Annotated in this window: 35 protein-coding genes; 8 read left to right on the forward strand and 27 right to left on the reverse strand. The window is 33.4% G+C overall.

Features of this window, described 5'->3' with window-relative positions; genetic code table 11:
* Positions 1 to 19: 19 nt before the first annotated feature.
* The gene (locus B0A67_RS16235) at positions 20 to 226 is read right to left on the reverse strand and encodes a hypothetical protein (RefSeq protein ID WP_072963396.1); all 207 of its coding nucleotides are present in this window, start codon (positions 224 to 226) and stop codon (positions 20 to 22) included.
* Between the two features lie 164 nt (positions 227 to 390).
* Here B0A67_RS16235 and B0A67_RS16240 point away from each other — a divergent pair, with 164 nt between their 5' ends.
* The 4 genes from B0A67_RS16240 (at position 391) to B0A67_RS16255 (ending at position 4,137) form a co-directional block, all read left to right on the forward strand.
* A complete protein-coding gene (locus B0A67_RS16240) occupies positions 391 to 852 on the forward strand; it encodes a hypothetical protein (RefSeq protein WP_072963400.1) in 462 nt (153 codons plus the stop codon).
* Positions 853 to 863: 11 nt separating this feature from the next.
* Positions 864 to 1,133: a hypothetical protein gene (locus B0A67_RS16245; RefSeq protein ID WP_072963403.1), complete on the forward strand. Its 270-nt coding sequence runs from the start codon at positions 864 to 866 to the stop codon at positions 1,131 to 1,133.
* Between the two features lie 488 nt (positions 1,134 to 1,621).
* Positions 1,622 to 3,538 carry a DUF294 nucleotidyltransferase-like domain-containing protein gene (locus B0A67_RS16250; protein ID WP_072963406.1) on the forward strand — a complete coding sequence of 639 codons (1,917 nt, stop codon included), beginning with the start codon at positions 1,622 to 1,624 and terminating at the stop codon, positions 3,536 to 3,538.
* A gap of 2 nt (positions 3,539 to 3,540) precedes the next feature.
* Entirely contained in the window at positions 3,541 to 4,137 is a 597-nt protein-coding gene (locus B0A67_RS16255) for a 3'-5' exonuclease (protein ID WP_072963409.1), read from the forward strand.
* A gap of 320 nt (positions 4,138 to 4,457) precedes the next feature.
* On the opposite strand, the gene acs is transcribed toward B0A67_RS16255, so the two are convergent.
* The 7 genes from acs to B0A67_RS16290 form a co-directional block, all read right to left on the reverse strand.
* Positions 4,458 to 6,368 (reverse strand): acetate--CoA ligase, encoded by a 1,911-nt coding sequence (acs, locus tag B0A67_RS16260; RefSeq protein ID WP_072963591.1) that lies wholly within the window; start codon positions 6,366 to 6,368, stop codon positions 4,458 to 4,460.
* Between the two features lie 493 nt (positions 6,369 to 6,861).
* Positions 6,862 to 8,331 (reverse strand): ketol-acid reductoisomerase, encoded by a 1,470-nt coding sequence (gene ilvC / locus B0A67_RS16265; RefSeq protein ID WP_072963412.1) that lies wholly within the window; start codon positions 8,329 to 8,331, stop codon positions 6,862 to 6,864.
* Between the two features lie 66 nt (positions 8,332 to 8,397).
* Positions 8,398 to 8,919: an acetolactate synthase small subunit gene (gene ilvN / locus B0A67_RS16270; protein WP_072963415.1), complete on the reverse strand. Its 522-nt coding sequence runs from the start codon at positions 8,917 to 8,919 to the stop codon at positions 8,398 to 8,400.
* 86 nt (positions 8,920 to 9,005) lie between these two features.
* A complete protein-coding gene (gene ilvB, locus B0A67_RS16275; protein WP_072963594.1) occupies positions 9,006 to 10,703 on the reverse strand; it encodes a biosynthetic-type acetolactate synthase large subunit in 1,698 nt (565 codons plus the stop codon).
* 126 nt (positions 10,704 to 10,829) lie between these two features.
* Positions 10,830 to 12,503, reverse strand: a complete 1,674-nt coding sequence (gene ilvD / locus B0A67_RS16280; protein ID WP_072963418.1) for a dihydroxy-acid dehydratase — start codon at positions 12,501 to 12,503, stop codon at positions 10,830 to 10,832.
* A 268-nt stretch (positions 12,504 to 12,771) separates the two neighbouring features.
* Entirely contained in the window at positions 12,772 to 13,890 is a 1,119-nt protein-coding gene (gene leuB, locus B0A67_RS16285; protein ID WP_072963421.1) for a 3-isopropylmalate dehydrogenase, read from the reverse strand.
* A 69-nt stretch (positions 13,891 to 13,959) separates the two neighbouring features.
* Positions 13,960 to 15,135: a 2-isopropylmalate synthase gene (locus B0A67_RS16290; RefSeq protein ID WP_072963597.1), complete on the reverse strand. Its 1,176-nt coding sequence runs from the start codon at positions 15,133 to 15,135 to the stop codon at positions 13,960 to 13,962.
* A gap of 155 nt (positions 15,136 to 15,290) precedes the next feature.
* On the opposite strand from B0A67_RS16290, the gene B0A67_RS16295 reads away from it, so the two are divergent.
* Entirely contained in the window at positions 15,291 to 16,835 is a 1,545-nt protein-coding gene (locus B0A67_RS16295) for a hypothetical protein (RefSeq protein WP_072963425.1), read from the forward strand.
* A 230-nt stretch (positions 16,836 to 17,065) separates the two neighbouring features.
* Here B0A67_RS16295 and B0A67_RS16300 read toward each other — a convergent pair whose 3' ends face one another.
* Positions 17,066 to 18,721 (reverse strand): M1 family metallopeptidase, encoded by a 1,656-nt coding sequence (locus tag B0A67_RS16300; RefSeq protein ID WP_072963428.1) that lies wholly within the window; start codon positions 18,719 to 18,721, stop codon positions 17,066 to 17,068.
* Between the two features lie 180 nt (positions 18,722 to 18,901).
* Here B0A67_RS16300 and B0A67_RS16305 point away from each other — a divergent pair, with 180 nt between their 5' ends.
* Positions 18,902 to 19,600, forward strand: a complete 699-nt coding sequence (locus tag B0A67_RS16305; RefSeq protein WP_072963432.1) for a carbohydrate-binding family 9-like protein — start codon at positions 18,902 to 18,904, stop codon at positions 19,598 to 19,600.
* 173 nt (positions 19,601 to 19,773) lie between these two features.
* Here B0A67_RS16305 and B0A67_RS16310 read toward each other — a convergent pair whose 3' ends face one another.
* The 11 genes from B0A67_RS16310 to B0A67_RS16360 all read right to left on the reverse strand — a co-directional run bounded on the left by B0A67_RS16310 (position 19,774) and on the right by B0A67_RS16360 (position 30,584).
* Positions 19,774 to 20,379: a hypothetical protein gene (locus B0A67_RS16310; protein ID WP_072963436.1), complete on the reverse strand. Its 606-nt coding sequence runs from the start codon at positions 20,377 to 20,379 to the stop codon at positions 19,774 to 19,776.
* A gap of 133 nt (positions 20,380 to 20,512) precedes the next feature.
* Positions 20,513 to 21,109, reverse strand: coding sequence for a bifunctional phosphoribosyl-AMP cyclohydrolase/phosphoribosyl-ATP diphosphatase HisIE (gene hisIE / locus B0A67_RS16315; RefSeq protein WP_072963439.1), 597 nt, complete (start codon positions 21,107 to 21,109; stop codon positions 20,513 to 20,515).
* A gap of 133 nt (positions 21,110 to 21,242) precedes the next feature.
* Positions 21,243 to 21,998, reverse strand: a complete 756-nt coding sequence (gene hisF / locus B0A67_RS16320; RefSeq protein ID WP_072963443.1) for an imidazole glycerol phosphate synthase subunit HisF — start codon at positions 21,996 to 21,998, stop codon at positions 21,243 to 21,245.
* A 97-nt stretch (positions 21,999 to 22,095) separates the two neighbouring features.
* The gene (gene hisA, locus B0A67_RS16325) at positions 22,096 to 22,821 is read right to left on the reverse strand and encodes a 1-(5-phosphoribosyl)-5-[(5-phosphoribosylamino)methylideneamino]imidazole-4-carboxamide isomerase (RefSeq protein ID WP_072963446.1); all 726 of its coding nucleotides are present in this window, start codon (positions 22,819 to 22,821) and stop codon (positions 22,096 to 22,098) included.
* 90 nt (positions 22,822 to 22,911) lie between these two features.
* Complete coding sequence (gene hisH / locus B0A67_RS16330; protein ID WP_072963450.1) at positions 22,912 to 23,505, reverse strand: imidazole glycerol phosphate synthase subunit HisH; 594 nt, start codon at positions 23,503 to 23,505, stop codon at positions 22,912 to 22,914.
* 69 nt (positions 23,506 to 23,574) lie between these two features.
* On the reverse strand, positions 23,575 to 24,711 hold the full coding sequence (gene hisB, locus B0A67_RS16335) for a bifunctional histidinol-phosphatase/imidazoleglycerol-phosphate dehydratase HisB (RefSeq protein ID WP_072963453.1): 1,137 nt from the start codon (positions 24,709 to 24,711) through the stop codon (positions 23,575 to 23,577).
* Between the two features lie 109 nt (positions 24,712 to 24,820).
* Entirely contained in the window at positions 24,821 to 25,867 is a 1,047-nt protein-coding gene (gene hisC / locus B0A67_RS16340; protein ID WP_072963457.1) for a histidinol-phosphate transaminase, read from the reverse strand.
* A gap of 92 nt (positions 25,868 to 25,959) precedes the next feature.
* Complete coding sequence (gene hisD, locus B0A67_RS16345) at positions 25,960 to 27,243, reverse strand: histidinol dehydrogenase (protein ID WP_072963460.1); 1,284 nt, start codon at positions 27,241 to 27,243, stop codon at positions 25,960 to 25,962.
* Between the two features lie 106 nt (positions 27,244 to 27,349).
* Positions 27,350 to 28,207, reverse strand: a complete 858-nt coding sequence (gene hisG, locus B0A67_RS16350) for an ATP phosphoribosyltransferase (RefSeq protein ID WP_072963464.1) — start codon at positions 28,205 to 28,207, stop codon at positions 27,350 to 27,352.
* A 310-nt stretch (positions 28,208 to 28,517) separates the two neighbouring features.
* Positions 28,518 to 29,918, reverse strand: a complete 1,401-nt coding sequence (locus B0A67_RS16355; RefSeq protein WP_072963467.1) for a sensor histidine kinase — start codon at positions 29,916 to 29,918, stop codon at positions 28,518 to 28,520.
* The gene (locus B0A67_RS16360; RefSeq protein ID WP_072963469.1) at positions 29,919 to 30,584 is read right to left on the reverse strand and encodes a response regulator transcription factor; all 666 of its coding nucleotides are present in this window, start codon (positions 30,582 to 30,584) and stop codon (positions 29,919 to 29,921) included.
* A 202-nt stretch (positions 30,585 to 30,786) separates the two neighbouring features.
* Here B0A67_RS16360 and B0A67_RS16365 point away from each other — a divergent pair, with 202 nt between their 5' ends.
* Positions 30,787 to 32,877: an LTA synthase family protein gene (locus B0A67_RS16365; RefSeq protein ID WP_072963472.1), complete on the forward strand. Its 2,091-nt coding sequence runs from the start codon at positions 30,787 to 30,789 to the stop codon at positions 32,875 to 32,877.
* A 354-nt stretch (positions 32,878 to 33,231) separates the two neighbouring features.
* Here B0A67_RS16365 and B0A67_RS16370 read toward each other — a convergent pair whose 3' ends face one another.
* A complete protein-coding gene (locus B0A67_RS16370) occupies positions 33,232 to 34,230 on the reverse strand; it encodes a zinc dependent phospholipase C family protein (RefSeq protein WP_072963475.1) in 999 nt (332 codons plus the stop codon).
* Between the two features lie 161 nt (positions 34,231 to 34,391).
* On the opposite strand from B0A67_RS16370, the gene B0A67_RS16375 reads away from it, so the two are divergent.
* Positions 34,392 to 35,345, forward strand: a complete 954-nt coding sequence (locus tag B0A67_RS16375; protein WP_072963478.1) for a hypothetical protein — start codon at positions 34,392 to 34,394, stop codon at positions 35,343 to 35,345.
* A 10-nt stretch (positions 35,346 to 35,355) separates the two neighbouring features.
* On the opposite strand, the gene B0A67_RS16380 is transcribed toward B0A67_RS16375, so the two are convergent.
* The 6 genes from B0A67_RS16380 to fabG form a co-directional block, all read right to left on the reverse strand.
* Positions 35,356 to 36,321 carry a YeiH family protein gene (locus B0A67_RS16380; protein ID WP_072963481.1) on the reverse strand — a complete coding sequence of 322 codons (966 nt, stop codon included), beginning with the start codon at positions 36,319 to 36,321 and terminating at the stop codon, positions 35,356 to 35,358.
* A gap of 79 nt (positions 36,322 to 36,400) precedes the next feature.
* The gene (locus B0A67_RS16385; RefSeq protein ID WP_072963484.1) at positions 36,401 to 37,291 is read right to left on the reverse strand and encodes a LysR family transcriptional regulator; all 891 of its coding nucleotides are present in this window, start codon (positions 37,289 to 37,291) and stop codon (positions 36,401 to 36,403) included.
* A gap of 61 nt (positions 37,292 to 37,352) precedes the next feature.
* Positions 37,353 to 38,099, reverse strand: a complete 747-nt coding sequence (locus B0A67_RS16390) for a M15 family metallopeptidase (protein WP_072963487.1) — start codon at positions 38,097 to 38,099, stop codon at positions 37,353 to 37,355.
* Positions 38,100 to 38,933, reverse strand: coding sequence for a DUF4846 domain-containing protein (locus tag B0A67_RS16395; RefSeq protein ID WP_072963490.1), 834 nt, complete (start codon positions 38,931 to 38,933; stop codon positions 38,100 to 38,102). It lies immediately after the preceding gene.
* Positions 38,934 to 38,999: 66 nt separating this feature from the next.
* On the reverse strand, positions 39,000 to 41,027 hold the full coding sequence (locus tag B0A67_RS16400; RefSeq protein ID WP_072963492.1) for a hypothetical protein: 2,028 nt from the start codon (positions 41,025 to 41,027) through the stop codon (positions 39,000 to 39,002).
* A gap of 73 nt (positions 41,028 to 41,100) precedes the next feature.
* Complete coding sequence (gene fabG, locus B0A67_RS16405) at positions 41,101 to 41,847, reverse strand: 3-oxoacyl-[acyl-carrier-protein] reductase (RefSeq protein ID WP_055092310.1); 747 nt, start codon at positions 41,845 to 41,847, stop codon at positions 41,101 to 41,103.
* Between the last annotated feature and the right edge of the window lie 417 nt (positions 41,848 to 42,264).

Consider the following 42,264-nt stretch of genomic DNA (forward strand, 5'->3'; position numbering starts at 1 on the left):
CAAAGGCTTATCTATTATATTATTCTTCCTCCTGCCCATTCATAGCTCTTAAAAATATTTGATAATCGAGCATTGTTACAAGTTCAAGACCACAACTTAATCTTACTGTAGTGGAATAATCTTCTTTATCTAAAGTCAAAGAAGTAATATGATTTACTGCTACAGCAATATCTTCATAAACGACTTTACCATTTTTTTTAACTGTTGTAAAACTAATTGTTTTCATTTTTAATTATTGTTTTTAAATTTTGACCAAATTAATTAATTTATAATGCGCTTTTTAAAAACGGTATAATTATTTATTCTTTTATAGCAATTGACAAAGTGAAATTAAAATTATTGGCATTATATTTGAAAAACTTTAGTACGTTTAATCTTAACATAAAAACCATGAAAAAAATTACTTTTTTATTATTTGCAATGTTTACCGTTTTAGTTCATTCTCAGGAAAAGAAATTTTTTCAATCTTCTCCTGAAAAATTAACTGCTGAACAGTTAGTATTTATTACTAGCGTAAATAAATATTATCCTGAATTTGCTTTAGTTAAAAATATAGTTAATATATACAGCCCAGAAAAGGAAATAGCTGAGAGTTATATTGAATATCCGAAACCACCTAATGACTGTGACGATTATTTAATAACTTTACAATCCGATAATAAACGATTAGATTACGAATTTAATTATGGTGCAGGTAACGGTAATTTAATTAATAGAGGTTCAATTTACATTGTTGGCACAGATGTCTATAAAGTAGATATCTCAATAAAAGGAAAAAGTAAAAACTTTTTTCAATTATATAAAAATGGTAAGGAAGTCTTTAGCGAGAATCCCTATAAAGGTCTTAACTAAAAAATCAAAATATGACATTTCAAGAAGCATTAGAAGAAAAAAAAGAAATTGGTGATGTTACAACAGTCCATGGCTTAGAATTTAAAGTGTACGTTTCCCCGTACAATCTTGCAGATTTTGAAAATTGGAGAGATTTTTATTTTAAAAATAATTTTGATTTTAATGCTGTAAAATTCACTGATGAAGTCGCTAAACTATATTCTACAGATTCACGATTTAAAGTTTATGGTCTTTACCAATTAGGAACAATAATATCGACGCAAGTATTAAAAGATTATTAAAAGAAACCAGTAAATAAACCCCAATAAAACGGGGTTTTTTTATGTTCAAAATTTTTCTGCTTTAAGATTTGTATAATTAGAATAAAGTGTATATCATTACAAAACGAAAGTTCTATGATAGAAAGGAATAACAAAGCGTTGAAAACCAAAAACTTAACGGTTTTAAAGTGTATATAATGTGAACTATAATTTATATTATGTAAAATAGAATATTTAGAAACCTACCCAATATATGTATGAGCAATTAAAATGTTATTAAAAGAATTATTGGTTCGTTGTTTCTTATGCAGTCTTCTTATTTTGAAGAAGATTATTTAGAATTTCAATAACTTTTACAGTTTCAAACCATAAAAAACACTTTTTAAAGCCTGTGTACCAGTAAACTTTAACATTTCCTTAAAATAATCACATTCTCGCAAAGATGCTTTCATTGTAAGACTTTATTTTATTATTTTTACATTCGATACTTCAAAAAAATTATCAAACATATGAATACAATCGCTGAGCATATTGCAGATTTTTTAAAAGAATACCCACCATTTGATAATTTAACTTTTCAGGAATTATCTGATATTGCTACGAATATTCGTGTCATCAATTTAGAGAAACACGCTGTATTATTTCAAATCAATGATTTGCTTCATGATAGCTTTTATGTTGTAGCTTCTGGTGTCATAAATTTAACTACAATTGCAGATGCCGAAGAAACTATTATAAACAAATGTCATGAAGGTGATATTTTTGGCTTACGTCCGTTTTTTGCCAAGAATAACTACATGATGACAGCAAAAGCACGTGAAGAAAGTATTATTTATGCGATTCCAATTGCTGTATTCAGACCTTTTGTTGCAAACAATTCAGATGTTTTAAACTTTCTGTTAGAAAATTTTGCAATCAATTCAAGACACGCAAAAGATAATGTAAATTCTAACGGAAAATTAATTTCTGACACTGCATTCTATGTAGATCAGCAGTCAGAAATGCAATATATTCAATCACTTGCCTATAATACTTCTCCATTAACAACTGAATCAGACAAGATTATCAAAGATGTTGCAATCCTGATGACAGAATCTATGGTTGATAATATTGTGATTTGCGAAAAAAACAATCCAATTGGTATTGTAACCAATGCTGATTTATCATCAAAAATTGCGACAGGCCGCTATCCTATCACAGAATCAATTGACAAGATTATGTCTTCGCCAGTGGTAACGGTGATTGAAAATGTATCATTGGCCGAAGCACAATTGTTGATGCTGAAACATAATGTGACGCATTTATGTGTTACTAAAGATGGTACAAATAAATCTGCTGTTAAAGGAATTATCTCTGAGCACGATTTAATTGTGGCACAAGCCAGTAATCCAGGTGTTTTGATTAAAGAAATTAAACGCTCTCAGCTTCCAAAAGATCTAAAACAAATACGTGATCGTTTGGCTGACCTGATTCAAAATTCGATTCAGAAAAACATTCCTATTTCTCATGTGAGTAATATTGCAAGTGAAATAAATCTGGCGATAATAAAACGTGCTGTCGAATTGTCTATTTTAGATTTAGGCTCACCTCCTGCCCGATTTGCATGGTTAAGTATTGGTAGTCAGGGACGAAAAGAGCAATTATTACTTACAGATCAGGATAGCATTCTGATCTTTGAAGATGTTGCACCTGACAAATACAGAGAAGTAAAAGATTACTTTTTAAGACTGGCAAAAAGAACGACTTCGATCTTAGAAAAAGTCGGTTACGAATATTGTCCAAACGGACATATGGGAAGTAATATGCTTTGGTGTAAATCATTGACAGACTGGACGAAACAATACAATAGCTGGATGAATACTCCAGGTGAAAACAGTAATGATTTGAGTAGTATTTTCTTTGATTATGAAATTGTTTTTGGAGAACCAAAAATTGAAGAAGTAATCGAAAGTGTTATTTTTAAAAACGCAGTAAATAATACTTTATTCTTTGACTTTTTAGGAAATGATGCTTTAAGGAGAAATTCACCACTGAGCTTTTTCAAAAAGTTTATCGTAGAAGAAGAAGGTCCTCAGAAAGACAAATTTGATATCAAAACCCGTGCATTGATGCCGTTAATTGATTCTGCACGTTTATTGATTTTGAATGCCAATATTAAAGGAATAAAAAACACCTACTTAAGATTCAAGCAATTAGCCATAACAGATTCTAAGAATGCTGAAATATATTTGAGCTGTGCCGAGGCGTTTTTGACCTTGTCAAAATTTAGAACTGTTGAAGGATTAAAGAACGATGATTCCGGACAATATATTAATTTGCGAGAAATGTCTAAAACAGACAAAGAAAAGTTAAAAAATGCCTTAACCCCAATGAGAGACCTTGAGGAACTGATTAAGAGTAAATTTCAACTTACACAATTCTCATAAGTATGCTAGACTGGATTAAAAATATCAACAAAGAGTATCCGGATTTCTGGAAAGAATACTTAACTAAATTTGAAACAAAACCGAACCGTTTTGTAGTTTTATCTACAGAAACTTCGGGATTGAACCCTTCGAAAGATGTTATTTTATCTCTGGGTGCTTTTTCTGTAATTGACGACGGAATTGTTATAAAAGATAATTTTGAAGCCGTTTTACTGCAATACAAATTTTTGCAGGATAACGGACTTTCGAATGAATTCATCATTGAAAGTAAAATGATCAAAATGCCTGAACCGGATGCTATTGAAGCATTTGTAAATTTTATAGGCAATTCTATTTTGGTTGGTCATCATATCAATTTTGATATCGAAATGCTAAATGCCGCTTTAGAACGTCTGGATTGCGGAAGATTAAAAAATGAAGCTTTAGATGTCGACATGATGTATCGCAAATTAATGGATATCAACGACAAACAGTTTTCTCTGGACGATCTAAGTGAAATTTATAAAATTCCAAAAAGCGACAGAAACTCTTCTTCTGAAGACGCTTATAAAATTGCGCTCTTGTTTTTGAAATTAAAATCGAGATTGGGGATTAAGTAAAATTTTTAAACCATATAAGTTATTATAAGGAAATTTAAGTTTAGAATCTCTGCCAAGTATAAAAAGATTAAAATGTCAGACTGAGCGAAGTCGAAGTCTCGCTAAGTGATTCAACGCATTTTTGTCATCCCGAGGAACGAGGGATCTTCGTAGGTAGTTCGACAATTTACAAAAATCACTTTGTGTTAGTTTCTTGTGAAGATCCCTCGTTCCTCGGGATGACAAGATTGTGGCTACTTTGACAAAAATCATCTAGATAAAACATATAAAAAATGCCTCTTAAAATCTAAGAGGCATTTTTATTTCTATTTAGTTCAGAATTAAGAAATTCTTTCTTTCATAATCTCTTCTACAATTTCCGGATTTAATAATGTTGAAGTATCTCCAAAATTAGAAAAATCTCCTTCTGCTATTTTACGTAAAATTCTACGCATGATTTTTCCTGAACGTGTTTTTGGCAGACCGGAAACAAACTGAATTTTATCCAATTTTGCAATTGGTCCAATGTGGTCAGAAATATACTGATTAATTTCTTTTGTTAAGTTAGCTCTGTCTCTGTACTCTCCGGTTTCTTTCAGGATTACAAAACCATACAAAGCATTTCCTTTTATTTCATGTGGGAATCCAACAATCGCAGACTCTGCAACTGCAGGATGCTCGTTGATAGCATCTTCAATTGGCGCTGTTCCCAGATTATGTCCTGAAACAATTACAACATCATCTACTCTACCCGTAATTCTATAATACCCTACTTCATCTCTTAAAGCGCCGTCTCCTGTAAAATATTTACCCGGGAAAGCAGAGAAATAAGTATCCTTATAACGTTGGTGATCTCCCCAAATAGTCCTTGCAATTCCTGGCCATGGAAATTTAATACACAAACTACCTACAACTTGATTTCCTTCGATTTCATTGCGTTTTTCATCCATTAAAACTGGCTGGATTCCCGGTAATGGCAAAGTCGCATATGTAGGCTTTGTAGGCGTCACAAAAGCAATTGGCGAAATCATGATTCCACCTGTTTCTGTTTGCCACCATGTATCTACAACGGGACATCTCTTGTCTCCAACGTGGTCATTAAACCAGTGCCACGCCTCTTCGTTGATTGGTTCTCCAACAGATCCAATTACTTTTAGCGATTTTAGAGGATATTTTTGGATATAATCTAAACTTTCTTTTGCTAAAGAACGAATTGCTGTTGGTGCTGTATAAAACTGAGTTACTTTATGTTTTTCGATAATTTCCCAAAAACGGCTGAAATCAGGATAAGACGGAACACCTTCAAAAATTACAGTTGTTCCTCCATTCAATAATGGTCCGTATAATATATAAGAGTGACCTGTAATCCAACCGATGTCAGCAGTACACCAGAAAATATCATTTTCTTCATGACTGAAAACATTTTTAAAAGTATAAGCAGTATACACCATATATCCGGCTGTGGTATGTACCATTCCTTTTGGTTTTCCTGTTGAACCTGAAGTATACAAAATAAACAAAGGATCTTCAGCATCCATAATCTCAGCAACACTATTATCCAGTGCCTGATCTAATAAAGGCTGCAACCATTCGTCACGTCCTTCTTTCATTTTGATCTGAGTATTGGTTCTTTTTACAACCAATACTTTAGAAACAGTCGGACAAGTCTCTAATGCTTCGTCTACAATTCCTTTTAGGTCAATGTTTTTGTTTCCTCTGTAACCTCCATCAGAGGTAATTACCATTTTGCATTCGCAATCGTTGATCCTTGCAGAAACTGCCGAAGCTGAAAATCCTGCAAAAATAACGGAGTGAATAGCACCAATTCTGGCACATGCCAAAACAGAAACAGCTAATTCAGGAATCATTGGTAAATAAATACAAACTCTGTCTCCTTTACGAACACCTTGCTCACGCAAAACATTCGCCATTTTCGAAACTCTTTCGTAAAGTTCGTTATATGTTATATGTAAAGCACTTTCAGAAGGATCATTCGGTTCAAAAATAATAGCCGTTTTTTCTCCTCTTTTACTTAAGTGTCTATCAATGCAATTTTTGGTAATGTTAACTTTTGCTTCAGTAAACCATTTCACTTCGGCATCAGCCATATTAAAATCAACTACTTTTTCCCATTGTTGGTACCAGGTAAAATTTTCCTCAGCTATCTTCCCCCAAAACTTCCTTGGCTCCCTTATTGACTTATTGTAATGTTTAAAATATTGTTCTAAATTTTCAATTTTATAATAACTCATACGTTTTTGGAATTTTTTTATAAATGTATTAAATATCAGCGTATTCTTAAAATTATTTAATTCATAAATTTTACCAAAAAAAAACACATATTAAAAAAAATATTGTCTTTTTCTATATATAATACAAATTTTTACTTTTTCGAACAAAAAAGCGTATCGCAAAAAAGGCACAATAAATGAATATCATGCCTTTTATTTTTAACAATTTCAATAACAATTAATTTTGTAATTCTGCATTACAATGCTTGTTCCTATTTTGAAAATAGTAGCATCTTTATTAATTAAAATGAAACTTCAACAAGTATACTTATTACTAAACATACCCCTTCATTAGGGATTAGCTTCACTTAACTTAGTTATTTACAGAAGTTAAGTGAATGCAATATGCATCTATATCCATTTTTCTTAATAAGTGCTTACTAATTCAAAATATTACATAAAACAGAGATACAGTGCAAATCCCACATTCGAACGTGTGGTAATTCCCAATTTATTATCCAATTTTTTTCATTGCAGTCATTGATTCTCTCAACCATGTTCCTACTTCTTCGATAGGATGTTGACGAATTTCTTTGTTTACTGCAATTAAAATAGCATTGTCTACTCCGTTAGAAGTTGAGAATGGTTTTCCTATAATGTTAGTTTCAACAGTTTTCATGTATTCAGTCAATAATGGCTTACATGCATGATCGAATAAGTAACAACCATATTCTGCTGTATCAGAAATAACACGGTTCATTTCGAACAATTTCTTTCTTGCAATTGTGTTTGCGATTAATGGCAATTCGTGTAATGACTCATAATAAGCTGATTCTTCGATTATACCTGCTTCTGTCATTGTTTCAAAAGCCAATTCTACACCAGCTTTTACCATTGCAATCATCAATACTCCGTTATCAAAATATTCCTGCTCTGAAATTGGAGCATCTTGTGGAGCTGTTTTCTCAAAATTAGTTTCTCCTGTAGCAGCTCTCCATGTTAATAAATTTTTATCGTCATTAGCCCAGTCAATCATCATTGTTCTTGAGAATTCTCCTGAGATAATATCATCCTGGTGTTTTTGGAACAACGGACGCATAATGTCTTTTAATTCTTCTGCGATTTCGTAAGCCTCAATTTTTGCAGGGTTTGAAAGACGATCCATCATATTCGTAATACCACCATGTTTTAAAGCTTCTGTGATAGTTTCCCATCCGTATTGAATTAATTTTGAAGCATAAGCAGGATCGATTCCTTTTTCTACCATTTTATCAAAACATAAAATAGATCCGGTTTGCAATAATCCGCAAAGGATTGTTTGCTCACCCATTAAATCTGATTTTACTTCAGCTACGAAAGATGATTTCAAAACTCCAGCTTTATGTCCACCAGTTGCTACAGCGTAAGCTTTTGCCTGATCTAAACCAAAACCGTTTGGATCATTCTCCGGGTGAACTGCAATAAGTGTTGGTACACCAAATCCTCTTTTATATTCTTCACGAACTTCAGATCCCGGACATTTAGGCGCACACATAATAACTGTGATGTCTTTACGAATCTGCATTCCTTCCTCAACAATATTAAAACCGTGAGAATAAGACAAAGTAGATCCTTCTTTCATTAATGGCATAATGGCGGTAACTACAGCAGTATGCTGCTTGTCTGGTGTTAAGTTACAAACTAAATCAGCAGTTGGAATTAATTCTTCATAAGTACCTACTTTAAATCCGTTTTCAGTAGCATTTTTATAAGAAGCTCTTTTTTCAGCAATTGCATCTGCACGTAAGGCATATGAAATGTCTAAACCAGAATCTCTCATGTTTAAACCTTGATTTAAACCTTGTGCACCACAACCTACGATGACAACTTTTTTTCCTGCTAATGCTGAAATTCCGTCTGCAAATTCTGATTGCTCCATAAATTCGCAAACTCCTAATTGTTCTAATTGTAATCTAAGTGGTAATGTATTGAAATAATTTGCCATTTTGTTTTTAATATTTAATGAATTGTAAATTATAATAATTGAGTTAATAAGTAAGTTAAAATGATACTATTTGAATGTTTCTAATAATGTTGAAATTTCCATTTTTTCTTTAGAAACCGATATTCTTCCCGAACGTACAAATTGCATAATGCCGTAAGGTTTAAATTTTGCATATAATTCTTCTATTTCTGAACGTCTTCCTGATTTCGAAATCACAAAGAAATCACGGGAAACAGTAACAATTGTAGATTGGCTGTCTTTGATGATATTCTGAATTTGTTTTTCATCAAACAGCAAACTTGAAGCTATTTTGAATATTGCATTTTCTAAATAAATGGTCTCTTCATCTGTATGATAAAATGCTTTTATCACTTCGATTTGCTTCTCTATCTGGCCTACAATATTCTTAACCCATTTTTCTGTTGTTTCTACAACAATAATAAATCTGGAAACATTCTCTATTTCTGATTCTGAAACGTTTAGACTTAATATATTAATGTGACGCTTTAAGAATATACCTGATATTCTATTTAGCAATCCAACATTATTTTCTGAATATACCGATATGGTAAATGTTTTATCTTCCATTTGTTTTTAGTTTATTTTGTTTCAGGTTTCACGTTTCAAGCTCTACAACTTGAAACAAAATAAACCTGAAACTTGAAACTTCTTTTTTAGCTTAATCTAATTTCAGAAACACAAGCTCCTGTTGGAATCATTGGGAACACATTGTTCTCTTTCTCTACCATAACTTCCAAGAAATATGAATCTTTTGAAGCCATCATTTCTGCAACAGCAGCATCTAAATCTTCTCTTTGTGTTACTTTTTTAGACTTGATATAATATCCTTCGGCAATTGCAACAAAATTTGGATTGATCATATTTGTCGAAGCGTATCTGTTGTCAAAAAACAATTCCTGCCACTGACGAACCATTCCTAAGAATTCATTGTTTAAGATCACAATTTTTACAGGTACTTTAGTCTGAAAAATAGTTCCTAATTCCTGAATCGTCATCTGGAAACCTCCATCACCAATAATAGCCACTACTTCACGATCCGGTCTTCCCATTTTGGCTCCAATTGCAGCCGGCAAAGCAAATCCCATTGTTCCTAAACCTCCGGAAGTTATATTGCTTTTTGTTGAATTAAATTTCGCATAACGACAAGCAAACATTTGGTGTTGTCCAACGTCAGAAACTATAATAGCATCACCTTTTGAGTGTTTGTTAATCATTTCCATGGTTTCACCCATCGAAATACCTTTATTATTGGTTGGGTTTAATTCTTCTTTTATAACAGCATCAAATTCTATTTTATCGAATTCCTTAAATTCATTGTGCCATGACTCATGAGAATTCTTTTCGATCAAAGGCAATAGCGCGTTCAAGGCTTCTTTTACATCTCCTAAAACTGCCACTTCCGTTTTTACGTTTTTATCTACTTCTGCAGGATCAATTTCAAAGTGAATTACTTTTGCCTGTTTTGCATAAGTCTTCAAACTTCCTGTTACACGGTCATCAAAACGCATTCCCAATGCAATCAGAACATCACATTCGTTTGTCAGTTTATTGGGTCCGTAATTTCCGTGCATTCCTAACATACCAACGTTTAACGGATGATCTGTTGGCAAAGCTGACAATCCTAAAATTGTCCAGCCTGCAGGAATTCCTGATTTTTCAATAAAAGCTTTAAGCTGTTCTTCGGCCTGACCAAGAATGATTCCCTGACCAAAAACAATAAATGGTTTTTTGGCGCTATTAATCAAAGCTGCAGCTTCGGCTACTTTATCTAATTTTAATTTCGGAACCGGCACATAACTTCTAATTCCGGTGCATTTTTCATAACTAAATTCAAACTCATCAAACTGAGCGTTTTTAGTAATATCGATTAATACAGGTCCCGGACGTCCGGAACGTGCGATATAAAAAGCTTTCGCAATGATTTCAGGAATTTCTGAAGCTTCAGTTACCTGATAATTCCATTTGGTAACCGGAGTCGAAATTCCAATAATATCCGTTTCCTGAAAAGCATCAGAACCCAACAAATGTTTCCCAACCTGTCCTGTAATACAAACCATTGGTGTAGAATCGATCTGAGCATCTGCAATTCCGGTTACTAAATTTGTAGCTCCGGGACCTGAAGTTGCAATTGCAACCCCAACTTTTCCTGTAGCTCTGGCGTAACCTTGCGCCGCGTGCGTTGCACCTTGTTCGTGACGAACTAAAACATGGTGTAATTGATCCTGAAATTTATATAATTCGTCGTAAACAGGCATTATGGCTCCTCCAGGATATCCGTAAACCAAGTCTACTCCTTCTGCTAATAAACATCTAATAACGGCTTCTGCCCCTGATATTTTTATCTTTCCCATTTTGGTATCTTTTTCTTCAATCTCTCCCACAAATGAAGGAGAGTTCAGATCTATATTGTTGTCTTTCAATAATTCCTTCATCTTTTTTTGAATTTTGAAATTAAATTTTGAAATTGTAATTGAATACTATTTATCAGTAACGCAACCTGTAGAAGCGCTTGAAACCGATCTTGCGTATTTAAGCAAAACTCCTTTGGTAACTTTTAAAGGAGGCTGAACCCAACTCGCTTTACGAGCTGCAAATTCTTCGTCAGATATCTTCAGGTCAATGGTATTTTTCACGGCATCGATTGCGATTAAATCACCATCTTTTACCAGAGCAATACCACCACCATCATATGCTTCCGGTGTAATATGTCCTACGACAAAGCCATGTGAACCTCCGGAGAATCGGCCGTCTGTGATAAGAGCACAGCTGCTTCCTAATCCGGCTCCGATAATTGCAGATGTAGGTTTCAGCATTTCAGGCATTCCCGGACCACCTTTTGGTCCACAATACCTGATGACGACTACATTACCCGGTTTTATCTTTCCGGCCTCAAGACCAGGTATTACTTCAAACTCTCCTTCGAAAACTACAGCAGGACCTTCGAAATATTCTCCTTCTTTTCCGCTAATTTTTGCAACAGCACCTTCAGAAGCAAGATTTCCGTATAAAACCTGAATATTTCCTGTTGGTTTTAAAGCTTTCTGAATTTCATGAATAACTTGTTGCCCGTCTTGTAAATCCGGAGTAGTTGCTAAATTCTCCGCTACTGTTTTTCCGGTTACAGTCAGACAATCTCCGTGAATTAATCCTACTTTTAATAAATATTTCATGATAGAAGGAATACCTCCCACTTCGTGAATATCTTCCATCATATATTTTCCACTTGGCTTCATGTCCGCCAATACTGGTGTTTTATCATTGATTGCCTGAAAATCATCCAGGGTAATTTCGATATCTACCGCGTGGGCCATTGCGATTAAGTGCATAACTGCATTTGTAGAACCTCCTAGAACAGCAACAATAGTTATTGCATTTTCGAAAGCTTTGCGAGTCATGATGTCTCTTGGCTTAATATCTTTTTCTAATAATATCTTAATAGCTTCTCCTGCTGCAAGACATTCGTCTCTTTTGTCCTGACTTAAAGCAGGATTAGAAGAGCTGTAAGGCAAACTCATTCCTAATGCCTCAATTGCTGAAGACATTGTATTTGCAGTATACATTCCGCCGCAAGCACCTGCTCCGGGACATGCATTCTGAATAACACCTTTAAAATCTTCCGGAGTAATTTCGTTTTTTACTTTTTTCCCTAAAGCTTCAAAAGCAGAAACAATATTCAGGGATTCACCTTTCCATTTTCCGGAGTGAATTGATCCTCCGTAAACCATAATAGATGGGCGGTTTAAACGTCCCATAGCGATTAATGCTCCAGGCATATTTTTATCACAACCAGGAATTGCTATAATACCATCGTACCATTGTGCGCCTGCAACTGTTTCTATAGAATCTGCAATTACATCACGGGAAACCAATGAATAACGCATTCCTTCAGTACCATTCGAAATTCCGTCACTAACACCAATAGTATTAAAAATAAGTCCGACCAGATTTGCATCCCAAACACCTTTTTTGACATCTTTTGCTAAATCATTCAGGTGCATGTTACAAGTATTACCATCGTAACCCATGCTCACAATACCAACCTGAGCCTTTTTCAAATCTTCTTCAGTTAAACCAATACCATACAACATCGCTTGCGCCGCAGGTTGTGTTTGATCTTGAGTGATGGTTTTGCTGTACTTATTTAATTCCATTATGTGTTAATTTATTTTAATTTTTGTTCAAAAAAAAACCTTCCAGTACTTGGAAGGTTTCTAATATATTTTTTCAATTATATTTATACCATTCCCGATGCAGATGTGTGAATCACATTGACAACAACGACAGAAGTAATAATAATTGAGATTTGCATCATTTATTTTTTTAGTGTCACAAAAGTATGAAAACTTATACGACTAAAAAAATAAAATCTCAACATTTCACATACTTCTTGTTATTTATTTCATCATTTTAATAAAAACCTTAAACAATTGTCGACTGACCAATATGAACATTGTCATTATTAAAATAAAGCAAGTCATCTTTGCTGAAAATAAAATTAGAAACAAACTCCCCTACTTCATTTGTACCGAATTTTGAATCTGGTTTCAGGTCAATTGTAACGACTTTATATTCGATTGCTTTTTCAACCGCCTGATAAATTACATTTGCTTCTTTGAATAAACCAAAATGTTCTAACAGCATCGCCGCTGATAAAATTGAAGCAATTGGATTGGCAATATTTTTTCCTTTTGCCTGAGGATAAGAACCATGAATTGGCTCGAAAAGTGCATTTTTTTCTCCCAAAGAAGCTGAAGCCAATAATCCGATAGATCCTGTAATAACACTTGCTTCATCTGATAAAATATCTCCAAACAAATTCTCTGTCAAAATCACATCAAATTGTTTTGGATTCAAAATCAATTGCATTGCTGCGTTATCCACAAATAAAAAATCTAAAGCTACATCCGGATAATTAAGGCTTACTTTCTGAACTACTTTTCTCCATAATCTTGAGGTTTCCAAAACATTTGCTTTGTCAACCATTGTCAGCTTTTTGCGTCGGTTTTGTGCTGACTTAAAAGCTAAATGTGCAATTCTGGTAATTTCTTCTTCTGAATATTCACATAAATCCGAAGCATGTGTTCCTTCTTCATTTAATGTCTTTGCTCCAAAATAAGCACCACCGGTTAATTCTCTGAATATAGTAAAATCAGCTCCGTCGATAATTTCTCTTTTTAAAGGGGAAGCATCAATTAATGATTTGTACGGTTTTATAGGACGAATGTTTGCAAACAGACCTAATTCTTTACGAAGTTTCAATAATCCCTGCTCCGGACGAACTTTTGCATTAGGATTATTGTCATATTTAGGATCTCCAATTGCCCCAAACAAAACGGCATCTGTATTCAGACAAAGATTTAGTGTTTGCTCCGGCAGCGGATTTCCTGTTTTGTCAATAGCAATTGCGCCCATAAGAGCTTCCTCAAAAACAAATTCATGATTGTACACCTCGCCTATTGCATATAATGCTTTTTTGGCCTGTGCGATTACCTCTGGTCCAATTCCGTCTCCTGGTAAAACTGCTATTTTCAAATTCATAATGCCTCGTTCTTTATGTATTTAAATTTTGATTTTTTCTCTTTCTTCTTTCTTCTGTTCTCTTTTCAACTAGCTTCTTACTAAATCTCCTTCGATTTTAGAAGCTTCAATAATTTGATGAATATCTGCATCGATAACTTCTTTTTTGATATCAGCAAATTTCAAAAATTCAATGTATACAATATCCAATTGCACTTTTGTCAATTCGTAACCTACCTTTTTAGCACGGTAAGCCAAAGCAGCTCTTCCGCTTCTTGCTGTCAGGATAATTGATGATTCGTTTACACCAACATCAAGCGGATCCATGATTTCGTACGTTGCTCTGTTTTTGATTACACCATCCTGGTGAATTCCTGAGCTGTGTGCAAAAGCATTAGCACCAACAATAGCTTTGTTTGGCTGCACGATCATTCCCATACTTTCAGAAACCAATCGGCTCATTTCGTTTAATTCTCTTGTATTGATATTGGTATCAAGATTTAAGTAAGGGTGTTGTTTAAAGATCATTACTACTTCTTCAAGTGCTGTATTTCCTGCTCTTTCTCCTATACCATTAATAGTACATTCTATTTGTCTTGCTCCATTTATAGCACCTGCAATAGAGTTTGCAGTTGCCATTCCTAAATCATTATGACAGTGACATGAAAGGATCACGTTTTCGATTCCTTTTACGTTTTCTCTTAGATATTTAATCTTCGCTCCGTATTCTTCCGGTAAGCAATATCCTGTTGTATCAGGGATATTCAATACGGTAGCTCCGGATTTGATCACTTCTTCACAAACTTTCGCAAGGAATGCGTTATCTGTTCTTCCGGCATCTTCTGCATAAAACTCAACATCTTCTACATAAGATTTTGCATGAGCTACAGCATATTTTGCTCTGGCGATAATATCTTCTCTTGTGGTATTTAATTTATGGAGTATGTGAGATTCAGATGTTCCGATTCCTGTGTGGATTCTAGGTCTTTTAGCATGCTTTAAGGCAGCTGCAGCAACATCAATGTCGTTTTTTACGGCTCTTGTTAGTCCGCAGACGGTTGCATTTTCTACAATTTTACAAATCTCAGAGACCGATAAAAAATCGCCCGGACTTGACACAGGAAAACCTGCTTCGATAACGTCAACTCCCATTTTATCAAGTCGTTCTGCGATAACTAATTTTTGCTTAGTATCTAACTTACATCCTGGAACTTGTTCGCCGTCGCGCAAAGTGGTGTCAAAAATTTGAACTTTCTCTCTATTCATATTCATTTATTTAATGTAATTTCACATCTTGATAACAAATATATATTGTACTTCTTCAGTACGAAATTCATTTTAATGAAATTATACTGTTCATAACGCAATTTATAACGTGTTAATCTACTAAAAACCAATAAGTTATATTATTATATTTTACAATGGCTAACCATCAAAAAGATTTCTTATTTGTATTAATAAAATCACTTTCTAAATCCGAAAAAAGACAGTTTAAGATTTTTGCAAGCCGTTTAGAGACGAGTTCTAATACTAAATTCATCGAATTATTTAATATTTTAGATAAATCTGAAAACTATGATGAAAAGCTTATTCTGAAAAGCGGGATCATTAAAAAAGTACAGCTATCTAACTTAAAATCATACTTATACAAACAAATTCTGGTAAGTATCAGATTGAATATTCCGAGTCAGAACATTCGTTATCAATTACGGGAACAGATAGATTTTGCAGGTATTTTATACAATAAAGGTTTATACAAACAGAGTTTGAAAATTCTGGACAAGACAAAAATCATTGCGCTTGAAAATGATGAGAAATATATGGCGTATGAGATTGTAGAATTCGAAAAACTAATCGAATCACAATATATTACCCGTAGTATTCAGGGACGTGCCGATGAATTGGTGATTCAGGCTAAAGAATTGAACTATCGCAATACAATCTCCAGTAAATTATCTAATTTATCACTTCAGCTTTACGGAATCATGTTGAAAACCGGTTATGTAAAAAATGATGAAGAGTATACTTATATTGATGATTATTTTAATAAACATATTGCGAAACTGGATGAAAGCAAATTTGGCTTCCGCGAGAAATATTGGTTTTACAACGCCAATCTATGGCGAAGTTTTCTAGTTCAGGACTTTCTGGCGAGTTATAAGTTTGCTTATAAATGGGTAAGATTGTTTTACGATAATCCGAACATGATTTATCAGAATCCGGTGTTTTTCCTTAAAGGAAACCATTATTTTCTGGAGTCTTTGTATATGTTGAAATACAAATCGAATTTCAAAAAATATTTAACGCTTTTAGAAGAAACAATTGAAGATCCTAAATTCCCGGTAAACGATAACATTGCCTCGCTTTCATTTTTATATCTTTATAACAATAAGCTGAATTATCATATTCTGGAAGGTACTTTTGCAGAAAGTGAATATTTGATTCCTGAGATTTTAGAGAAGATTAAAATTCACAGCGAACATCTTGATGAACATCACGAGATGTTGTTTTTCTATAAAATTGCTTCTATTTATTTTGGAAACGAGAAGTACAATGAATGCATTTATTATCTGGATAAAATCATCAACAACAGAAACTTAAGCATGCGTGAGGATTTAATGTGTTTTGCGAGACTTTTGTCTTTGATCGCGCATTATGAATTAGGAAAGGATTATTACCTTGAAAATCACCTGAAAAGCACTTATAAGTTTCTGCTCAAAATGAACGACTTACATGAAGTTCAAAAGGAAATCATTAAGTTTCTGAGAAACTTAAATAACTTTTATCCTGCGGATATTAAGAAAGAATTCAAAAAAATGCATGCCCGTTTTGTTGAACTTGAAAAGAACACTTACGAAAAAAGAGCTTTCTTGTATCTGGATATCATTTCTTGGCTGGAAAGTAAAATAGAGAATCGCAAAATTGCTGATATTATTAAGGAAAAAGCAAAATTGAATAGCCGTTAGGCGGGCAAAATTCCAAAAAACAAAAATCCAAAATTCCAAAAAGGTCTAAAAAAACATGGTTTTCAGACCTTTTTTTTATTTCTCCCTCAGTCGAAATCACACACTTTACACTAAAAACTAAACCCTACATGTTTCAAAAAACTGTAGGGTTTACCAATAAAACGTAAAAAATCCCAGACTCCAACACAATTGGAATTTGGGATTTTTTTATCTTGGAATTTCTAAAAAATTTATTCCACAATATTAGAGCTTTTTACATAGAAATTTTTATCTACTTCAACTGTACGTTTGTCGCTTGTCGTTTTTTCTGACTTCCATTCTGTCGTGGGTTTCAACCATATTTCTTCGCCGTTTAGGATTACTTTTACCGGCATATCAAATTTCGCAACACAGTTGGTCCAGTGATATCCAAAAGATCCGTTTTTAAAAATATATTCAAAAACCGGAATTTGGGTTGTGGTTAAATACTGCGCAAAAACCCTGTTAAAATTGATCCCTGATTGCATATTGATATACTCCTGAATTTGTTTACCTGTAACAGTTTGATGGTAAAAAGTACTGTTTAAACCTCTTAAAATTGATTTCCATTTTGCATCATCATTAATCACCTGACGAATCATATGCAGCATATTAGCACCTTTTGGATACATATCTCCGGATCCTTCATTATTTACATCATAATGACCAATAATAGGTTTATCATTCTGAATGTTTCTTCTGCACCCGATCACATATTCTGCGCCTGCATCTCTTCCGTAATAATATTCAACAAAAAGGCTTTCAGAATAATTAGTAAAGCTCTCATGAACCCACATATCTGCAATATCTTTATAGGTAATGTTATTGGCAAACCATTCATGTCCGGATTCGTGAATAATTATAAAATCGAATTTTAATCCCCATCCGGTACCGCTTAAATCTTTCCCGCGGTATCCCATTTTATAATCATTCCCGTAAGTCACACTGCTTTGATGCTCCATTCCTAAATAAGGTGCTTCTACCAATTTATAGCTGTCTTCGTAAAACGGATACGGTCCAAACCAGTTTTCAAAAGCTTTTAGCATCCTTGGAGCGTCTTTAAAATGTTCTTTTGCAATTGCCAGATTATCTCTTAAAACATAGTAACTACAATCTAAATCGCCTTTTTCTCCCTTATACTTCTCAGAAAAATTTACATAATCGCCAATATTGATATTAACACCATAATTGTTAATTGGGTTCGAAACATACCAATTAAAAGTTTTCGTGCCGTCTTTTTCTTTTTTAACGCTTTTCAGCCTTCCATTAGAAACATCCGTTAAATCTCCCGGAACATTCACACTAATCAGCATATTTTCGACTTCGTCATACATATGGTCCTTGTTTGGCCACCAGACACTGGCGCCTAATCCCTGACAAGATGAAGCAATAAAGTCTTTTCCGTTTTTATCCTTTTTCCAGGTAATTCCACCATCCCAAGGCGGATTGACAGCTTCTTTAGGTTTTCCGCCAAATGAAATTACGATTTCGTTTGTCTCACCCACTTTTTGTGCCGCTGTTAATTGAATGAAAAAAGCGTTTCCGTCTCTTTCAAATTTCAATTCTTTTCCATCTTGCGTTACTTTGTAGATCTGCATAGGTTCCTGCAAATCAATCTGCATTTTATTGTAGTCTTTTAAAACTGTATAACGAACAGTATTTGAACCTGTAATGGTTTTGTCTTTTGGATTTACTTTTACATCTAAATGATAATATTTTAAATCCCACCAAACTCTTTCTTTTGTAATGCTTCCGCGTAAAGAATCCTGATGCGTAAAAATCGCTTCTGATTTATTCAAAAGTCCCTGAGCATTAGCTGTAAAACCAAACAAAAAGGCGATAAAAACGCCGCCAAAGTATTTTTTCATACGAAGTAAATATTTTCTTTTAAACGATATTAAGAAGGTTTTTAAATCTGCTTAAACTTTAACAAATGTAAACATTCGAATCAAGTTTTGAATGATATTGTAATCTTGATTCGGAAAATTTAGTGTTAAAATTAATTTATTCTTCTGTATTTTAGCCGATCCAAATCATTTGAATTACTTATGAAAATTACTACAATTACCGCTTTCTTATTTTTTATCTATAACGTAACGGCTCACTCACAAACTATTCCGGTTTATAAAATAGGCAATGAAATAAAGATTGATGGTGATTTATCAGACTGGAAAATGCCATTTTCAGGCCCTTTTGTAATTCATAATTCGGGAGAAAAAGCAACGCAAAATACCTTTGTTTCCCTTTCGTGGAATAATGAAAACCTTTACATCGCTTATCGGTCAGGAGATTCTAAAATAATTGGATACGCTCAGAAAAAAGATTCCAAAATTTTTAATACAGATGATCTGGTAGAGATTTTTATTGATCCTGACGGAGATGGTCAGAATTACGTTGAAATTGGAGTAAATGCTTTTTCATCAAATTATGATCTGTTAGTTACCTGCATTTCACCCAATTGCGGCGGATGGAAAGCTTCTTTGGCTTTTGATATAAAAGGAATGGAAACTGTAAGCAAAATAACTCCCGAAGGTTTTGATACTGAAATTAAAATTCCGTTTTCGAGCTTAGAAAAGATTAAAAATGGAAATTTCACTAAACCGGAAGCTGGAACAAAATGGAGAGGAAATACCTTTAGAATTGATTATGGTAAAACAACTGAATATCTTGCATTACAATATTATAAGAGTTTAAATCATGGATTTCATCAGCCTGAGGAATTTGCAGTTTTTGAATTTGTGGAGTAGCGTTGAGATGGCACACAGATGAAACGGATTCGCTACGCGAAGACGCGGATCTTACACGGATTTTTTATTCTTTTTTATTAATAGAAATTTTTAGCACGCTGAGCTAAGTCGAAGTCCCGCAAAGTGATTTAATAAACCGGAATTTGTATTTGTGAAGTACTTTTTTCTAATATTTAATTGATAAACTGTGGTATCAAATTAAATTTAACTTCAGAATAAGGTACATCATTACTAACTAAAAATTTAAAAACCTTATTATCTTCTTTCATTTTATAAATTTCAAATATAGACTTATTAGACTGAATATGAATGTTTTGCAAAAGCCGATCATTTAGATCTCCATAAACTTTATAAGTTTGTAAAAACATAGCAATTCCTTCTTTTAAAACTTTAGGATTAGTAAACTCTTTAGGAAGAAATATATTTATAAAAGAATCATTATCAATGTATATTTCTCCAGTACTATCATTAATTGGAGCAAAATTACCATAAGAAGTTTTTTCTAAAAACAGAATAAGTCTCTGACCGCTTTTTAATTCTTTAATCCTTGGATCGCATAACCATTCTTTCCAAATTAGAACTTTAATTTTTGAGCCAGATTTTCCTTTTACAAATTGACTTATCTCAAATTCGTATTCATTTTTTGAAACCTTAGAAATGGTTCCATCAACAATTAAATCTGCTTTTGAAATAACAATTGAATAAGGTAATTCACGTTTTTTGAATCCATAATTCAAAATTGGAAGCAAAAATAAAAACAGGCATACAAATAGTTTCATAGAATTATTCCTTTTAGCTAAAATAATACTTTTTTATTAGATTGAGCAAAGTCGAAGTTCTGAAAAGCTATTGTGTAAACATGACTTCGACTTAGCGCAGTCTGACAAGATTGTGCTGAAACAATCTTTAAAACTACTTCTGACGTTTCTTCAAAACATCAACAACATCATTCAGCTGAAAACCTTTTGCCTGAAGTAAAATCAAGTAATGAAATAACAAATCAGCGCTTTCGCTTAAGAACAAATCATCGTTATCATCTTTGGCTTCAATAACCACTTCTACTGCTTCTTCACCAACTTTTTGTGCAATTTTATTGATTCCTTTTTCGAATAACGAAGCCACATAACTTTTCTCAGAATCGGCATTCTCTCTTCTGGTTTTGATAGTATTTTCTAATTGAGAAATAAAACCGTAGTTTTCCTTGTTTTCTTCCTGCCAGCATGTGTCAGCACCAGTGTGACATGTTGGTCCCACAGGTTTTGCCTGAATTAGAAGTGTATCGCCATCGCAATCATTTTTAATATCAACAAGATTCAAAAAATTACCACTCTCCTCGCCTTTTGTCCAAAGTCTTTGTTTGGATCGGCTGAAAAAAGTTACTTTTTGTGTTTCTAGTGTTTTTTGAAGCGATTCTTCGTTCATATATCCCAACATCAGAACATTTTTTGTTTCTGAATCCTGAATAATTGCCGGAATCAATCCGTGTGCGCTTTTTATATCTATGTCCATATTTGTTTTAGATTTTAGAGTTCAGATTTTAGATTTTTTTGCACTCTGTATGTTTTTATTTTAGATTTTTAAATTAATATTTTGATTAATTATTGATATTGCAATTGGAATTTGAAATTTAAATATGATTTTTCTACAATCTTACTTCAATATCGTTATTTCTCAATTCTTCTTTCAACTTTTTTATTTCAATTTCTTTAAAGTGAAAAACACTCGCAGCCAAAGCAGCATCTGCTTTACCTACTTTAAAAGAATCTACAAAATGCTGAATATTTCCCGCACCTCCGGAAGCTATTATCGGAATATTTATCAATTGGGACAATTTAGCTAAAGCTTCATTTGCGAAACCATTTTTAGTTCCGTCATTGTCCATTGAGGTAAATAGAATTTCTCCGGCGCCACGTTCTGCGACTTCAACAGCCCAGTCGAATAAATTCAGTTCCGTTGGTACTTTTCCACCAACCAAATGCACGATCCATTGTCCGTTAATTTGTTTGGCATCGATTGCAACAACAACGCATTGACTTCCGAATTTTTGAGCCAAATCATTGATCAACTGCGGATTTTTTACTGCTGACGAATTGATCGAAACTTTATCTGCACCATTATTCAACAGAATTTCAACATCTTCCACAGATGAAATCCCGCCCCCAACAGTAAACGGAATGTTGATTTTCTCTGCCACACTTCGCACCATATTGACCAACGTTTTACGACGTTCTTCCGTAGCCGAAATATCAAGAAAAACCAATTCATCCGCACCTTCTGCCGAGTAAATTTCTGCCAGTTCAACCGGATCACCTGCATCACGCAAGTCAACAAAATTAACACCTTTTACGGTTCTTCCGTTTTTAATATCCAAACAGGGTATGATTCTTTTTGCAAGCATTTCTATTAGTTGTTTCACAAAGATTCGCAAAGATTCTCAGAGCTACGCAAAATTTTGTGAATCTTTGCGTTTAACTTTGTGCATCTTTGCGAAATTTCTATTTATTTAAAATATAGTTTTCTAATTGTTTCAAAGTAATTCTTCCTTCGTAAATCGCTTTCCCAATGATTGTACCTTCACAGCCTAATTCAGCTAATTTAGGCAATTCGTCAAAAGTCGAAATTCCACCGGAAGCGATGAGCTTTATGCCATTAGCTTCAGCTAATATTTTTTTATACAAATCAAAACTAGGGCCTTCAAGCATTCCGTCTTTTGCAATATCGGTACAAATAACATACTGAATTCCTTTTGTCTGATATTGTTGGATAAACGGTATCAAATCTTCATCTGAATCTTCTAACCAGCCGGAAATAGCCACTTTTTCATCCTTAGCGTCAGCACCCAGAATAATCTTTTCTGAACCGTACTCTGATATCCATTTTTCAAAAATTGCTCTGTTTTTCACCGCAATACTTCCGCCTGTAATCTGACTTGCACCGCTTTCGAAAGCTACTCTCAGATCATCATCTGATTTTAAACCGCCTCCAAAATCAATCTGCAGACTTGTTTGTGTTGCAATTTGTTCCAGGATTTTATAATTGACAATTTTACTAGATTTTGCACCATCTAAATCTACTAAATGCAAATATTCGATTCCGTGTGCCTCGAATGATTTCGCTACTTCAAGTGGATTTTCATTGTAAATTATTTTAGTATCATAATCCCCTTTTGACAAGCGAACACATTTTCCGTCGATGATATCTATAGCTGGTATTATTCTCATGCTTTTACTATTTTAAAGTTCAGATTTTAGATTTCTTAAAACTGATATTTTGATTGAAATTGATTTTTGATATGTTATTGCATTTGGAATTTAAATATTCGAATTTAATTTAAGAAAGTTATCTAAAATCTTCTCCCCAACAGCCCCACTTTTCTCAGGATGAAACTGTGTTCCATAAAAATTATCCTGCTTCAATGCTGATGCATATTCTAGCTCATAATTTGTTGTAGCAATGGCTTCAGCACAATTTGGAACATAAAAACTATGCACCAAATACATGAATTCATTATCCGGAATTCCTTTAAACAAATCTGATTTTAAATCATAAATCTGATTCCATCCCATTTGCGGTACTTTTACTTTTGGAGTGAATTTAATCACATCTGTATCAAAAATCCCTAAACCTTTCGTATTTCCTTCCTGTGACGAGTTACACATTAACTGCATTCCAAGGCAAATACCCAAAACCGGCTGCTTCAAATTTGGAATCAAACTGTCCAATCCGCTTTCTTTTAGCTTTTTCATCGCAGAACTGGCTTCGCCAACTCCAGGAAAAATCACTTTGTCAGCTGCCTGAATTTCTTCCGGATTATTACTTAAAACAGCTTTAAAACCAAGCCTTTCAATAGCAAACATAATGCTCTGAATATTTCCCGCCCCGTAATTTATTATTACTATTTTCATTAAAAAAACTTTAAGCTTTAAGCTCTAAGCTTTAGGCCCAATACCTATTGCTTATAGCTTAATGCGTTTCTACAACATTCCCTTCGTCGAAGGCAAAATCATTTTCTCTGTATCTCTTTTTACTGCCACTTTTATAGCTTTTGCAAAAGCTTTGAAAATCGCTTCAATTTTGTGGTGTTCGTTTGTTCCTTCGGCTTTGATGTTGATATTAGCTTTTGCACCGTCAGAGAACGATTTAAAGAAATGGTAAAACATTTCTGTTGGCATTTTGCCTACCATTTCTCGTTTGAATTCAGTTTCCCAAACCAGCCAGTTTCTTCCTCCGAAATCAATAGCAACCTGCGCTAAACAATCATCCATTGGCAAACAGAAACCGTAACGTTCTATTCCTAATTTGTTTCCTAATGCTTTGGCAAAAACTTCACCTAAAGCAATTGCAGTATCTTCAATTGTGTGGTGTTCGTCGACTTCAAGGTCGCCTTTTACCAAAATTTCCAAATCCATCTGCCCGTGACGCGCAATCTGATCTAACATATGATCAAAAAAAGCAATTCCCGTTTCGATTTTACTCTTTCCGGTTCCGTCAAGGTTTAAATCAATAAAGATATCCGTTTCATTGGTTTTACGGGTAATTGAAGCGGAACGTGCCTCCAGTTTCAAAAACTCGTAAATTTCCTTCCAGCTCATGGTTTGAAGAATAATAGTTTCGTCTAATTCTTCGCGTTTCGATGAGATTTCATTACTTCCAATCCCATCATTATCATTGATAAAAATCGCTTTTGCGCCCAGATTCTTAGCCAGTTCAATATCTGTCAAACGATCTCCCAAAACGAAAGAATTAGCCAGATCATACTCCGGATTATCAATATATTTGGTCAGCATTCCGGTTCTCGGCTTACGTGTTGGCGCATTGTCTTCAGGAAATGACCTGTCGATAAAAATATCATCAAACAAAACACCTTCATTTTCAAAAGCTTTTAAAATGAAATTTTGCGTTGGCCAAAACGTATCTTCCGGAAAACTATCGGTTCCTAATCCGTCCTGATTGGTCACCATAGCCAATTCGTAATCTAATTCATTGGCAATTTTAGCCAAATATTGAAAAGCTTTTGGGTAAAACTCTACTTTCTCCAAAGCATCTAACTGATAATTTTCAGGTTCTAACACAATCGTTCCGTCACGATCGATAAAAAGTACTTTTTTCATATTTTATTTTTTAAGAATAAAGAAGATAGAGAAAAGAGAATAGACTTTTCATTCTATTTCTAAAGTTCTTACATCCTTTTCTTTATTCTTTATTCTTATTCTGTTTTTTCTATTTCAATAACTTCAATTCTCTAATTAAAACTGCATTTTCCTCTGGGATTCCAATCGTAAAACGAAGGCAGTTTTCGCATAAAGGCTGCGTTGTTCTGTTGCGAATTACAATTCCTTTTGCTATTAATTCATCGTATCTTTTATTCGCATTATCTACTTTTACCAAGACAAAATTAGCTTCTGTTGGATATACTTTTTCAACAAAACTAACTTCCAGTAAAACTTTAAGTAACTCTTCTCTTTGCTCAATAATAGAGCTTATTTCCTGTTTTATTTTTTCTGAATCGTTTAAACGAACAATTGCTCTTTGCTGCGTTAATTCATTTACATTATACGGAGGTTTAATTTTATTCAAAACAGAAATCACAGCTTCTGAAGCATAACAAATCCCCAAACGAATTCCTGCCAGGCCATATGCTTTTGAAAGCGTTTGTGTAATTACTAAATTTGGATATTCATCAATTTCTGTCAACCAGCTTTCTCTGTCCGAAAAGTCGATATAAGCTTCATCAATTACCACCAAACCTTTAAAATTCTGAAGCAATTTCACTACACTTTCATCTGAAAAAGAATTTCCGGTTGGGTTGTTTGGCGAGCATAAAAAGATAATTTTAGTATTATCATCAACAGCATCTAAAATCTTTTCTACTTGTGGCTGAAAATCTGCCGAAAGCAAAACTTCTCTGTTTTCAACAGCATTAATATTCGCCAAAACACTGTACATTCCGTATGTTGGCGGCAATGAAATAATATTGTCAGTTTTCGGTTCACAGAAAGCCCTAAAAAGTAAATCTAATACTTCATCACTTCCGTTTCCTAATAAAATCTGACTAGACTTTACATTATTATTTTTAGCCAGAATTGCTTTAACTGAATTCTGCTGTGGATCAGGATAACGATTTACTCCATTTTGAAATGGATTTTCATTCGCGTCCAAAAAAATCATTTTGGCAGTATCAAAATCTTCAAACTCATCTCTGGCAGATGAATAAGGCTTTAATATTTTCACGTTTTCACGTGTTATGTTGTTTATATTGAATTCCATTATCGTAATTTTTAAGAAGAGTATAGAAAATAGAGAATAGACTTAATTCTATATTCTTTAATCTCTTTTCTTTATTCTATGTTCTATTTCCTTTACTCTAAACTAGCCAATCTCAACGTTACAGCATTTTTATGCGCTTGCAAACCTTCGGCTTCAGCCATAATTTCAATCGCCTTTCCTATGTTTTGAATTCCTTTTTCTGAAATTTTCTGGAAGGTCATCGATTTCATAAAACTATCTAAATTCACTCCGCTGTAATTCTTCGCGTATCCGTTTGTTGGCAATGTGTGATTGGTTCCTGAAGCATAATCCCCCGCACTTTCCGGAGTATAATTTCCAATAAAAACTGAACCTGCGTTTAAGACTCCATTGCAATAAAAATCATCAAATTCTGAACAGATAATAAAATGCTCCGGTCCGTATTCATTGATTAAATCTAATGCAATCTGATCATTTTTAACGTAAATCAATTTCGAATTTTCAATGGCCTTTTTGGCGATTTCTTTTCTTGGAAGTTCTTCAATCTGACTTTGAACCTCTTTTTCGACAGCATCTATCAATTTTTTCGAAGTCGAAACCAAAATTACCTGACTGTCTGTTCCGTGTTCTGCCTGCGACAACAAATCAGAAGCGACAAATGCCGGAACAGCTGTATCGTCAGCCACAACTAACAATTCTGAAGGTCCTGCAGGCATATCAATGGCTACTCCAAACTGAGTTGCCAATTGTTTTGCTACAGTTACAAACTGATTTCCGGGTCCAAAAATTTTATATACTTTAGGAATAGATTTGGTACCAAATGTCATTCCTGCAATCGCCTGAATACCGCCTACTTTTAAAATCTTAGTAACACCGCATAAATGAGCTGCATATAAAATCGCAGGATTTATTTTTCCCGTTTTATCCGGTGGTGAACATAAAACGATTTCCTTGCAGCCTGCAATTTCAGCAGGAACAGCCAACATCAAAACCGTTGAAAATAACGGTGCAGTTCCGCCCGGAATATACAATCCGATTTTCTGAATAGGTCTTTTCTCCTGCCAGCAATTTACTCCTTCGGTAGTTTCTATTGAGATTCTTTCGGTTTTCTGAGCCGTATGAAACTTTAATATATTGCCTTTCGCCAATTGAATCGCTTCTTTTAATTCTGTAGAAATAGAACTAACTGCTTCCTGAATTTCTTCTGGCGAAACTTCATAATTCTCTAAAGCAATCCCGTCAAAAATTGAAGTGTATTTTGCTACAGCTTCGTCTCCTTTTTTCTGAACTTCTTTGAAGATCTCTTTAACAGTAACTTCAATATCATCAATCGTTTTGGTAGGTCTTTTTAATATTTCTGACCAGGTATCTGGTTTTGGATTGTCTATTTTATTCATTGTTTTTTTGCTTTAAGCTATAGGCATTACGCCATTAGCTTTATTAACTTTGTGTTTTTTTTTAGCATAAAGCTTAAAGCTTACTGCCTAAAGCGCGCAAAGCGCATTAAAGAACCATTTTCTCAATTGGACAAACTAAAATCCCTTCGGCTCCGGCTTCTTTTAATTTATCGATTACATCCCAAAAAGTGTCTTTATCAATTACTGAGTGTACACTGCTCCATCCTTCCTGAGCCAATGGCAAAACTGTTAAGCTTCGTAAAACCGGCAAAATTTTACCAATTTCATCAATCTTATCATTTGGGACGTTCATCAGGATGTATTTTGAATTTCTGGCCCTTAAAACAGATTGTATCCTGAATTTTAAAGTATCGATGTGTTTTTGAATTTCCGGAGAAACTTTTGGTGACACTGCCAAGACAGCTTCACTTTTAAGAATTACTTCTACTTCTCTTAAATTATTTTTGAATAATGTGCTTCCGCTTGAAACAATATCTACAATAGCATCGGCAAGACCAATGTTTGGAGCAATTTCTACAGAACCTGAAATTTGGTGAATATCAACTGTTAATCCAAAAGAACTAAAGTATTCCTTTACTGTATTTGGATAAGAAGTAGCAACTCTTAAACCTGCCAGATCCTGAATAGAATTGTATTCGAATGTTTTAGGAACAGCAACAGAAACCTTGCATTTTGAAAATCCAAGTTTTTGAATTACCTCAATATGTTTTCCTTTTTCTACTAGTAGATTATCTCCAACAATAGCAAGATCTACAACTCCGTCTATTAAATATTGTGGAATATCTGAATTTCTCAGGTATAAAACTTCTAAAGGAAAATTTGAAGCTTCAGCTTTTAACTGATCGTTTCCGTTGTTGATCGAAATACCGCAATCTTTTAGAATTTGAATGCTGTCTTCGTTTAAACGACCTGATTTTTGAATTGCAATTTTTAACGTACTCATTTTTTTTTAGTTTTCTTGGATTAATAGTTTGAGTACAAAGAATTGGAATTAAAAAACCCGTTTGATGTACTCAAACGGGTTTTAAAATATGATGATTTACATGCATATCATTAACACATCGCTTGAGAGCAATAATGAAAATGATGGTGATGTAATTGAATAGAAATCATGACTTGGTTTATTTTATAATCCTTTGATTCGTTTGCAAATATACTAGTTAATTTCATAAAAAAGCAATTTTTAATTTAACTTAACGATAGTTTATTGTTAAAAAAAAGCCGTGGTACTATTTTTATTCATTTTTTTCAATTCAATATAAGGATTCTCTATTCTCATTAAACCCTAAAACAACAGTAGTTCCTACTCCTATTTCACTTTCGATTCTAAACTTGATATGAAGCAACTCTGTAATTCTTTTTACGATAGACAAACCTAATCCGGTTCCTTTTATCTCAGGATGATCCGTTGAATTGGATCTGAAAAAAGGGTTAAAAACAGATTCTAAATCCTGTTTTGCAATTCCAATTCCGTTGTCTGAAATTTTGCATACTATTTTTTCATTTTCTTTAAAAAACGAAATATCTACTTCTCCACCGTTATTGGTGTATTTAATCGCATTTGAAATAATATTTCTCAAAATTGTAATGACCAAGAAATTATCCGACTGAATATAATAATCATCCTGAGTATTCAATTTGATCTTAATATCTCTCGTATTGATCTTCTCTGTATTCAACTGTAAAACATCTAAAACTACAGCATTTAAGTACACTGATTCTGTTTTTATATTTTTACTTTGATTTTCAAAACGCGCCATTAACAGCAGCTGATCTACAAGCATATTCAAATGATCAACTTCTTTTATACAATAATCAATTTTTTCTTCATATTCCTTATTATCACGAGGTTTGCGAATCAAAACTTCAAGAGTTCCTTTAATAACGGTAAGCGGTGTTCTTAACTCATGCGATGCATCAGATGTAAATTGTTTTTCGCGTTCAATTGCATCTTCGATACGATTTAACAGGTTGTTTATTGTCTTAGAAAGCAGGTACAATTCGTCTCTTGTTTTGGGGAGCGCAATCCGTGCTTTCAGATTGTCTTTTGTGATAATCTTCGACGTATTTATGATGGCATTTATTGGTTTTATACTTCTGCCTGCAAAAAAACGGGCGATAAAAAATAACAATAATAAGATTCCCAGAAAAGACAAGCACATTATATCAAACAAATTATTCAATACCATTTTTGAATCTGCCAGGGACATAGCTACAATTACGTATCCTATTTTTTTGCCTTTCAGATGAAGCGGGACCTGAATTTGCCTGATCGCATGATCGCCCATTTTGGTGTCGAACAACTCAAAGTCTGCCACGGAATCATTAAATTCAAGTGTTTGTGTTTTTAGATTGGGTGCTTTTTCGATAATCTTCTTATTTACATCCAAAAACTGTACAAATACAGGATTTACATCTACAGTATTATGTTCGCGTTCGTTCCATTCTTCTTCATCAATAAGGATTACTTTACCATCGACTTCTTTAATCTCTTCAAGATGATTCTCGATTTCGACTTTAATTTTCTCATCGATATGACTGTAAACGGTGTGTTTTACGATAGAATATATAACCGAAAAAACCGCTACAATCAACAATCCTGTAGTGACGATATAGTTTAGGGCAATTCTATTTTTAAAGGACAGTTGCAACATTTATAAGTCGTTAGCGATATAACCAATACCGCGAATTGTTTTAATATAATCTTCTTCAATTTTCAAATTGAGTTTTTTTCTTATCGCATTCATAAAAACATCAATTACTCCGGTATCGTACTCAAAATTAATCTCCCACACGTCTTTTAGGATTTGGTTTCTAGTACACACTTTTCCTTTGTTCTGAATTAAATATTTCAACAATTCAAATTCACGCTGCGTAAGTGCTATTTCCTCGTCGTTCTTTAAAACAATATGTTTCGATAAATCAACTTTAATAGTTCCTAACGTTAAAAGCTCTGATCCTTTTTGATTTCTAAAATGAATTTTAATGCGTTCTACCAATTCCTCAAAACTAAAAGGTTTTTTGATATAATCATTAGCTCCTGCTTTTAATCCTTCGATAGTTTCCTGAACCGTATCTTTTGCAGTTAAAAAAATAATGGGCGTTTTTTGATCTTTAATCCGGATTGCTTTACACAAGTCTAAACCATTAATTTTAGGAAGCATCCAATCAAGTAAGATTAAATCAAAGTGTTGTTCCTGAATTAATTCAAAACCTTTCGATCCATCATTTGCGGTAGTAATCTGATATCCTTCTTCTTGCAGGCCCTGCTGCAAAAACTGAACAATACCTAACTCATCTTCAACTATTAAAATGTGCATTTACTAATTTAATTTAAGATTAAAATTGAAATTTTATTCGTTCAAAGATAAAAATTTTGAAACCATAAAACTCCCTATTTTGTAAGAATAATATAAAAAACACTATCTTAAGTGAATATTAAGATAAAGTTAAGTAAGGTAAAAGTAGAACTTAATCAGGAACTAATGTATACCGATTAATTTTGCAGTAAAAAATAACTCCATGAATTTTTATAAGAAACTCACTCCATTTTACAATCTTGCTTTATTCTACTTCGTTGTAAGTTTTATCTTGCGAGTTGTTTTATTTTTTCATCCTATCACCCAAAGTTCTTTTACTTTTTTTGAAAGCCTGAAAATCTTCTCGTTGGGACTTATCTCAGACTTCTTTGTTTTTGTAGTGGCGAGCGTTTTTCTGTGGCTGTACCTTATTTTTATTTCAAATTCAAAATACAACAAACCATCAGGTTACATTATTCTGGGCGTTTTACTAATTCTGTTTATATACGTTGCTTCCGGCAAAAGTATCATTACAGAATATGGCGGCGCATTGCCTAATATTGTCCTGATTTTTATCGGAATCAAAACAGCGCTTTTTGCTCTTTTACTTTTTCTGCCAAAATTGAGAAATAAAATCAGGTATTGGTTATTTGCTTTTGTTATCTTTTTATACGTTTTACTAATTCTGCAAAACGGTCTAAGCGAATATTTCTTTTGGAATGAATTTGGCGTAAAATATAATTTTATTGCGGTAAACTATCTGATTTACACCAATGAAGTTATCGGGAATATCATGCAATCCTATCCCGTGATTCCTCTATTTTCTGCCTTGTTTCTGATAACTGGAATTTTTACTTATTTTATATTAAAAAGATCCGGAAACTACATAGAAAGTATCCCGACTTGTATTGAGAAGCTAAAAATTAGCGGCATTTATATTGTTTTGTTTGTTATTTCTTTGATTGCCATACCTCTATTGGTAAAAACGGAAAACTCTAAAAACGTATTTGTCAATGAATTACAGGCAAATGGATTGTATAAATTTTATCTGGCTTTTGAGAACAATAAGCTCGATTATTTTGAATTTTACAAAACACTTCCAAATAAGGAAGCTTTCAAAATCCTAAAACAACAGTTTCCGACGATCTCAGGACAAACTACTCAACGAACAATCGCCTCGGATTCTGCTGAAAATCGTAAAAATGTAGTTTTAATTACAATAGAAAGTTACAGCGCAGAGTTCATGAAAATGTATGGAAACGAACAAAATATAACTCCTTTTCTGGACAGCCTTGCGCAAAAAAGTTTGCAATTCACGAATTTATATGCAGCCGGAAACAGAACTGTGCGCGGACTTGAAGCTGTGACTTTATGCTTGCCTCCTACTGCCGGAGAAAGTGTACTAAAAAGAGAGGATAATAAAAACAAGTTTTCGACCGGAGCAATTTTTAAACAAAAAGGCTACAATGTAAAATTTATGTACGGCGGAGATGCTTTCTTTGATAATATGCAGGATTTCTATTCCGGTAATGGTTATCAGATTGTAGACAAATCAAGTTTTTCTCCTGAAGAAATTACATTTTCGAATGTTTGGGGAGTTTGTGACGAAGACATGTACAATAAAGCAATTAAAATCATGAATGCAGAAGCAAAGAAAAACAAACCATTCTTTAATCATATCATGACAGTCAGCAATCACAGACCTTTTACATATCCTAATGATAAAATTGATATTCCCGGAGATATTAAATCCCGTGATGGAGGTGTAAAATACACCGATTATTCGCTGAGAAAATTCTTTGAGATGGCAAGCAAACAACCATGGTTCAAAAATACAATTTTTGTAATTGTTGCCGATCATTGTGCATCAAGTGCCGGAAAAACAGAACTTCCGTTAGACAAATACAGAATTCCTGCCTTTATTTATGATCCGGCCGGAAAACCTGAAAAGCACAATCAGCTCATGTCACAAATTGATCTTATGCCTACTGTTTTCGGATTGTTACATTTTAGTTATGAAAGCAAGTTTTTCGGGCAGGATGTTTTAAAATCCGATTATAAACCAAGGGCTTTTATTGCGACTTATCAGGATTTAGGTTTAATAAAGGATAATGTTTTGACTATTTTATCCCCTAAACAACAAGTAAAACAGTTTGATTTGCAAGTAAACAATAAACCTGGTATTGCGCCCGAATATCAAATTGATTATAATGAAATCCCGATGAAAACAGAAAGAACGGATTTGATAAACGAAACTATTTCTTTCTATCAAACAGCTTCGGATATGTTGAAATATAAGAAATACCAGAAGTAGATTGCGCTTAAAAATTCAAAAATTAAATTCCAAAAGCATCGAATAAATCCGAAAAATGATGTTGAACCGGCATGAGGGTGACTCGGGCTTAACTGATTTACACGGGTTTCATTTTTCGCAATATCATGTACATTATCTTTCGTCTTTTGATTAGAGATTCTGTAAAAACAAGTGCCATAGCCCTGATGGAAGCGGTATCCTTTTATTTTTTTTCTTTAGAAAAATAAAAGATACAAGTGTACAGCAGGAACAGCTCCTAAATATTTCACTGCGATTGTAAAAAAACTAAAAAAGCCTCAAATTCAAATGAATCTGAGGCTTTTTATTTAAATCATGCTGAGACTAAAAACTGTCTTAGTCGTTCTGATTTTTCATTCCAAACAAGTCTCCTTGCTGAAACAGTTTTAAATCATCTTTTAGAGCCTGGTTATTTCTTTGTGTAACTGCCGGCGCATCTAAATCACTTAAATCAGGTTTTCCTGCATTTACCCACGCAGTATACCAGAAACTTGCAGTTGCTGTAATGGCTTTTTTCATTTGATTTTCAACCATTCCGTTTAAGTCTTTGTGCAATTTCTTAGCGTATTCATCAGAGAAAACTGCTGAATTGTATTTGCTTTTCACGACTTTTCCATCAGCATCCATTTTAAAAACCTGATTTTCAGGAGTTGACGTTCTAAGTTTTTTATCGATGTCTAATAACGGCTGAACCAAACTATGTGTATCATTAATCATATCCCAGGTTGCTTTATGAACATCTTCATAATATTGTGCCTGTGGAACATTTAATTTGTAATTTTTAGCAAATAACTCAGGAAGTCTGCTTTCCCAAAGTGAGTGAATTCCTTTTTGATCACTCAATTGTCCGTCGTGATTCGCAGAAGTATGCAATGGCATGTGCGCATCACCTATGTAATGACCTAAGTCTGCAGCAAGAAATAAAATCTCAGCTCTGTTTTTATCTTTAAAAGCTTTGGTTAATTTTACCATCATATCTTCGATATACCAAGGTAAAATACCGTTATCATTCAGGAATTTAGCATCGTACTTTTTCTTTGCTGCTTCTAAAGTTTGTGGAATACTGTCTACAGCACCAAAATTCTCCATATCAAAATAGTGTCTTGGATTTTCGTCTTTGTAATTCAGGGCATATTTACGAATATCCGGCACAGAAGCTTCCTGTGTAATAAAATCGATGTGATTGTAGAAGAAAATCTGAAGTGAACGTGGCAAAGCCATTACTGCAGCTTTATTAATACGCTCATGGCCAACGATTCCCCATGATAATGTCAAAAATCCAATAGCTAATGCGAAAAATGCGATTACTGTTGGCTTCATTCTAAAGTTTTTCATTTGTATTTTGTTTGAGATGCAAATTTATTTCATTTAAAGCGAATTCAAAACAATAGTCGGCATTATTGTTATAATTTAATTTTTCTATGCCTTGCCGGCAATAAGTCCTTATTGAAAGTTTCTTCGTAAATTCGTCTTTGATTTACATAAAATCTTACTATATGAGCCTGATCCGTTTTGGCATTCTTTTCTTATTCTTCACTTCGATTTGCTCTGCACAAGAGGACATACAATTAAAAAGCGTTAGTGATACTATTATAGATACTAAAAGAACGCTACAGCTGCCTGATCCACTAGACGGAGTAAAAACGATGCAGAAATTATTTCCCGGGAGATTATACAAGCTTTCCGATAATAACACTTTTTTGAGCTGGAAATGCAAAACCTGTAAACCTGCTGCTTATACCGACGTTAACGGTGTCGAAGGCGATCAGCTTTTTCCTTATAAAGAAGGTGTTGCTACAAGACTTCTTGAAAATATAAATTACACAGATTCGAAAGGCAATCAGTTTAAATTATTGTTTTTTAATCACTCTGATTACGATGCCGACGGAGCACAAACCGGAAGATTTTCAGGAGGTTTAGTTGGTGTTGCCAAGTTTGCAAAAAATGATAATGTTTGGCAAATGAGATCTTTTCAGCCTGCAATTGCTGCTTTTGGTGCGTTCTCGAGAGCTCCCTCTCCCAAACTGGTAGAAATTGGCGATGATCAGTATGCTTTTACATTAGTACATTCAAATGGTGGTGCCGGTGCTCCGTATTACGATTATCTGTATTTGATAGTTGGTTTTAGTGGAAAGTATCAACCACTAATGGAAGTAGATAATTATGGATTATCAAATACCGGAGGTGGTACCAGTTGGTCAAGTTCTTATAAAGTAGTAAAAGATTCTAATAAAAAATACTTTAGGGATTTTATCATTACAACCAGCGGATTTTACCGCCAATCAAAAGGCGGAGATGATGAGTATGAAGTTGATATGCCGGCAGAAGTCAGCGAAATGGCCAAAACAAAAAAACAGTTTAATTTCACCATAGAAAAACATCTTTCTTTTAAAGGGAAATGGTATAATATTGTGGGCAAACCCATTGTGAAATTTTCAAATATAAAATAGTCCCTTATACTTAATTGAGATATAAAATTGAAGCCAAGCCTAAACCGGCAATAAAGATCCAAAGAAAAACTCCCTGAAGTAACGGCTTTACTCCTACTGCTTTTAGCGTATTTATATTTAAAGTAGCTCCTATTAAAAATAAAGTGATTGTGAGTCCAATTTTAGCAACATCAACAATAAATGGCGCAACAATTGCAGTCGCAGGAACATATGAATTGAAAAGCATTGCCAGAATAAACAAACCTATGAAGTAAGGAATCTTGATTTTTTGAGATTTATTTTTGAAAACTGCAGCTGTTAGCAAAGAAATTGGTATAATCCATAAAGCTCTGGCTAATTTTACGGTTGTTGCGATTTGTAAAGCTTCTGCACCGTATTTATTCGCAGCGCCAACAACTGAACTTGTATCGTGAATAGCAATAGCACACCATAAACCAAACTCTTTTTGAGACAAATCAAGTTGATGTCCGATAAATGGGAAAACAAATAATGCTATTGAATTTAAAATAAAAATAACTCCCAAGGCAATTGAGGTCTGATTCTCGTTTGATTTAATTACCGGTGAAATCGCAGCAATTGCACTTCCTCCGCAAATAGCTGTTCCGCAAGAAATTAAGTGTGATGTTTTTCTATCCGTTTTTAACCATTTCCCTAAAAATGTACCCAATATTAAAGTACTGAAAATCGAGAATATTGTGAGTAGAAAACCTTCTTTTCCGGCTGAAATTGCATTCGAAGCATTCATTCCAAACCCTAAACCAATTACTGAAAACTGCAATAAATATGTAATTGCCGTATGATTGAAGGCTACAAATGGATTACCGAAAACATTCACCATAACAACACCTGACAATAATGCAATTGGTGGAGAAATGACAGAAAATAAACACAGTACTATTATTAAAATAAAAATAGCCTGTTGCATATAAAGATTAACTTCCAGTAAATGTGCCGATGAGTGTTGTTTTGTTTTCAAAATAATGAATTTGATATTTCTCTACAAAGGTCTGCTGTTTTTGCCGTAATCACCAATCGTAAATTGCAATCGCCTATAACTATAAGTTATAATAGTCGCCTATAGTCTGAATAAAAAGTTCTGATAAGGAATCCGATTTACCGAGCAAAGTAATGATATAAAAATACCTTTCTATAGATAAATGCTCAACATCCAGAACTATGAGTTCATTATTCTTAAGCTCCTTATCTACTGCATGTATTGACATAAAAGCAAAACAATCAGAATTTAGCAGATACGATTTTATACTTTCTGTAGATCCTAATTGCATTTCGATTTGCAAATCAGTTATTTTTACGTCTACTTGTTTCAAAGCAAATTCTATAACTTCAAGTGTTCCGGAACCGCGTTCTCGAGTGACAAATTTCATAAGTTTCAGATCTTCCAGCAAAATCTCCTGCTGCTTTACTAAAGGATTTTTAGTATTACAAACCAAAACCAATTCATCTTTGAGAAACGGTATGTATTTAATCGATTGATTTTTAGACTGCCCCTCTACAATTCCAATTTCGATTTCTTTGTTGATCAAGGCATTTTCGATTTGCTCTGTATTGCCATTTACCAAATTGACTTTTATATCTTTTTGTTTTTGATGAAAGCGCGCCAAAACGGGAGGAATAATGTATTGCGAAATTGTAGTACTGGCTCCCAACCTTAACAATCCCTGACGTTCATTAATGAAAGAACTCATGTCAAAGTCGATTTTCCGATAGATTTCGAAAATATTTTTAGTGTGTTTTAGTAAAATTGCTCCGGCTGGGGTTAACGCAATTTTAGAACTATTGCGTTCAAAAAGCTTTATCTTATAAGTTTCTTCTAATTCCTGAATATGCTTAGAAACAGCGGGTTGTGTAATATATAATTCGGCTGCAGCTTTGGTAAAGCTCAGTCTATTTGCAACAGCAGAAAATACTTTTAGCCTAAAATCCATAATCATAAATTTTTAATTTGTAATCCACTTTCCTACACAATATTTCTTGCAATAAAATAATTTATAAAAAAAGTTCAGGTCGATACTCAAAATGCATTGTGTCATAATGTTTCCAATTTCCTCCCCAAATAAAGCCGTATTTTTCAAAAATTGAAACTAGCTTCAGGGGAATTTGATTTCTATATGAAAGATTAGCTTCTTCATTTTTACATTTACAATCCCATTGCCAATAATTGGAATTTTTGACATTAATATCTATAGTCATTCCATAACTATGCATACTCAATCTGTTTGTTCCTGAAATTTTTCTCCAACTAAATGTACCTCCAATACCATTAATATATTTTTTAAATTCTGGATTATTATCTAATTCTGCCGAGAGTTTTTTTACAATTTTATCAATTCCATTTACGGTTGTTACTTTTATTTTTTGATTGACTAATTTTGGGCACCAAATAATTTCAGTCATTTTTGATTCAACTTCTGATTTTGAATTTCCGTAAATTTTCTTAAAAAAAGCTTCATTTCGAATTCTTCCTGCATCTTCCTTTGGAATTAAATTCTTATTTGCTTTAGTATAAACAAACCTAAATTGATCCTCAATATCTGGATTTCCTAACAATTCTTGATTCGTTTTATTTTTAAAATCATCATAAATCAAATTTGATTTATCACTAAAAATAATTTTATTATCTTTAAAACCAACAACTTGATCCGGGTATGCTTTAATTAATTTTTGAATATTCAATGGAATTTCTTGAGAAAAAACATTTTGGAATATAAGGAATAAAAAAAGGAATCGTTTCATTTAAAAACGTTTTAATTGTGAAGAACTAAAAGTCCATTCGGGTGTTTTGAGAGAGGTTCCGAAATCGACAGCGTACCAAGGACTCAACGAACTATTATTTGGATTTTTTAATATTTGAATTTCCTGTGCTGGCATATAGCTTTGTGCTAAAAGCATAATTTTTTGGTTATTTTTTGGATTCACAGCTACATCAACAACAATAACAGCGTGACCTGGAAAGCCTCCTTTTATAAAAACATCTCCAATTTTTATGTCTAATGCATTAATTGATTTCAGTTCTTTTTCTAAAGAAGCAGTTCCTGCGTACATAAAAACCGTCTCTAAATATTTCCAATAGGTTTGATAACTGTCAGATGGTTTTGCAGTTTTAACCCAACTGGTTTTGTTGCCTTTAATTGCAATTCTGTAACCTTCGACCCATTTGCTAAAATCAACACGAAAACCATTTGTGAAATTAAAATGTATTTTATCGTACTGTTTTTGGCTATAAAAATAATCCGCTCGCAAACGCATCACGGCATCAGCACATTGATGCAAATCCTGTTTCCCTATGGGTAAATCCACAACTGCTTCATAAACGTTTCGATTTGATTTTGTAGTTCCATCAAAATACAAAACATCTGAACCTAAAGGTTTTAATGGAATATTTCGCAAAAAAAATGCAAACGAAGTTTTAGATTCCTCTTCTCTCACAAATCCCTGAGGTAGTTGAAAACGTTGCTGAATCGTGTTTCCCAAAAGATTGCTTTTGTTAGTGTTATTTGTCTTTGAAAATGAAAAAAAACAAAAAAACACTATCGAAATTGCTACAATAAACAAGAATTTAACTTTCATAATTTGGACTTTTAATTCATAACCACAAGATTACAAAAAGCTAGAAGGAATTAGATTGTATTTCGATTACAACAATCCATTGTATTTTCTAACAAACCATTCCGCTGTCAATACAATAGCAATCAAAATCAGCAGCCAAACCCAATCAATTAAAGGTGTTTTGGTTGAAACGTTTTTTTCTATCGATTTATATTCCTTATTTTCCAGAAGGTGCTGTATCAAATCATCTTCCTGATCTTCAAAAAACGCTTTACCATTGGTTTGTAGCGCCAATTGTTTCAGTTTTATAACATCCGGATTCACAAATTGTTTTTCGATATCAAAATCTAAAATTTCAAAATGACTTGAATATGAGGTGTTCGTATTCAATTCTTTTACCGTAAAATTATATTTACCTGTAGACAATCCGTCCAGATTTACTGCAAAAGAATTATTTCCTTTTAGCAAATCGTAGTTTTTGGCTTGTTTTGTTTGAGCGTTTGTAACGGTGATTGTAAGCCTCGCTTTTTCGTCGAACTCATAATTTTTATTGAAGTACTGCGCATTGATCACAATTGCTTCTCCTGAATTATAAAAGCTTTCGTGGGTTACGACCAACGATTTTTTTGAAGTTGTCGAAGCCAGATACTGAATTATCTTATCTATAAAAACATCATATTTTTCAAATGACTGATTGTCGATATGGCTCTGCAAACGCCATTTCCAGCTGTTTTCTCCTAAAAGAAAAGCCGTTCTTTTTCCCTGATTTTCTGTAAAAGCCAGTAAAGGTGCATTAGTGGCAACGTTTCTGATTTTTGAAGAAAGTAAAACAGACACGTTTCCGTTTGTAGTAATCGTTCCGAATAAATTTTCTAATGGAGGAAAATTTTCGAAACCAATATTGTCAATCGCAAACAAATTAAACTGAGATTGAAATTCTGATAAATAATCTTCTCTTTGTCCGCTCATTTTAAAAACCAAACTGTTTTGTTGTTGGTTCAGAAAATTAAAATCGGTATTATTTCCTGTGATAATAAACGTATTGGTCCCTGCTAACTTATTATTATCAAAAATGGCTTTAAAAGCCGAAGTTGGCTGATACAAAACTAAAACAGACACATCTTGTAATTGATTAATATCATTTGGTTTAACCAATATTACTTTACGTTGTGCATTAACTTCTATAGAGCGTTTTAGCGCTGCAATATCCGGATGATTTATAGCAGAAACTATTGCAATAGTAGACTTTTGGTCAATAACTTCAACGGCAAAATTCTTGATATTATTGTAACTGTTTTTTTCTTTTGAACCGGATGAAATACTGGCTTTAAAAATTTGCAATCCTACTTTATCTGCAGGCAAAAGCAAATTAACGGCAGCTGTTTTTTTGGAAGCTGAGAAAGAAACTTTTTCTTTCGCAACAACTGTGTTTCCTTGTGTAATGATGAATTCGGCATTTGCATTTTTATCTCCGGCATATTGTAGAAAAACTTCAACGGGAAATTTATTTTTATGAAATGCGTACTTGTTTACATTAAGCTGATTTATTTTTAAATCCAGAAAAGTGGTTGTATCTCCTACAACCAAAGGATAAACTTTATTGACAGGATCAAAACGATATACATAATCGTTTCCTGTAGTTTGATTTCCGTCAGTAATAATAACTGTTGGAAAAATCAAATTTTTGTTGATGTTTTTCAGGTTTTTGGCAACTTCATCAAGATTGGTTTGCTTTCCTTTAAAGTCAAATTTGTCTGAAGGTTTGAAATCTGCATCAAATTGATAGGATTGAATTTCAAATTTTTCTTTAAGTGCAGGATTTGAAATTAATTTTTGGTATAATTCCGCTACTTTTTTATCTGATTTTAAAACCGTAATTGAACTTGAATTATCTACCGCAATTGCTAAAGGTGTTTTAGTGATTTGCAGCGAATTTTTAGTCATTATTGGATTTATCAATAAAACCAATAAACCAAAAATAGCCAGAAAACGTAAAAAAGCCAAAAACCAAACCACTTTGGATTTGTTTTTGGCTTTAAAGAAATATTGAAAATACGATAACCCACCCGCTATTACTAAAGAAAGTAATAATAATAGAATCGTGTTTGTAGTCATATTTTATTTAGTTTGTAGTTTTTAGCCTTTAGTTTAGGATTGCAGAACAACAAACCATAAACAAATTAACTTTTTAAGTAAGCATTCCTCCGCAAACATTAAGTACTTGTCCTGTAACATAAGCACTCATGTCTGAAGCTAAGAAAAGACATGCATTGGCTACATCTTCTACAGTTCCGCCACGTTTTAACGGAATTCCGTCTCTCCATCCTTTTACTACATCTTCCGGTAATTTTGCCGTCATCTCAGTTTCGATAAAACCTGGAGCAATTGCATTGCAACGAATATTACGTGAACCTAATTCTAGTGCTACAGATTTTGTAAAACCAATTGCACCGGCTTTAGAAGCTGCATAATTTGTTTGCCCCGCGTTTCCGGAAACTCCAACAACAGAACTGATATTAATGATAGATCCTGCTCGTTGCTTTAAGAAAGTCTTCTGAATTGCTTTTGTCATATTAAATACAGACTTCAAATTGACATCAATAACCTGGTCAAAGTCAGCCTCAGACATACGCATTAGCAAATTATCTTTTGTAATTCCGGCATTGTTTATTAAGATATCAACTGTTCCGAAATCAGCCAAAACAGCATCAACGAAAGTTTGTGCTTCATTAAAATCGGCCGCATTCGACTGGTATCCTTTTGCTTTTACTCCTAAACCGTTCAACTCCGCTTCTAAGGCCTGAGCTGATTCTACAGATGAGCTATAAGTAAAAGCTACATTTGCACCATGTTTAGCAAAAACTTCAGCAATTCCTCTTCCAATTCCACGACTAGCGCCTGTAATAATGGCAACTTTTCCTTCTAGTAATTTCATATTCAAAATTAATTTTAATATTTATTTGTAGCTAATCCCGATATCCGCTATATTTTTTTCCTTGCTAAAAAGCCACAAAAATATATTGCATTTATCAGGGCTATGAATGACTTGTCAAATATATGATAATTCCCTTTTTAAAAAAATAACAATTGCAATAACCTTTCAAGAAAAACCAAAACTTATAATAGCAAAACATTTTGAACTAAAAAAGCAACTCACATTGAGTTGCCCTTTCTTCAAAATAAAAATTGAAACTAACTTTTTGGTTCTTGAATCAGATCAGTATGTAACCCGAAATAAATAGTAACCATAATATATTTTAAATATATTTTTTTTGTTATAAAAAAACAATTATAAGTAATACTGCCATAAGACGACCAAAAAATGAGTTCGGTGATCTTTCTTGTCTATAAT

This window comes from Flavobacterium aquidurense (assembly GCF_002217195.1).
Taxonomy (GTDB): domain Bacteria; phylum Bacteroidota; class Bacteroidia; order Flavobacteriales; family Flavobacteriaceae; genus Flavobacterium; species Flavobacterium frigidimaris.

Coding starts and splice junctions, on each gene's coding strand:
- hisIE (WP_072963439.1), bottom strand. CDS start 21,109: ATGGACATAGATATAAAAAGCGCACACGGATTGATTCCGGCAATTATT.
- ilvD (WP_072963418.1), bottom strand. CDS start 12,503: ATGGAATTAAATAAGTACAGCAAAACCATCACTCAAGATCAAACACAA.
- B0A67_RS16245 (WP_072963403.1), top strand. CDS start 864: ATGACATTTCAAGAAGCATTAGAAGAAAAAAAAGAAATTGGTGATGTT.
- B0A67_RS16310 (WP_072963436.1), bottom strand. CDS start 20,379: ATGAAACTATTTGTATGCCTGTTTTTATTTTTGCTTCCAATTTTGAAT.
- B0A67_RS16300 (WP_072963428.1), bottom strand. CDS start 18,721: ATGAAAAAATACTTTGGCGGCGTTTTTATCGCCTTTTTGTTTGGTTTT.
- B0A67_RS16305 (WP_072963432.1), top strand. CDS start 18,902: ATGAAAATTACTACAATTACCGCTTTCTTATTTTTTATCTATAACGTA.
- B0A67_RS16355 (WP_072963467.1), bottom strand. CDS start 29,918: ATGTTGCAACTGTCCTTTAAAAATAGAATTGCCCTAAACTATATCGTC.
- hisF (WP_072963443.1), bottom strand. CDS start 21,998: ATGCTTGCAAAAAGAATCATACCCTGTTTGGATATTAAAAACGGAAGA.
- hisD (WP_072963460.1), bottom strand. CDS start 27,243: ATGAATAAAATAGACAATCCAAAACCAGATACCTGGTCAGAAATATTA.
- hisB (WP_072963453.1), bottom strand. CDS start 24,711: ATGAAAAAAGTACTTTTTATCGATCGTGACGGAACGATTGTGTTAGAA.
- B0A67_RS16375 (WP_072963478.1), top strand. CDS start 34,392: ATGAGCCTGATCCGTTTTGGCATTCTTTTCTTATTCTTCACTTCGATT.
- B0A67_RS16290 (WP_072963597.1), bottom strand. CDS start 15,135: ATGAATAGAGAGAAAGTTCAAATTTTTGACACCACTTTGCGCGACGGC.
- B0A67_RS16370 (WP_072963475.1), bottom strand. CDS start 34,230: ATGAAAAACTTTAGAATGAAGCCAACAGTAATCGCATTTTTCGCATTA.
- leuB (WP_072963421.1), bottom strand. CDS start 13,890: ATGAATTTGAAAATAGCAGTTTTACCAGGAGACGGAATTGGACCAGAG.
- B0A67_RS16385 (WP_072963484.1), bottom strand. CDS start 37,291: ATGGATTTTAGGCTAAAAGTATTTTCTGCTGTTGCAAATAGACTGAGC.
- B0A67_RS16295 (WP_072963425.1), top strand. CDS start 15,291: ATGGCTAACCATCAAAAAGATTTCTTATTTGTATTAATAAAATCACTT.
- B0A67_RS16390 (WP_072963487.1), bottom strand. CDS start 38,099: ATGAAACGATTCCTTTTTTTATTCCTTATATTCCAAAATGTTTTTTCT.
- hisH (WP_072963450.1), bottom strand. CDS start 23,505: ATGAAAATAGTAATAATAAATTACGGGGCGGGAAATATTCAGAGCATT.
- fabG (WP_055092310.1), bottom strand. CDS start 41,847: ATGAAATTACTAGAAGGAAAAGTTGCCATTATTACAGGCGCTAGTCGT.
- ilvC (WP_072963412.1), bottom strand. CDS start 8,331: ATGGCAAATTATTTCAATACATTACCACTTAGATTACAATTAGAACAA.
- B0A67_RS16255 (WP_072963409.1), top strand. CDS start 3,541: ATGCTAGACTGGATTAAAAATATCAACAAAGAGTATCCGGATTTCTGG.
- hisA (WP_072963446.1), bottom strand. CDS start 22,821: ATGAGAATAATACCAGCTATAGATATCATCGACGGAAAATGTGTTCGC.
- B0A67_RS16400 (WP_072963492.1), bottom strand. CDS start 41,027: ATGACTACAAACACGATTCTATTATTATTACTTTCTTTAGTAATAGCG.
- ilvB (WP_072963594.1), bottom strand. CDS start 10,703: ATGGGAAAGATAAAAATATCAGGGGCAGAAGCCGTTATTAGATGTTTA.
- hisC (WP_072963457.1), bottom strand. CDS start 25,867: ATGGAATTCAATATAAACAACATAACACGTGAAAACGTGAAAATATTA.
- B0A67_RS16395 (WP_072963490.1), bottom strand. CDS start 38,933: ATGAAAGTTAAATTCTTGTTTATTGTAGCAATTTCGATAGTGTTTTTT.
- B0A67_RS16360 (WP_072963469.1), bottom strand. CDS start 30,584: ATGCACATTTTAATAGTTGAAGATGAGTTAGGTATTGTTCAGTTTTTG.
- B0A67_RS16250 (WP_072963406.1), top strand. CDS start 1,622: ATGAATACAATCGCTGAGCATATTGCAGATTTTTTAAAAGAATACCCA.
- hisG (WP_072963464.1), bottom strand. CDS start 28,207: ATGAGTACGTTAAAAATTGCAATTCAAAAATCAGGTCGTTTAAACGAA.
- ilvN (WP_072963415.1), bottom strand. CDS start 8,919: ATGGAAGATAAAACATTTACCATATCGGTATATTCAGAAAATAATGTT.
- acs (WP_072963591.1), bottom strand. CDS start 6,368: ATGAGTTATTATAAAATTGAAAATTTAGAACAATATTTTAAACATTAC.
- B0A67_RS16235 (WP_072963396.1), bottom strand. CDS start 226: ATGAAAACAATTAGTTTTACAACAGTTAAAAAAAATGGTAAAGTCGTT.
- B0A67_RS16365 (WP_072963472.1), top strand. CDS start 30,787: ATGAATTTTTATAAGAAACTCACTCCATTTTACAATCTTGCTTTATTC.
- B0A67_RS16240 (WP_072963400.1), top strand. CDS start 391: ATGAAAAAAATTACTTTTTTATTATTTGCAATGTTTACCGTTTTAGTT.